This is a genomic window from Nonomuraea sp. NPDC052634 (assembly GCF_040678535.1).
In the GTDB taxonomy this organism is placed as follows: Bacteria; Actinomycetota; Actinomycetes; order Streptosporangiales; family Streptosporangiaceae; genus Nonomuraea; species Nonomuraea fastidiosa.
The window spans coordinates 1-56,217 of the sequence record NZ_JBFATY010000006.1 but is presented as its reverse complement, the minus strand read 5'-3'; the positions used below and the strand labels follow the sequence as shown (position 1 = coordinate 56,217).

General features: G+C 72.7%; 50 protein-coding genes and 2 pseudogenes. 27 read left to right on the top strand and 25 right to left on the bottom strand.

Annotated features, from left to right (window positions below):
• Positions 1–272 precede the first annotated feature (272 nt).
• The 4 genes and pseudogenes from AB0K67_RS25535 to AB0K67_RS25520 form a co-directional block, all read left to right on the top strand.
• Positions 273–1,991: a potassium/proton antiporter gene (locus AB0K67_RS25535; protein WP_364064888.1), complete on the top strand. Its 1,719-nt coding sequence runs from the start codon at positions 273–275 to the stop codon at positions 1,989–1,991.
• A gap of 263 nt (positions 1,992–2,254) precedes the next feature.
• A complete protein-coding gene (locus tag AB0K67_RS25530; protein WP_364064885.1) occupies positions 2,255–3,280 on the top strand; it encodes a hypothetical protein in 1,026 nt (341 codons plus the stop codon).
• 246 nt (positions 3,281–3,526) lie between these two features.
• Entirely contained in the window at positions 3,527–3,724 is a 198-nt protein-coding gene (locus AB0K67_RS25525) for a hypothetical protein (RefSeq protein WP_364064882.1), read from the top strand.
• A pseudogene (locus AB0K67_RS25520) lies at positions 3,663–4,026 on the top strand (DUF6596 domain-containing protein); the annotation flags it as partial. The gene AB0K67_RS25525 and the pseudogene AB0K67_RS25520, both read left to right, overlap by 62 nt.
• A 534-nt stretch (positions 4,027–4,560) precedes the next feature.
• On the opposite strand, the gene AB0K67_RS25515 reads toward AB0K67_RS25520, so the two are convergent.
• The 3 genes from AB0K67_RS25515 to AB0K67_RS25505 all read right to left on the bottom strand — a co-directional run bounded on the left by AB0K67_RS25515 (position 4,561) and on the right by AB0K67_RS25505 (position 7,545).
• Positions 4,561–5,793 carry a sulfite oxidase gene (locus tag AB0K67_RS25515; protein ID WP_364064880.1) on the bottom strand — a complete coding sequence of 411 codons (1,233 nt, stop codon included), beginning with the start codon at positions 5,791–5,793 and terminating at the stop codon, positions 4,561–4,563.
• A gap of 182 nt (positions 5,794–5,975) precedes the next feature.
• Positions 5,976–7,133, bottom strand: coding sequence for an alpha/beta hydrolase (locus tag AB0K67_RS25510; RefSeq protein WP_364064877.1), 1,158 nt, complete (start codon positions 7,131–7,133; stop codon positions 5,976–5,978).
• A gap of 70 nt (positions 7,134–7,203) precedes the next feature.
• Positions 7,204–7,545: a phosphotransferase gene (locus tag AB0K67_RS25505; RefSeq protein ID WP_364065926.1), complete on the bottom strand. Its 342-nt coding sequence runs from the start codon at positions 7,543–7,545 to the stop codon at positions 7,204–7,206.
• 112 nt (positions 7,546–7,657) lie between these two features.
• On the opposite strand from AB0K67_RS25505, the gene AB0K67_RS25500 reads away from it, so the two are divergent.
• Together AB0K67_RS25500 and sigJ are read left to right on the top strand one after the other, a co-directional pair.
• A complete protein-coding gene (locus AB0K67_RS25500; protein ID WP_364064874.1) occupies positions 7,658–8,392 on the top strand; it encodes an SDR family oxidoreductase in 735 nt (244 codons plus the stop codon).
• A gap of 41 nt (positions 8,393–8,433) precedes the next feature.
• The gene (sigJ, locus tag AB0K67_RS25495) at positions 8,434–9,372 is read left to right on the top strand and encodes an RNA polymerase sigma factor SigJ (RefSeq protein ID WP_364064871.1); all 939 of its coding nucleotides are present in this window, start codon (positions 8,434–8,436) and stop codon (positions 9,370–9,372) included.
• A 1-nt stretch (position 9,373) separates the two neighbouring features.
• Here sigJ and AB0K67_RS25490 read toward each other — a convergent pair whose 3' ends face one another.
• Entirely contained in the window at positions 9,374–10,039 is a 666-nt protein-coding gene (locus tag AB0K67_RS25490; RefSeq protein ID WP_364064870.1) for a helix-turn-helix domain-containing protein, read from the bottom strand.
• Positions 10,033–10,401 (bottom strand): annotated as a pseudogene (locus tag AB0K67_RS25485) (cytochrome P450); the annotation flags it as partial. The pseudogene AB0K67_RS25485 and the gene AB0K67_RS25490, both read right to left, overlap by 7 nt.
• Before the next feature lie 102 nt (positions 10,402–10,503).
• On the opposite strand from AB0K67_RS25485, the gene AB0K67_RS25480 reads away from it, so the two are divergent.
• Positions 10,504–11,133, top strand: coding sequence for a TetR/AcrR family transcriptional regulator (locus AB0K67_RS25480; protein ID WP_364064868.1), 630 nt, complete (start codon positions 10,504–10,506; stop codon positions 11,131–11,133).
• Positions 11,134–11,330: 197 nt separating this feature from the next.
• Here AB0K67_RS25480 and AB0K67_RS25475 read toward each other — a convergent pair whose 3' ends face one another.
• The 7 genes from AB0K67_RS25475 to paaA all read right to left on the bottom strand — a co-directional run bounded on the left by AB0K67_RS25475 (position 11,331) and on the right by paaA (position 16,970).
• Positions 11,331–12,218: a 3-hydroxyacyl-CoA dehydrogenase family protein gene (locus AB0K67_RS25475; protein ID WP_364064865.1), complete on the bottom strand. Its 888-nt coding sequence runs from the start codon at positions 12,216–12,218 to the stop codon at positions 11,331–11,333.
• Positions 12,208–12,969, bottom strand: coding sequence for an enoyl-CoA hydratase/isomerase family protein (locus tag AB0K67_RS25470; RefSeq protein WP_364064863.1), 762 nt, complete (start codon positions 12,967–12,969; stop codon positions 12,208–12,210). Before AB0K67_RS25470 ends, AB0K67_RS25475 begins: the two co-directional genes overlap by 11 nt.
• Positions 12,970–13,044: 75 nt before the next feature.
• Positions 13,045–14,127: a 1,2-phenylacetyl-CoA epoxidase subunit PaaE gene (paaE, locus tag AB0K67_RS25465; RefSeq protein WP_364064860.1), complete on the bottom strand. Its 1,083-nt coding sequence runs from the start codon at positions 14,125–14,127 to the stop codon at positions 13,045–13,047.
• A gap of 2 nt (positions 14,128–14,129) precedes the next feature.
• Complete coding sequence (gene paaD, locus AB0K67_RS25460; protein WP_364065923.1) at positions 14,130–14,648, bottom strand: 1,2-phenylacetyl-CoA epoxidase subunit PaaD; 519 nt, start codon at positions 14,646–14,648, stop codon at positions 14,130–14,132.
• Between the two features lie 137 nt (positions 14,649–14,785).
• Positions 14,786–15,706, bottom strand: coding sequence for a 1,2-phenylacetyl-CoA epoxidase subunit PaaC (gene paaC, locus AB0K67_RS25455; protein WP_364064858.1), 921 nt, complete (start codon positions 15,704–15,706; stop codon positions 14,786–14,788).
• An 11-nt stretch (positions 15,707–15,717) separates the two neighbouring features.
• Entirely contained in the window at positions 15,718–16,011 is a 294-nt protein-coding gene (gene paaB / locus AB0K67_RS25450; protein WP_364064855.1) for a 1,2-phenylacetyl-CoA epoxidase subunit PaaB, read from the bottom strand.
• Positions 16,008–16,970, bottom strand: coding sequence for a 1,2-phenylacetyl-CoA epoxidase subunit PaaA (gene paaA / locus AB0K67_RS25445; RefSeq protein ID WP_364064853.1), 963 nt, complete (start codon positions 16,968–16,970; stop codon positions 16,008–16,010). The genes paaB and paaA overlap by 4 nt, the downstream gene beginning before the upstream one ends.
• Before the next feature lie 104 nt (positions 16,971–17,074).
• On the opposite strand from paaA, the gene paaZ reads away from it, so the two are divergent.
• The 6 genes from paaZ (at position 17,075) to AB0K67_RS25415 (ending at position 24,892) form a co-directional block, all read left to right on the top strand.
• On the top strand, positions 17,075–19,120 hold the full coding sequence (gene paaZ, locus AB0K67_RS25440; protein ID WP_364064851.1) for a phenylacetic acid degradation bifunctional protein PaaZ: 2,046 nt from the start codon (positions 17,075–17,077) through the stop codon (positions 19,118–19,120).
• Entirely contained in the window at positions 19,117–19,908 is a 792-nt protein-coding gene (locus AB0K67_RS25435; protein WP_364064848.1) for an enoyl-CoA hydratase-related protein, read from the top strand. Before paaZ ends, AB0K67_RS25435 begins: the two co-directional genes overlap by 4 nt.
• A 202-nt stretch (positions 19,909–20,110) precedes the next feature.
• Positions 20,111–20,647: an Lrp/AsnC family transcriptional regulator gene (locus AB0K67_RS25430; protein ID WP_364064846.1), complete on the top strand. Its 537-nt coding sequence runs from the start codon at positions 20,111–20,113 to the stop codon at positions 20,645–20,647.
• 627 nt (positions 20,648–21,274) lie between these two features.
• On the top strand, positions 21,275–22,372 hold the full coding sequence (gene pdhA / locus AB0K67_RS25425) for a pyruvate dehydrogenase (acetyl-transferring) E1 component subunit alpha (RefSeq protein WP_364064844.1): 1,098 nt from the start codon (positions 21,275–21,277) through the stop codon (positions 22,370–22,372).
• A 10-nt stretch (positions 22,373–22,382) separates the two neighbouring features.
• Positions 22,383–23,432: an alpha-ketoacid dehydrogenase subunit beta gene (locus AB0K67_RS25420; RefSeq protein ID WP_364065920.1), complete on the top strand. Its 1,050-nt coding sequence runs from the start codon at positions 22,383–22,385 to the stop codon at positions 23,430–23,432.
• On the top strand, positions 23,429–24,892 hold the full coding sequence (locus tag AB0K67_RS25415; protein ID WP_364064843.1) for a dihydrolipoamide acetyltransferase family protein: 1,464 nt from the start codon (positions 23,429–23,431) through the stop codon (positions 24,890–24,892). The genes AB0K67_RS25420 and AB0K67_RS25415 overlap by 4 nt, the downstream gene beginning before the upstream one ends.
• A gap of 120 nt (positions 24,893–25,012) precedes the next feature.
• Here the strand turns inward: AB0K67_RS25415 and AB0K67_RS25410 are convergent, their stop codons facing one another.
• Positions 25,013–25,726, bottom strand: coding sequence for an aspartate/glutamate racemase family protein (locus AB0K67_RS25410; RefSeq protein ID WP_364064840.1), 714 nt, complete (start codon positions 25,724–25,726; stop codon positions 25,013–25,015).
• Positions 25,727–25,913: 187 nt separating this feature from the next.
• Entirely contained in the window at positions 25,914–28,133 is a 2,220-nt protein-coding gene (locus AB0K67_RS25405) for a transglycosylase domain-containing protein (protein ID WP_364064839.1), read from the bottom strand.
• Positions 28,134–28,859: 726 nt separating this feature from the next.
• Here AB0K67_RS25405 and AB0K67_RS25400 point away from each other — a divergent pair.
• Genes AB0K67_RS25400 through AB0K67_RS25390 form a run of 3 tightly spaced genes read left to right on the top strand, consistent with a single transcriptional unit; the run spans position 28,860 to position 31,388 of the window.
• Positions 28,860–29,414, top strand: coding sequence for a DUF488 domain-containing protein (locus AB0K67_RS25400; protein ID WP_364064837.1), 555 nt, complete (start codon positions 28,860–28,862; stop codon positions 29,412–29,414).
• A gap of 11 nt (positions 29,415–29,425) precedes the next feature.
• Complete coding sequence (locus tag AB0K67_RS25395) at positions 29,426–29,659, top strand: hypothetical protein (protein WP_364064834.1); 234 nt, start codon at positions 29,426–29,428, stop codon at positions 29,657–29,659.
• Positions 29,660–29,714: 55 nt separating this feature from the next.
• Positions 29,715–31,388 (top strand): FAD-binding dehydrogenase, encoded by a 1,674-nt coding sequence (locus tag AB0K67_RS25390; protein WP_364064832.1) that lies wholly within the window; start codon positions 29,715–29,717, stop codon positions 31,386–31,388.
• A 65-nt stretch (positions 31,389–31,453) separates the two neighbouring features.
• Here the strand turns inward: AB0K67_RS25390 and AB0K67_RS25385 are convergent, their stop codons facing one another.
• On the bottom strand, positions 31,454–33,286 hold the full coding sequence (locus AB0K67_RS25385; protein WP_364064830.1) for a SulP family inorganic anion transporter: 1,833 nt from the start codon (positions 33,284–33,286) through the stop codon (positions 31,454–31,456).
• Positions 33,283–33,624: a metalloregulator ArsR/SmtB family transcription factor gene (locus AB0K67_RS25380; RefSeq protein WP_364064827.1), complete on the bottom strand. Its 342-nt coding sequence runs from the start codon at positions 33,622–33,624 to the stop codon at positions 33,283–33,285. Before AB0K67_RS25380 ends, AB0K67_RS25385 begins: the two co-directional genes overlap by 4 nt.
• A 281-nt stretch (positions 33,625–33,905) precedes the next feature.
• On the opposite strand from AB0K67_RS25380, the gene AB0K67_RS25375 reads away from it, so the two are divergent.
• From AB0K67_RS25375 to AB0K67_RS25360, 4 genes are read left to right on the top strand one after another with little or no spacing between them, the layout of a single operon-like run.
• Complete coding sequence (locus AB0K67_RS25375; protein ID WP_364064825.1) at positions 33,906–35,606, top strand: polyprenyl synthetase family protein; 1,701 nt, start codon at positions 33,906–33,908, stop codon at positions 35,604–35,606.
• On the top strand, positions 35,603–37,057 hold the full coding sequence (crtI, locus tag AB0K67_RS25370) for a phytoene desaturase family protein (RefSeq protein WP_364064823.1): 1,455 nt from the start codon (positions 35,603–35,605) through the stop codon (positions 37,055–37,057). Before AB0K67_RS25375 ends, crtI (AB0K67_RS25370) begins: the two co-directional genes overlap by 4 nt.
• On the top strand, positions 37,054–37,956 hold the full coding sequence (locus AB0K67_RS25365) for a phytoene/squalene synthase family protein (protein ID WP_364064820.1): 903 nt from the start codon (positions 37,054–37,056) through the stop codon (positions 37,954–37,956). Before crtI (AB0K67_RS25370) ends, AB0K67_RS25365 begins: the two co-directional genes overlap by 4 nt.
• A 40-nt stretch (positions 37,957–37,996) precedes the next feature.
• On the top strand, positions 37,997–39,007 hold the full coding sequence (locus AB0K67_RS25360) for a phosphate acyltransferase PlsX (RefSeq protein WP_364064818.1): 1,011 nt from the start codon (positions 37,997–37,999) through the stop codon (positions 39,005–39,007).
• Positions 39,008–39,027: 20 nt separating this feature from the next.
• Here AB0K67_RS25360 and AB0K67_RS25355 read toward each other — a convergent pair whose 3' ends face one another.
• Positions 39,028–39,747, bottom strand: coding sequence for a spheroidene monooxygenase (locus AB0K67_RS25355; protein ID WP_364064815.1), 720 nt, complete (start codon positions 39,745–39,747; stop codon positions 39,028–39,030).
• Between the two features lie 40 nt (positions 39,748–39,787).
• Between AB0K67_RS25355 and AB0K67_RS25350 the strand changes: the two genes are divergently transcribed.
• The gene (locus tag AB0K67_RS25350) at positions 39,788–40,393 is read left to right on the top strand and encodes a glycerol-3-phosphate acyltransferase (protein WP_364064813.1); all 606 of its coding nucleotides are present in this window, start codon (positions 39,788–39,790) and stop codon (positions 40,391–40,393) included.
• Here AB0K67_RS25350 and AB0K67_RS25345 read toward each other — a convergent pair.
• The 3 genes from AB0K67_RS25345 to AB0K67_RS25335 form a co-directional block, all read right to left on the bottom strand.
• The gene (locus tag AB0K67_RS25345; RefSeq protein ID WP_364064811.1) at positions 40,344–41,444 is read right to left on the bottom strand and encodes a glycosyltransferase family 2 protein; all 1,101 of its coding nucleotides are present in this window, start codon (positions 41,442–41,444) and stop codon (positions 40,344–40,346) included. The two genes, AB0K67_RS25350 and AB0K67_RS25345, sit on opposite strands and share 50 nt — an antisense overlap.
• A 70-nt stretch (positions 41,445–41,514) precedes the next feature.
• Complete coding sequence (crtI, locus tag AB0K67_RS25340; protein ID WP_364064808.1) at positions 41,515–42,972, bottom strand: phytoene desaturase family protein; 1,458 nt, start codon at positions 42,970–42,972, stop codon at positions 41,515–41,517.
• Positions 42,960–43,790: a carotenoid biosynthesis protein gene (locus tag AB0K67_RS25335; protein ID WP_364064806.1), complete on the bottom strand. Its 831-nt coding sequence runs from the start codon at positions 43,788–43,790 to the stop codon at positions 42,960–42,962. Before AB0K67_RS25335 ends, crtI (AB0K67_RS25340) begins: the two co-directional genes overlap by 13 nt.
• A gap of 232 nt (positions 43,791–44,022) precedes the next feature.
• On the opposite strand from AB0K67_RS25335, the gene AB0K67_RS25330 reads away from it, so the two are divergent.
• On the top strand, positions 44,023–45,225 hold the full coding sequence (locus tag AB0K67_RS25330; protein ID WP_364064804.1) for a hypothetical protein: 1,203 nt from the start codon (positions 44,023–44,025) through the stop codon (positions 45,223–45,225).
• 49 nt (positions 45,226–45,274) lie between these two features.
• Here AB0K67_RS25330 and AB0K67_RS25325 read toward each other — a convergent pair whose 3' ends face one another.
• Positions 45,275–46,045 carry an SDR family NAD(P)-dependent oxidoreductase gene (locus AB0K67_RS25325; RefSeq protein ID WP_364064801.1) on the bottom strand — a complete coding sequence of 257 codons (771 nt, stop codon included), beginning with the start codon at positions 46,043–46,045 and terminating at the stop codon, positions 45,275–45,277.
• A 100-nt stretch (positions 46,046–46,145) separates the two neighbouring features.
• Between AB0K67_RS25325 and AB0K67_RS25320 the strand changes: the two genes are divergently transcribed.
• Positions 46,146–46,988, top strand: a complete 843-nt coding sequence (locus AB0K67_RS25320; protein WP_364064799.1) for a helix-turn-helix transcriptional regulator — start codon at positions 46,146–46,148, stop codon at positions 46,986–46,988.
• 7 nt (positions 46,989–46,995) lie between these two features.
• Here AB0K67_RS25320 and AB0K67_RS25315 read toward each other — a convergent pair whose 3' ends face one another.
• A complete protein-coding gene (locus AB0K67_RS25315; RefSeq protein ID WP_364064797.1) occupies positions 46,996–47,433 on the bottom strand; it encodes an ester cyclase in 438 nt (145 codons plus the stop codon).
• Between the two features lie 233 nt (positions 47,434–47,666).
• On the opposite strand from AB0K67_RS25315, the gene AB0K67_RS25310 reads away from it, so the two are divergent.
• Together AB0K67_RS25310 and AB0K67_RS25305 are read left to right on the top strand one after the other, a co-directional pair.
• A complete protein-coding gene (locus AB0K67_RS25310) occupies positions 47,667–48,032 on the top strand; it encodes a hypothetical protein (RefSeq protein WP_364064794.1) in 366 nt (121 codons plus the stop codon).
• 69 nt (positions 48,033–48,101) lie between these two features.
• Positions 48,102–48,647: a DUF6789 family protein gene (locus tag AB0K67_RS25305; RefSeq protein ID WP_364064792.1), complete on the top strand. Its 546-nt coding sequence runs from the start codon at positions 48,102–48,104 to the stop codon at positions 48,645–48,647.
• Positions 48,648–48,687: 40 nt separating this feature from the next.
• On the opposite strand, the gene AB0K67_RS25300 is transcribed toward AB0K67_RS25305, so the two are convergent.
• The 3 genes from AB0K67_RS25300 to AB0K67_RS25290 all read right to left on the bottom strand — a co-directional run bounded on the left by AB0K67_RS25300 (position 48,688) and on the right by AB0K67_RS25290 (position 52,238).
• Positions 48,688–50,313, bottom strand: coding sequence for a RecQ family ATP-dependent DNA helicase (locus AB0K67_RS25300; RefSeq protein WP_364064790.1), 1,626 nt, complete (start codon positions 50,311–50,313; stop codon positions 48,688–48,690).
• A 65-nt stretch (positions 50,314–50,378) separates the two neighbouring features.
• Positions 50,379–50,825: a DUF4383 domain-containing protein gene (locus AB0K67_RS25295; RefSeq protein ID WP_364064787.1), complete on the bottom strand. Its 447-nt coding sequence runs from the start codon at positions 50,823–50,825 to the stop codon at positions 50,379–50,381.
• Between the two features lie 63 nt (positions 50,826–50,888).
• A complete protein-coding gene (locus AB0K67_RS25290) occupies positions 50,889–52,238 on the bottom strand; it encodes a potassium transporter TrkG (RefSeq protein WP_364064785.1) in 1,350 nt (449 codons plus the stop codon).
• 361 nt (positions 52,239–52,599) lie between these two features.
• Here AB0K67_RS25290 and AB0K67_RS25285 point away from each other — a divergent pair, with 361 nt between their 5' ends.
• Positions 52,600–53,082 carry a DUF2000 domain-containing protein gene (locus AB0K67_RS25285; protein WP_364064782.1) on the top strand — a complete coding sequence of 161 codons (483 nt, stop codon included), beginning with the start codon at positions 52,600–52,602 and terminating at the stop codon, positions 53,080–53,082.
• Between the two features lie 794 nt (positions 53,083–53,876).
• Positions 53,877–56,174, top strand: coding sequence for a DNRLRE domain-containing protein (locus AB0K67_RS25280; protein ID WP_364064778.1), 2,298 nt, complete (start codon positions 53,877–53,879; stop codon positions 56,172–56,174).
• Positions 56,175–56,217 lie beyond the last annotated feature (43 nt).

Here is a 56,217-nt window from a genome sequence, read left to right as displayed (position 1 = left end):
CCTATCGATCCTTTACGAGGATGACAGGATCCCGTAAGTGGACGGCAGGTGCGACTTCCGGGCTTTCTCCCTCTTTTCCGGGTACGGGAAGCCCCGCGACCATCGACATGTGCATCCACCGGCCGCGCCGTACCCCCACTGGCCCGGTGGGCCCAGGAAGATAAAGAGACCGTCCCTGCCACACGGAGGAGTCCGTCCATTCAGCTTTATCAACGTGCGATGAGAAATGATCGCCGCATGACCGCTTCACCGATGCCACGTGGGGGTTCACGATGAGTCTGCAGCAGTTGTACGGCGTTTTACTGGCCGGTGGACTGGTTTTGCTCGCGAGCATCGCCGCGGCGCGCACCGCGAGCCGGCTCGGCCTGCCCGGCCTGCTGCTGTTCCTCGCCCTGGGCGTGCTGCTCGGTGAGGACGTCCTGGGCATCGATTTCGACGACGCCCAGCTCGCGCAGACCCTCGGCACGTCGGCGCTGGGCATCATCCTGGTCGAAGGTGGTTTGAGCACCCGGTGGGCCGACATCAAGCGGCTGATGGTGCCCGCCGGGCTGCTGGCCACGCTCGGTGTGGCGGTCAGCGTGACGATCACCGCCGCTGGAGCGCATTTCCTGCTGGGCTTGAACTGGCAACTGTCCTTGCTGCTCGGCGCGATCGTGTCATCGACGGACGCCGCCGCCGTGTTCTCCGTGCTGCGCGCGCTGCCGCTGCCGCGCCGCGTGGCCGGAATGGTGGAGGCGGAGTCGGGATTCAACGACGCGCCGACCGTCATCTTGGTGCTGGTGTTCTCGACGGTGTTCACCGACCTGCCCAGCCCCGTGGAGATCGTCTCGCAGATCACGTTCGAGCTGGCGGTCGGCGCGGCGATCGGTCTCGCCTGCGGCTGGGCGGGCACGCTCGCCCTGCGGTACGTCGCACTGCCCGCCACCGGCCTGTACCCGCTGGCCACCGTCGGCCTCGGCATCATCGCGTTCGCCGCGGCCGGGGCCCTGCACGCCTCCGGCTTCATCGCCGCCTACCTGGCCGGCCTCGTCCTCGGCAACGCCGAGCTGCCGCACCGCGCCGCCACCCGGTCGTTCGCCGACGGCATCGGCTGGCTGGCGCAGATCGGCCTGTTCGTCATGCTCGGCCTGCTCGTCACCCCGCACGAGCTGCCCAGCGCGCTGCTGCCCGCCGTCGTCATCGGGCTGGTGCTGCTGCTGATCGCCAGGCCGGCGTCCGTCGCGGCCTGCCTGACCTGGTTCCGTACGGGCTGGCGGCACCAGGCGTTCATCGCCTGGGCGGGCCTGCGCGGCGCGGTGCCGATCGTGCTGGCCACCTACCCGATCGTGGCCGAGGTGCCCGGCAGCAAGCACCTGCTGAACATCGTGTTCGTCCTGGTCGTCCTCTACACCCTCGTACAGGGCCCGACGCTGCCGCTGGTCGCCAGGCTGCTCAAGGTCACCCAGCCGCACCAGGCCAGGGAGGTCGAGATCGAGGCCGCGCCGCTCGACGTCCTCGCGGCCGAGCTGCTCACGCTCACCGTCCCGCCCGGCTCGAAGCTGCACGGCGTGGAGATCTTCGAGCTGCGGCTGCCCAAGCCGTCCATCGTCACCCTCGTCATCCGCGGCGGCGACACCCTCGTACCCGAGCCCGACACCATCCTGCGTGAGGGCGACGAGGTGCTCATCGTCACCACGCCCGCCACCCGTGCCGAGGTCGAACGGCGGCTGCGCGCCGTCGGCAGGGGCGGCCGCCTGGCCCACTGGCACGGCGAGGACGGCGAGCCCGACAACGGCCACGCCGCCGCCGCGCCGCAGGAACAGCGCCGGGAGCCCGCGGCCACGCCCGCCTCCGGCCGCCGCCGGGCCGGGCTGCGCTGGCGCACGAGGTTGACCGGTGGCCGGCAGCGCCACGTCCGGCCCATCGCGCCCCCGCAGCAGGAGCCGCCGGTCGAGCCCGGCGACGACCTGGTGCCCGGCACGGAGTCGGAGTCGGACCGCGCCGTCACCTGACGCCGTAGCGCCCTCGCGCCGCCCACCCGCTCACACGGCGGGCGCGAGGGCGCGCCGGTCCCGGGGATGGCCGGCGGTCGGAGCCGGCGCTCACACGGCGGGCGCGAGGGCGCGCCCGTCACCGCGCCTGCGGAGGTCGTCGCCCGCGCCCGCGAAGCCCGGTGGGCGCGGGACTTCTGGCGCGGTTTCGATGACATTTCCGGGCCGGACCATTACGGTGTCGTGCTGTGCTGGACACGCCGTGTGACCCCCGGAGACACTTCATGCGCTTCGCAGCAGCGATTCTCAGTTTTCTGCTCGCCGCCACCCTCCTACCGGCGAGCCAGGCGGCGGCCGCCACGTCACTGCCCGGCGGCAAGTCCACGTTCGTCGTCTCGCAAGGCCACCTGAAGGCCTCGTCGCAGCAGAACTGGGTACGGCTGGGCAACTACAGCTTCGCCAAGAACGGCACCGTGAGCGCCGGCTTCTACCTGTGGTGGCAGCGCCAGCCCAAGGCCAGGCAGAGCACCGGGACGAAGCCGGACGCGAGCTGCACCACCACGGCCGGGGGCAAGGCCACCAAGGTGCGCGCCTGCCAGGTGCTCACCGCGGGCGGCTTCACCGGCGGTCCGTCCGAGCGGCGCACCGGGACGTACACGGTGTCGGGCAACGTGCTCACGATCACGTGGAAGATCGCCCAGACCTGGACCGAGCAGTGGTACGTCCGCACCTCGCCCGACGGCAAGCTGGCCCGCCTCGACCTCAAGCGGAGCACGCTCGCCACGCACGGCTACGGCTACGGCAGCAACGCCTCCTACGCCACCCGCCGCGCGATGAGCTCGGTGAAGGCGTTTCCCGGCGGGCTCAGGCAGGACCTGACGAGCTGGGCGGGCGGCAAGCTGGTGCCGTCGGCCAACCAGCCGTTCGGCCTCTCCTCGTTCCGTCAGTGCTCCGGCACCACCTCGTGCCTGACGTACCTGCAGCCCTCGTCCAACAGCGCCTGCCAGAAGGAGGGCGGCTGCCCGAGGTACGGCGGCGGGACGAAGGCCAACATCAGCTCCATCCAGTACTACCTGACCATGGTCGGCAAGGGTGACCGCCGCGACACCCTGTGGCACTGGTGCACCTGCCTGGCGATGGAGCGCAAGCAGTTCTGCTACAACGGAAACTCCCACGTCAAGCCGCTTCTGCAGATCATCGACGACTCGGGTGCGTTCCGTGGCTGGGTCGGTGCGGAGGCGTCGTTCTCGACGGACGGCTCCCGCGCCAAGGACATGCTGGCCGTGTTCCGCATCTCCGACTTCCGCTGAGCGCCGGGCCGCCGCTCAGGCTGACCGGATGACGTACCTGTTGCTGGTCTGCGGGGACGAGGAGTCCTACCAGGCGATGCTGGCCGGCCCCGGCTTCCTGCCCGACGGTAGGCGTGGGCCGACGCGCGCGGCGACGGGCTCATCGCGAGCGGCGGCCTCGAACCGCCCGCCGACGCCACCACGGTGCGGGTGCGCGGCGGCGAGGTGCTGATGACCGACGGCCCCTTCGTCGAGTCCAAGTAAGTCGTGGCCGGGTGGCCCGCGGGCGGAGTGCCGCCCGCCCCCGGCGCGTGGCTGGCCATGACCGCCTGCGACAAGGCGATCGACCGGCTGCGCCGGGCCTCGGTGGGCGCGGCCAAGCTGCGCGAGCCGGCCGTACTCCATGAAACCGCCGAGCCGCCCGCCTCGCACGAGGGCGCCGTCGAGGACGACCGCTCCGGCTGATCTTCACGTCTTGCCATCCCCGCCTGCCGTCGAGCCGAGGGCCGCGCTCACCCTGCGCACGCTGGCGGGGCTCACCACGGCCGTGCTCGGCGTGCTCTACCTGCTCTTCTCCGAGGGGTACGCGGCGGGCGCGGGCGACGAGCCGATCCGGCGGGCGCTGACGGACGAGGCCATCCGGCTGGGGCGGCTGCTCGTCCGGCTGCTGCCCGGCGAGCCCGAGGCCGGTGGGCTGCTGGCGCTGATGCTTCTGCACGACGCCCGGCGCGCGGCCCGGACGGCGCGAGCTGGTGCCGCTGGAGGAGCAGGACCGCTCCCTGTGGGACCGCGAGCAGATCGACGAGGGCGTGGCGCTGCTCGACGACGTGCTGCGGCGGGGCGGGGCGGGGCCGTACCGGATCCAGGCGGCCATCGCCGCCTGCCACGCCACCGCGCCCTCCTTCGAAGAGACGCCGTGGCGGGAGATCGCCGCCCTGTACGCCAGGCTCGAACGCTTCGTCCCCTCCGACGTCGTCCGGCTCGACGACGACCGGCGGGGGCGCGGCGGCAGCGGCGACACCCCGCCCTACGCGGTGGAGCGCGAGATCGAGGACCTCGCCGCGGTCGTCGAGGCGGCCGGGGGAGCGGCGGCGGTGTTCGGCAACTCGTCGGGGGCGGTGCTGGCGCCGCGCGCCGCCGCGGCGGGCCTGCCGATCACCCGGCTCGCGCTCTGGGAGCCGCCGCTCCAGCTCGACGCCGGCGCGCCGGACCGGGCCCGCGCCTACGCGGCCGAGCTTTCCGCCTGCCTGGAGGAGGGGCGGCGGCTCGGGCGCGGGTGTGCGGACCCGCTGGGTCGCGGCTCAGGTCACCTGCACCGGGTGGGCGACGATCGCGTCGAACAGGTAACCCATCGTGTTGAACCGCGTGGTGACCGGTTGCACGGCGCCGGTCTCGTCGGTGGCGCGGGCCAGCAGCTCCGTGCGGCCGGGACGCGGGTCGGGCCAGGTGATCTGCCAGCGCGTCCAGGGGCCGCGGCGGCCGCCGTCGAGCAGCCGGGCGTCCCGCCAGCGGGTCCCGCCGTCGGTGCTCACCTCGACGCGGGTGATCCGGCCGCGCCCCGACCACGACCTGCCGCGCAGCCGGTACGGCCGTCCCGCCGGGATGCTCGCCTCCCAGCCCAGCTCGAACGCGCTCTTGGTGACCTGCCGGGTGAGCGGCGCGCTGCCCTCGTCCGGGTAGCCGGGCCCGAAGAAGCGGTAGTAGATCGTGTTCCACGGTGATAGGAGCGGCTCGGTGGACACCTCGATGTCGCCCACCCACTTGATCGAGGCGATGCCGACCCACCCCGGCACCACCACCCGCACGGGGAAGCCGTGGTCGGGCGGCAGCGGCTCGCCGTTCATCTCGTACGCCAGCAGCACGTCGTCGAGCGCCTTGCCGATCGGCAGCGGCCGGCGCACGCGGCCGAGGTCCTGCCCGTCGCTGACATAGTTGGCGTCCAGCCCCGACGGCATGACGTCCACCGCGTTCTTCGACAGCCCGGCGCGGCGCAGCACCGCGCCCAGCGGCACGCCGCGCCAGCGCGCCACCCCGATCGCGCCGAGCCGCCACTGCGTGCCCGACGCCTGCTCGCCCTGCTGGGTGGCGAAGAACGAGCGGCCGTTGCCCGCGCACTCGATGGCCGCGTCCACCGTCACCGACGGCATCGCGCGCAGCTGCGCGTAGCTGAACTCCTGCGGGCGGGGCACTCCTGAGCCGTGCACGCGCAGCCGCCAGGTGGCCGCGTCGATCAGCGGCGTGGCGGTGTGGTTGCGGACGAAGAACCGCTCGTTGGGCACGTGGTAACCGATGTCGCGCAGCGCCTCCCAGCGGGTCTCGGCGTTCGACCCGTGCTCGATGAACACCTCGGGCGGCAGCGGCTTGACGATCGGGCCCGCCGCGCGCCTGACGGCCTCGGCCGCTCCCTGCGCTGTGGCCCCCGCCGTGCCCGCGAGCGGCCCGCTCAGCACCGCGGCCCCGCCCAAGGCGGGAAGCGCGCGGAGCACGGCGCGCCTGCCCGGCAGGTCCTCTCGTCCGGCGTTTCGATACGGCATGCGACCACCTCTCACATTCCGGCTATACCTATCAGTAGACAGGGAAATGGGAGAGGTCAAGAACACGCGTGATCGTGGTCCGGGGTTCTCGAAAGGGCCCTGGCGGGTGGGCCGCTGACGAGAGAGCGATCGAGAACCCATGTCCTCGTGCTCCGGGGCGAGGGGGACCGGAGCGGTCGCGGTCAGGGGTTGTGGAAGGTGACCTCCGGGTTGGCGCGGGTGGGGCCGTCCAGGATCGGGCGCTTCCTGCCCTGAAGGTGCCGGTCGAAGAACGCGCCCACGTACGAGGTGGTGATCTCGCCCGACCGCTTGCCGGACAGCGGCGCCGCAGGGTCGGTCATCCCGGCCTGGCCGCCCAGCACGGGCAGGTCGATGAACGTGAAGTGGCCCGAATCCTTGACGGTCAGCCAGCGCTTCCAGCCGTCCAGCCGCCGCCAGTCACGTGGCCAGCTCGTGTCGGCCGAGCCGGGGGAGTGCCCTGACTTCGTGCCGAGCATGAGGAACGGCCGGCCGCCGAGCCCCTTCGCGGGGACGGGCGCGAAGAACGTGCCGTCCATGTTCACTCCGGCGCGCACCCGGCGGTCGGCGGCCATGAGCGCGGCGGCGGCGTTCCCGCCGATCGAGTGACCGGCCGCGCCGATCCGCTTCTGGTCGATCATCGCGGCGCGCCGCCACCCCGTGACGCGGGTGACGCGGTCGATGACGAACGACAGGTCGGCCGCCCGTCCGGTGGCGACCTTGGCCAGCAGCCGCTTGCTCTCCTCGTCGGACGGCGCCTTCTCGAGCGCCTCGCACGCGGCGCAGGTCAGCGTACGGCCGCCGGGGAACCTCGTGCCGTACGACTCGTAGGCGTGGTCCACCAGGGCGACCACGTTCCCGCGCGAGGCCAGCTCCTCGGCGAGCATGGTCAGCGTGGCCCGGTTGAGGGTGAAGCCCGGCGACAGCACCACCAGGGGATACCGGCCCGAGACCGGGCGGGCGCCCTCGCGCGCGTTCGTGCGCACCCCCGCGACCTGCTCCGGTTTGACGCGGGTGTCGAGCTTCTGGGCCTTGAGCAGCGCCGCCGCCTCGGCGGTCGTCATGTACGCGGTCGGGCGGCCGCCGGAGCGCGCCGGATAGTACATCGAGACCATCAGCTCGCGAGGGGTGGCGGACGGCGCCCAGGGATCGCGGCGGCCGGTGTCCACCATGTGCAGGACGTCCCGCCCGACCTTGTACGCGCCGGTCGGCCGCGGGATCGCGAACTTCACATCGGCGGTGCGGGCGGCGGCTTCGGCGGGAAGGGCCGCGGCCGTGAGGGGGAGGCCGAGGGCGAGCATGAGAGCGGTGGTTCTGATCATGGGGAACACCTTAGGGAGCGGCCCATGGCCTCCGGCATGATCCAAAGACAGGAACGGACCCTGACTTTGGTCAGGGTCTGAGGCGTTCGGCCACCTCCAGCCAGTACGTCACCTCGGAGGCGGAGAAGTGGCGGATCGCCCAGTCCACCAGGCGCAGGCTCATGTGGGCCCAGCAGCGCAGCGCCACCGTCTCCGGCACGTCCACGTGCAGCCAGGGCGCCCGGTGCGCGAGGTCGAAGCGGAGCGTGAACAGGTCGAAGGCGGCGTCGCCGCGACGGGCGCCGTCCCAGTCGATCACGCCGGTGATGGCGCCGTCCGCGTCCACCAGCACGTTGCCGGCGTGGAAGTCGGTGTGCACGAGGTCGTCGCCGTCGAGCGCGTCATCGGGGAACGCCCTGCCGACCTCCTCGATCTGGTCGAGCAGGCGGCGGGTGCGGGCGTCGTAGCCGCGGTCCGGCGTCCCCCGTGGCAGTGACCTCGATCACAGCTGTCACAGCCGGACGGGGTGCCCCGTCTTAGAGGGCATGGAACGAACGAGTGTATTGATCACCGGTGCGAACAAGGGACTGGGTTTCGAGACGGCCAGGCGGCTCGGCGCGATGGACTGGACCGTCTTCCTCGGCTCCCGCGACGAGGGGCGGGGCCGCGCGGCCGTCGGGAAACTGGCCGCCGACGGCATCGAGGCGATCTTGGTCCCCCTGGACGTGACCTCGGACGCGTCGGTGTCGGCGGCGGTCCGGCTGGTCCGCGAGCACACCGACCGCCTCGACGTGCTGGTCAACAACGCGGGCGCGCCCGGCAGGGTGCTGCCGCCCGCGCAGGCCACGGCCGAGGAGCTGCACGCCGTCTACGACACCAACGTGTACGGCCCGGTCCGGGTCACGCACGCCTTCCTGCCGCTGCTGGAGGCGTCCGCCAACCCGCGCGTGGTGATGGTGAGCAGCGCCGGCGGCTCCTTCTCCGTCGTGACCGACCCGGAGCAGCCGGTATCGGCGATGCACGAGCTGGCGTACTCCTCGTCCAAGGCCGCGCTCAACATGCTCACCGTCCGGTACGCGCAGGCGCTCCCGCACGTGAAGTTCAACGCGGTCACCCCCGGCGAGGTCGCCAACCACGCGTTCACCGCCACCGACATGAACCACCACACCGGCACGCTCACCGTCACCCAGGGCAGCGACCCGATCGTCCACCTCGCCACCCTCGACGCGGACGGCCCGAGCGGCGTCTTCATCGACCGCCTGGGACCGGTCGGCTGGTGAGCGCTGGATACCCTGCCGGACATCGCACGAAAGGGCCCGACATGGACGATGACGACGACGACGCCTACCGGCCGCTGTTGTTCTCCATCGCGTACGGGATGACCGGGTCCGTCGGCGACGCCGAGGACATCGTGCAGGACGCCTACCTCGGACTCACCCGCGCCCGGCAGAAGGGCACCACGATCGCCGAGCCGAAGGCGTACCTGACGACGGCCGTGACCCGGCTCGGCATCGACCACCTGCGCTCGGCGCGGGTGCGAAGGGAGACGTACGTGGGGGAGTGGCTGCCCGAGCCGGTCGTCATGCCGGGCATCGGGCCGGGCGGCGAGGACATCACCGGGCCCGCCGAGCACGCCGAGCTGGCCGACTCGCTGTCGATGGCCTTCCTCGTGCTGCTGGAGTCGCTGTCGCCGGTGGAGCGCGCGGTGTTCATGCTGCGCGAGGTCTTCGGGTACGGCTACCGCGACGTGGCCCGCATCACCGGCAAGACCGAGGCGAACTGCCGGCAGATCTTCGCCCGCGCCCGGCAGCGGATCGCGGCGGGATCGCGGGGCTCCGGCGGGCCGCCCGGCCCGATGCGGCGGGCGGAGAGCGCGGAGCTGGCCCGCCGGTTCTTCGAGGCGGCGGCAGGAGGCGACCTGGACGCGCTGCTCGGCATGCTGGCGCCCGACGTGGTGCTGCACGGCGACGGCGGCGGCAAGGCGCGGGCGCTCACGATGGCCGCGAACGATCCCGTGCGGGTCGCGCGGCTGCTGCTCGGCGGCCTGCGCCGGGTCAGGGCGTACGGCGTCACGCTCCGGCTCGCCTGGGTCAACGGCAGCCCGGGAGCGGTCCTGCGCGACGCCGACGGGCGGGTGGCGAGCGTGGTCGAGCTGTCGATCGCCGACGGCGTGGTGCAGGCGGTGCACGCGGTCGCCAACCCCGACAAGCTCCGCCACCTCGGCCCGGTCTCCGACATCGGCCTCCTGCCGGGAAAGTGACTCAGCGGTGACGGGTGGCCGGGGCCGTCCAAAGGCCGGTGAGGGCGTCGATGAGGCTGGTGGCGGCATCGTCCCAGGTGGCGCGGCTGAGCGGCGCGCCCTCGTTCAGCGCCCGCTCCCGCTCGGCCAGCGCGTGCACCAGCAGCAGCCGGCTCATGTCGGAGCGGTCGCGGCGCGTCTCCTCCGACAGGCCGGGCAGCAGCCGGAACATGCCCGCGAGGCTCGCCTGCATGGACGGCGTGGCCACCGACTCGTCGATGACGATCTGCCGCATCGCGGGCACCGTGTTGATCTGCGCGATGCACTGGGCCCGCACGCTCGGCACGCCCAGCGCCTCCAGATGGTCGGTGGCGGGGCGGACCAGGCAGGAGATCCAGTCGCGCAGCTCCTCGGACTCGCCGATCTCGGCCAGCAGCCGCAGCCGCCGCCGCTCCATGTCGTAGGTGTAGCGGCGGACGATCGCCCGCACCAGCCCGGCCTTCGACCCGAAGTGGTAGCCGACGGCGAAGTTGTTGGCCTGCCCGGCGGCCTCGCTGATCTGCCGGGCGGACACCTCGCCGACGCCGCGCTCGGCGAACAGCCGCTCGGCCGTGTCGAGCAGCGCCTCGCGCGTGTCCTTGGCCCGTACGCCCCGACGCTCGGGCGCGGGCCCGTCCGATGTCACCATCTCACCGGCACCTTCTCCAGCCCGCCGGCGACCAGCACGCCGGCGACCAGCCCGTCGCGGCGGCGCAGCCCGGCCGCGGCAACGGCCAGGCCGAGACCGGGCAGCCGGGCGAGCAGCACCTTCAGCACCTTCAGCACTTTCAGCACCGTCTGCAGCTCGGTGCGGGCCGGCGCCTGGCCGAGGCAGGAGTGCGGGCCGGCGCCGAAGGCCACGTGGGGGTTGGGCGAGCGGTCGAGCCGCATCTCGCCGGCGCCGTCGAACCGCCGCTCGTCGCGGTTGGCGCGCCTGCGGCCGGACAGCAGCATCGCCATCATGGTCCCGATGTTATTGGCGGACGTCTCGTGCCCGGCCCCCAACAGCCCCCTGGCCGTGCTGCCGCCAGGCGCCGTGCGCGTGCCGCTCCGGGCGTCCGTACGCGCCGCATGACGGCGATGTGTGGGGCGGACGCGTGAGATGCTGCTTTTGTGACCACGACTGAGCAGGCCGAACCAGCCCCGCGCCGCCGGCGGGGCCGTCCCGGTTATGACCAGTCCGCGATCCTGCGTGCCGCCGTCGAGTTGTTCAACCGCCGCGGCTACGACGCCACCAGCATGGGCGACCTGGCCAAGGAACTCGGGCTGACCAAGGCGGCCATCTACCACCACGTCACCAGCAAGGAGCAGCTGCTCGGCCAGGCGCTCGACGACGCGCTCGACGAGCTGACCGCCGTGGTGACCGAGGCGTCCCGCGATCAGGCCGGGGGCAGCGCGTACGAGCGGCTGCGCGGCGTGGTGCGGCGCAGCGTCGAAGTGCTGGTGGCGCACCAGCCGTCGGTCACGCTGCTGCTGCGCGTACGCGGGAACAGCGAGGTCGAGCTGGCCGCGCTCGAACGGCGGCGCTGGCTCGACGACCGGCTGGCCGCGCTGGTGGCCGACGCGGTCGCCGAGGGCGCGCTGCGCGACGACGTGCCGCCCGCGCTGGTGAGCCGCCTGCTGTTCGGCATGGTCAACTCGCTGGCCGAGTGGTACCGCCCCGACGGTGCCTACGACCAGGCGATGGTGGCCGCCGCCATCACCTCCATCGCCTTCGACGGCCTGGCCAGGCACGAGACCTGACCGTCACGGACGGCACGGCCTGGCGCGACACCCGCCGGCCGCAAGTGGCGGGTCGGATGCGAGCGGCGGGGTCGAGCTGAAGCGGCGGCCGGGTGCGAGCGGCAAGGCGGCCGGGTGCGAGCGGCAAGATCGAGCGGAAGCGGCGGGGCCGGGTCCAGGCGGCCGGGCCGGGCGCGAGCACCCGGACCCGGCGCGCGTCACCAGGTGTAGAAGCCCTGCCCGGTCTTGCGTCCGAGGTGGCCGGCGGCGACCAGGTCGCGCAGGATCCGCGGCGGCTCGAAGCGCGGGCCCAGCTCGCGGGCCAGGTGTTCGGCGATGGCCAGGCGCACGTCCAGGCCCACGATGTCGGTGGTGCGCAGCGGCCCCACCGGGTGCCGGTAGCCGAGCGTCATCGCGGTGTCGATGTCGGCCGCGCTCGCCACGCCCTCTTCGAGCATGCGCATGGCCTCCAGCGCCAGGGCCACGCCGAGCCGGCTGCTGGCGAAGCCCGGCGAGTCGGTCACGGTGATGGGCGTCTTGCCGAGCGCCGTCACCCACCCCTGCGCGCGGGTCACCAGATCGGGGTCGGTGTCCGGTGCGGTCACGATCTCGACGAGGTCGCTGACCGGGACGGGGTTGAAGAAGTGCAGGCCGAGGAAGCGTTCGGGCGCGGACAGCGCGGTGGCGAGCCCGGCGACGGACAGGCTGCTGGTGTTGGTGGCGAGCACCGCGCCCGGCGCCCGCTTCTCGGCGGCGGACAGCACCTCCGCCTTCAGCGCCGCGTCCTCGGGCACGGCCTCGACGATCAGCTCGCAGCCCGCCAGGCCGGCCGGGTCGGTGGTGGTGCGCAGCCGGCCGAGCACGGCCTCCTGCGGCTCGCCGAGCGTGCCCTTCGCGGCGGCCTTGGCCAGGCTGCCGGCCACGCGCTCGCGGGCGGCGGCCGCCGTCTCGTCGGCGCTCTCCACGACGACGACGGAGCAGCCGGCGAGGAGGAAGGCGTGCGCGATGCCCGCGCCCATGCGTCCTCCGCCGTAGACGCCGACGCTGCCGGGCAGGGCGGCGATGTCCGTGCTCAGCCGGTCATCATGCCGGTCATCAGCGGTCATGAGAGCGTCCTTTCCGCTCGCGGCGCTCCAGGAACGCCGTCATCCGCGCGTGCTTCTCCTCGGTCTCGAACAGCACCGCCTGCGCCACGTCGTCCACGAACGGGTGCGCCTGGCGCGGCGCGTGGAAGACCGCCTTCATCAGCCGGGTCGCGAGCGGCGCCTGCGCGGCGATCCGGTCGGCCAGCCGGTGCCCGGCCGCCAGCAGGTCGTCCTGCTCGACCACCTCGTTGAGCAGCCGCACCTCCCGCGCCTCCGCGGCCGACAGCACGCGCCCGGCGAGCAGGATCTCCTTGGCCAGCGGCTCGCCCACCAGCTCGGCCAGCCGCCAGGCGGCCCCGGCGGCGGCGAGGATGCCGAGCCCGGTCTCCGGGTTGCCGATCTTGGTGCGCTCGGTGCCGATGCGGAAGTCACAGGCGTAGGCGAGCTCGGCGCCGCCGCCCAGCGCGTACCCGTCGAGCAGCGCGATGGTCGGCATCGGCAGCCGGTGGATCCGATCGAAGATCTTCGAGTTGATGCCGCGCAGCGCGTCCTCGCGGCCCCGTTCACGCAGCTCGGCGATGTCCGCGCCGGCCGCGAACGTGCCGCCCTCGCCGGCCAGCAGGACGATCTTCGGCTCCGCCTCGACCGCCGCGCACGCCTCGTGCAGCGCGGCGACCAGCTCGCGGTCGATGGCGTTGCGCCGCTCGGGCCGGTTGAGCCGCCACACCACCCGGTCCGCGCCCTCCTCGACGAGGAGGCTCGGCCCGCTCACGATCGTCCCCGGCGGCGGGCGGGCACAGGCACAGGCAGGGCGAAGGAGATAGCTGACACGTGGGCTCCTGTGAGATCAGGCGTCGTAGTCGATGGTGACCTGTTCGCTCACCGGGTACGTCTGGCAGGTCAGCACGAACCCGGCGGCCAGCTCGGACGGCTCCAGCGCGTAGTTGCGCCGCATGTCCACCTCGCCCGAGCGCACGACGGCCCGGCACGTGCCGCACACGCCGCCCTTGCACGCGAACGGCAGGTCCGCCCGGCTCGCCTGGGCGCCCTCCAGCAGCGTCGTCTCCCGGGAGACCGTCGAGGTGGTGCGCAGCCCGTCGAGCACGGTCGTCAGCTCCGTGGTCGCGCCCGGCGGGACGGAGTCGTCCCTGCGCGGCGGAGGCGGCGGCGCGTCGGCGTAGAACAGCTCGACGTGCACCCGCTCGGCCGGGACGCCCAGCTCGGCGAGCACCGGCCGGGCCTCATCGATCATCTGCAGCGGCCCGCACAGCCACACGTGGTCGAACACCTCGACGGGCACCAGGCGGGTGAGCAGGCGGCGCAGCCGGTCGCCGTCCAGCCGTCCCGACAGCAGCTCCACGTCGCGCGGCTCGCGGGAGAGCGCGTGCACGATCTGCAGGCGGGGGCCGTAGCGGTTCTTCAGGTCGCCCAGCTCCTCGGCGAACATCACCGTGCGGCTGGTGCGGTTGCCGTACACGAGGGAGACCTGGGCGCGGGGGTGGGTGAGCACGGTCGAGGCGATCGACAGCAGCGGCGTGATGCCCGAGCCGGCCGCCACGCACAGGTGGCGCTCGCCGCTGTCCGGGTCGGCCTGCCAGGAGCCGGTGGGCGGCTGCACCTCGATGACGGTGCCCGGACGTACCTCGTGGACCAGCCAGGAGGAGAACAGGCCGCCGGGGATCTCCCGCACGCCGATGCGCGGCGCGGCGCCCACCGGGGCGCAGATCGAGTACGAGCGGCGCTCCTCGCGTCCGTCGATGACGCGGCGCAGCGTGAGTGACTGGCCGGCCTTGAACGCGTACGCCTCCCGCAGCTCGAGCGGCACCTCGAACGTGATCGCGACGGCGTCGTCGCACAGCCGGTCCACCGCCGACACGGCCAGCGGGTGGAAGACGGCGGCCCTGGACGGCGCGGTCCCGAGCATGGTCATCGTCAGATCTCCTTGACGTGCTCGAACGGTTCGAGGCAGGCGGCGCAGCGGTAGAGGGCCTTGCAGGCGGTCGCGCCGAACTCGGAGGTGAGCCGGGTGTCCGCCGAGCCGCAGCGCGGGCAGGGTGGCGCGGCCCGCTTCGGGCCCAGCGTGAGCAGCACGGGACCGCTCCGCCGGGGCGCGGGACCCGGCGGTGACAGCCCGGCGGCGCGCAGGGCGGCCCTGCCGCGTTCGGAGATCCAGTCGCTGGACCACGGCGGGTCGAGCACGACGCGCACCTCCACGCGCTCGAACCCGGCCTCCCTGAGCCGGTGCACGAGGTCGTCGCGCATGGTCTTCATGGCGGGGCAGCCGGTGTACGTCGGCGTGATCGAGGCGACGACCACCTCGGCGCCCTCGGCATCGCGCGTCACCTCCACGCCGCGCAGCACGCCGAGGTCGGCGAGCGTGAGCATCGGCATCTCGGGATCGCGCACCCGCCCGGCCACCTCGGCGGCCTCGGCGGCCCGCCGCGCGGCCACCTTCCGCGCCTGAACGGTCGCCGGGGCCTCGTGCTCCTGCGCCTGAACGGTCGCCCGGCCCGCGCGCTCCTGCGCTTGAACGGTCGCCCGGTCCTCGCGCTCCTGCGCCTGGACGCCGGCGCGGGCCTCGCGGGCGCTCACCAGCGCCCCATCGGGTGTGCTCGGGCGACGACCTGCATCTCGGCGAGCAGCCTGCTCAGCGCCTCGGTGTGCATGCCGTCCCTTCCGGTACGCCCGCCGACCCCGGCCAGCGGCGCCCGCTCGGGACGTTCGACGCCGCTCACGGCGAGCACCTGGTCGACGACCGCGTCCACCTCACCGGCCACGGACGCCGGATCCACGCCCACCCCCGCGCCCGCCATCGACCGTTCGAGCGGATGGGAGGCGACCAGCTCGGCCCGCAGCGGCCACAGCGCGTCGAGCGCGGCGAGCAGCCTGCGGTGCGACTCCTCGGTGCCGCGCGCCAGCGTCAGGAACCAGCGCCCGGCCCAGTCGCGGTGGTAGGCGAGCTCCTTGACGCCCTTGCCGGCGACGGCCGCGAGCACCTGGTCACGGCTGGCGCGCAGCCGTTCGAACACCGCGAGCCGGGCCGCCGAGAACAGCAGCAGCCGCACCACCACGTGCGCGAAGTCGCCGTTCGGCACCTCGGCGAGCCGCACGTTGCGGAACTCGCGGTCGTCGCGGAAGAACGCGAGCCGGTCCTCCGGCGGCACCGGCGAACCGTCCGGCAGCACGGGCACCACGGACGGGTCGGCCGCCGCCGCCCGCGCCAGCAGCAGCCGCGCCTGCCCGAGCAGGTCGAGCGCCATGTTCGCGAGCGCGATGTCCTCTTCCAGGTCGGGCGCGCGGCTGCACCACTCCGACAGCCGCTGCGACATGATCAGCGCGTCGTCGCCGAGCATGAGGCAGTACGCCGCCAGCCCGGCCGGGTCCACCCCGTCGGGCGTGGTGGTGTCGATCCCGGCCAGCGGGTCCTCGAAGTCGGTGCCGAAGGCCCACTGCCCGGAGTCGCCGCTCTCCAGCAGGCCGTCGAAGATGCTGCCGTGTTCCTCGTTCATCAGTGATCCCATCAGATGTGCGGGACGTCAGCCGGGATCTCGTAGAACGTCGGATGCCGGTAGACCTTGTCACCGCTGGGCGCGAAGAGCGGGTCCTTCTCGTCGGGACTCGACGCGGTGATGGCGTCGGCGCGTACGACCCAGATGCTGACGCCCTCGTTGCGGCGCGTGTAGACGTCGCGGGCGTGCCGCAGCGCCATCTGGTCGTCGGGGGCGTGCAGCGAGCCGACATGCACGTGGTTGAGCCCGCGCTTGCCGCGCACGAACACCTCGTACAGCGGCCATTCCCGGCGGTCGGCGGTCATCGCGCGGCCTCCTCTCGCGAGCGCTCGGCGAACGCCATGGCGGCCTCGCGTACCCAGGCGCCCTCCTCGTGCGCGGCCCTGCGGTGGGCCATGCGCTGGGCGTTGCACGGCCCGTCGCCGCGCAGCACGGCGGCGAACTCGTCCCAGTCGGGCTCGCCGAAGTCGTAGTGCCCGCGCTCCTCGTTCCAGCGCAGCTCGGGGTCGGGCAGCGTCACGCCGAGCGCCTCGGCCTGCGGGACCGTCATGTCCACGAACTTCTGGCGCAGCTCGTCGTTGGAGTTGCGCTTGATGCCCCAGGCCATCGAACGCGCGCTGTTGGGCGAGCGGTCGTCCGGCGGGCCGAACATCATCAGCGACGGCCACCAGAACCGGTTCACCGACTCCTGCACCATGGCACGCTGCTCGTCGGTGCCGCGCATCATCGTCATCAGCAGCTCGTACCCCTGCCGCTGGTGGAACGACTCCTCCTTGCAGATGCGGATCATCGCGCGGCCGTACGGGCCGTAGGAGGTGCGGCACAGCGGCACCTGGTTGCAGATCGCGGCGCCGTCCACCAGCCAGCCGATGGTGCCGACATCGGCGTACGACAGCGTCGGATAGTTGAAGATCGACGAGTACTTCTGCTTGCCGGCGAGCAGCAGCTCGGTCAGCTCGGCCCGGGAGACGCCCAAGGTTTCGCACGCGGAGTACAGATAGAGCCCGTGACCCGCCTCGTCCTGCACCTTGGCGAGCAGGATCGCCTTACGGCGCAGCGAGGGGGCGCGGCTGATCCAGTTGCCCTCCGGCTGCATGCCGATGATCTCGGAGTGCGCGTGCTGGGCGATCTGGCGGATGAGCGTCTTGCGGTAGGCGTCGGGCATCCAGTCGCGCGGCTCGATGCGGTCGTTACGGGCGATGGTCGCGTCGAACCCGGCCTGCAGCCGGGCCTCGAGGTCCGGCTCCGCTGGAGTGGTCGTCATCTTTCCTCCGACACCTCGGGCTCATTTACTTATCGCTCGGTCAGTAATAAGGTCGCACATAGAGGGGCGCCCGCGCAAGGTCGCGCCAGGCGAGAGGAGACAGTGTGAGCACGCTGCTGGAGAGCTATGCCGCCGGACGGTGGTTCCGCGCGGCCGACGAGGGAGAGCCGCTGCTCGACGCGGCCACGGGCGAGGAGGTCGCGCGCATCTCCAGCCGCGGCCTCGACGTCGCCGCGATGGTCAGATACGCCAAGGAGACCGGCGGTCCCGCCGTGCGCTCGCTCACCTTCCACGAGCGGGCCGCCCTGCTCAAGGAGCTCGCCAAGCACCTGCTGGAGCGGAAGGAGGAGCTGTACGCCCTGTCCGTGCGCACCGGCGCCACCTCCCGCGACACCGCCATCGACGTGGACGGCGGCATCGGCACCCTGTTCAGCTACTCGAGCAAGGGCGTGCGCGAGCTGCCGAACGACACCGTCTACCTGGACGGCGGCCTGGAACGCCTCGGCAAGGGCGGCACGTTCGCCGGCCAGCACATCTACACCTCCAGGCCGGGCGTGGCCGTGCAGATCAACGCCTTCAACTTCCCCGTGTGGGGCATGCTGGAGAAGCTCGCCCCGGCCTTCCTCGCCGGCCTGCCCACGATCGTCAAGCCCGCGAGCCAGACCGCCTACCTCGCCGAACGGGCCGTCCGCCTCATCATCGACTCCGGCATCCTGCCCGAAGGCTCGCTCCAGCTCCTCGCCGGCAGCGCGGGCGGGCTGCTCGACGAGCTGACCGTGCAGGACTCCGTGGCCTTCACCGGCTCCGCCCACACCGCGGGCATCCTGCGCCGCCACCCCAACGTGCTGGACGGCGGCGTCGTGCTCGGCGTCGAGGCCGACTCGCTCAACTGCTCGATCCTCGGCCCCGACGTACGCGCCGACGACCCCGAGTTCGACCTGTTCATCAAGGGCGTCGTCACCGAGATGACGGTCAAGGCCGGGCAGAAGTGCACCGCCATCCGCCGCGTGCTGGTGCCCTCGTCCATGGCCGCGCAGGTCGAGGAGGCGCTGGCCGCCCGCCTGGCCAAGGTGACCGTCGGCGACCCGCGCAACCCCGACGTGCGCATGGGCGCGCTGGCCGGTCTCGCCCAGCGCGAGGAGGTGCGCAAGGCCGTCGAGGCCCTGCGGGCGAGCGCCGACGTGGTGTTCGGCGACCCCGCGGGCGGGCCGCTGCTGGACGGCGACGCCACGCGCGGCGCGTTCATGACCCCGCTCGTGCTGCGCGCCAGGCCGGGCGCCACCGAGCCGCACGACGTCGAGCCGTTCGGCCCCGTCAGCACCGTGCTCACCTACGACGGGCTGGACGAGGCCGTCGCCCTGGCCGCCAGGGGGCGCGGCAGCCTGGTCGCCTCCGTCGCCACCCACGACCCCGAGGTCGCGAGGTCCGTGGTGCTCGGGCTCGCGCCCTGGCACGGCCGGGTGCTGGTGCTCGACCGCGACGACGCCAAGGAGTCCACCGGGCACGGCTCGCCGCTGCCCACCCTCGTGCACGGCGGCCCCGGCAGGGCCGGCGGCGGCGAGGAGCTGGGCGGCATCCGAGGCGTGCTGCACCACATGCAGCGCACCGCCGTCCAGGCCTCGCCCGACCTGCTCACCGCCGTCACCGGACGCTGGACGACCGGCGCCGCCCGCCGCGAGAGCGACGTGCACCCCTTCCGCAAGTCGCTGGCCGAGCTGCGCATCGGCGACACCATCGCCTCCGAGCCGCGCACGGTCACGCCGGCGGACATCGAGCACTTCGCCGAGTTCACCGGCGACACCTTCTACGCGCACACCGACCCCGAGGCGGCCGCGCGCAACCCGCTGTTCGGCGGCATCGTCGCGCACGGCTACCTGGTCGTCTCGCTGGCCGCCGGGCTCTTCGTCGACCCGGCGCCCGGCCCGGTGCTGGCCAACTTCGGCGTGGACTCGCTGCGCTTCCTCACCCCGGTCAAGGCGGGCGACAGCATCGCCGTCACCCTCACCGTCAAGCAGATCACCCCGCGCCGCAGCGCCGACTACGGCGAGGTGCGCTGGGACGCCGTGGTGACCAACCAGGAGGGGCAGCCGGTCGCCACGTACGACGTGCTCACCCTGGTCGCCAAGACCTGGGACGGTGACCGCTCGTGAGCGGCGCCGCCGTACTCGTCGAACGCGACGGCGCCGTGGCGGCCGTCACGCTGAACCGGCCCGAGCGCCGCAACGCGCTCGACGCCAAGACCAAGCTGGAGCTGCGCCACGCCCTCGAAGAGATCGCCGCCGACGCCTCCGTACGCGCGGTGCTGCTGTCCGGCGCGGGCGGGGCCTTCTGCGCCGGCCAGGACCTGGCCGAGCACGCGGCGGCGCTGCGCGACGACCCCGGGCACGCCTTCGACACCGTCGAGGAGGACTACGCCCCGATCGTGCGGCTGCTCGCCACCATGGCCAAGCCGGTGGTCGCGGCCGTCGGCGGCACCTGCGTGGGCGCGGGGCTGGCCCTGGCGCTGGCCTGCGACCTGCGGGTGTTCGCCGAGAACGCGGTGCTCGGCACGGCGTTCTGCTCGATCGGGCTGACCTGCGACTCCGGCCTGTCGGCCACGCTCACCCGCTCGGTCGGCGAGTCGCGGGCCAGGGAGCTCGTGCTGCTCGCCGAGACGTTCACGCCGCGGCAGGCCGTGGAGTGGGGGATCGCGGGCCGCGTGGTGCCGCCGGAGGAGCTGGCGACGACGGCGCGCGAGCTGGCCGGACGGCTCGCGGCCGGGCCCACCGCCGCCTACGCCGAGTCCAAGCGGCTCATCGCCGACGCCTGGGGACGCGACCTCGGCGCGACGCTCGCCGCCGAGGCGCGCGCCCAGGCCCGCCTGGGGCGTACGGCCGACCACGCCGCCGCCGTCGAAGCGTTCCTGAACAAGCGCAGGCCCGCCTTCGAGGGCCGCTGAGAGGCCCGTGTTCAAGTGACGGCCGCACGTGACGGCCGCGCGCAACGGCGTCCGTGATGGCTTCGCGCAACGGCGTCACGTGACGGCCTCGCGTGACGACCTCAGATGACGGCCTCGCGTGACGGCCCGATCGACGGCCACCGCCGCCCGCCCGCCGCTCCGGCGGGCAGGCACCCGCAGACCTTCGGCAAGGAGTGAGGGCATGGAGAGCCACCCGCCCACGGCACCCGGCGCGGCGGGCGTACAAGGCGGTGATGAATGGCCGGAACGCGCCGCCGCCACGCTCGACGACGTCGATCGCGCCATCATCGCCGAGCTGCGGCGCGACGGCCGCATGTCGGTGCGCACCCTCGCCGAGCACGTGCACATCTCCCGGGCCAGCGCGTACGCCCGGCTGACCCGGCTCATGGAGGACGGCGTGATCACCGGCTTCACCGCCGAGATCTCGCCGGCCAAGGCGGGCCTCGGCACCAGCGCGTACGTGTCGATCACCATCGAGCAGAACTCCTGGCGGCAGGTGTCGGCGCGGCTGCGCGAGACCCCCTACGTCGAGCACTTCGCCATGGTCGGCGGCGACTACGACGTGCTGGCGCTGGTCAGGACGCCGGACAACGCGGCGCTGCGGCACGTCGTGCTCGAACGCATCCAGGACATTCCGGGCGTGCGGGCCACGCGGACGTGGCTGGTGTTCGACGAGGCCCGCGGCCAGGGCGCACACTGGGGCCGCCCCCGCGCCTGACCGCGTCCTCGCGTCCGATCACGTTTTCGCGCCCGACCGTGCTTTCGCGCTCGACCGCGCCCCCGCGTCCGATCACGTCCTCGCCTGGAGCGCTCGCTTGCGGCTGGCTTTGCGCGTACGCCTGGTCGTGCTTCGCGCCCCGCCCGTGAGCGCGCCTTCGTATTCGGCCGCGCCCTCGCGCACAGGCGGGCCTTCGCGCCTGGGCGCGCCTCAGCCCCCTGGCCTCGTCTCGCCCTGCCTGAGTGCGCCGCCGCGTGGGAGCGGTCGGCGGTGGCCGGGAGCGGCCCGATCGCTGAGCCGGCACGGGCGGCGGACGACCGCGAACGGCGCGCGGGTGCGAACAGCCGCGACCGGCACAGGCGCGAGCGGCGCGCGGCTGCGGACGGGCGCGAGCGGCGCGCCGACCCGGCCCGAGCGCCGGGTCGGCGCGGGCGGGATGATCAGGCTCGGCGGGGGCGGCGGCAAAACGTCCGGCGGGTCCCGTTAGTGCCGGGCGCTGGATCGACAAATGGCCGTCTGAAGCGTGCTTTGCAGCCATTTGTCGCCTATCGCCGCCGATGTCTTGAACGAATGGCACGCGACGCGGACGCTTCTCTTGTCCACCGTCCAGAGAAAGCGAGCGTCGCCATGTCCCATCCTCAGGTGGTCGACGGTCTCCTCCCCGCGCCGGTCCCGGTGCGCTTCGTCGCCGAGGACGGCACCGCCGTCGATCCCCCCGCCGACTACCCGATGCCGGCCGGTGAGCGGCTCACGGAGGCCTACCGCCGGATGGTCGTCGGCCGCCGGTTCGACCGCCAGGCGACCGCGCTGACCAAGCAGGGCCGGCTCGCCGTCTACCCCTCCAGCCTGGGACAGGAGGCTTGCCAGATCGGCGGCGTGCTCGCGCTGCGCGACACCGACTGGCTCTTCCCCACCTACCGCGACAGCGTGGCCCTCGTCTCCCGTGGCCTCGACCCCGTCGAGGTGCTCACGCTCCTGCGCGGCGACTGGCACTGCGGCTACGACCCGGGCGCCGTCCGCGTCGCCCCGCAGTGCACGCCGCTCGCCACCCAGACGATCCACGCGGTCGGCATGGCCGAGGCGCTGCGCCGCAAGGGCGAGGACGCCGTCGTGCTGGCCTTCATCGGCGACGGCGGCACCAGCGAGGGCGACTTTCACGAGGCGCTCAACTACGCCGGGGTGCTGCGCTGCCCGGTCGTGTTCCTCGTGCAGAACAACAAGTACGCCATCTCGGTGCCGCTGGCCAGGCAGACCGCCGCGCCCGCGCTGGCGTACAAGGGCGTCGGGTACGGCGTGCCGTCGGAGCAGGTGGACGGCAACGACCTGGTGGCCGTGCTGTCCGTGCTGACCGCGGCCGTCGAGCGGGCCCGCGGGGGCGGCGGGCCGTTCCTGGTCGAGGCGCACACGTACCGGATGGACCCGCACACCAACGCCGACGACCCCACCCGCTACCGCGACGACGACGAGGTCGCCCGGTGGGCGCAGGCCGACCCGCTGATCCGCCTGGAGACCTACCTGCGCGGCAGGGGCCTGCTGGACGACGAGGGCGTGGCCGCCGCCGCGCGGGCCGCCGACGAGTACGCCGCCCGCGTCCGCGAACGCATGAACGCCGACCCGGAGACCGACCCGTTCGAGCTGTTCGACCACGTCTTCGCCGAGCCCACGCCGCAGCTGCGCGAGCAGCGCGACCTGCTGCGGGCCGAGCTGACCGCCACGGAGGAGTGACATGACCGCCATGTCCGTATCCGCGTCCGCGCCCGTTTCCGCGCGGAAGCCGACCACGATGGCGCAGGCGCTGAACGCCGCACTGCGCGACGCGATGCGCGAGGACGAGCGGGTGCTCGTCTTCGGCGAGGACGTCGGCCCGCTCGGCGGCGTGTTCCGCATCACCGACGGGCTGACCAAGGAGTTCGGCGAGGAGCGCTGCTTCGACACCCCGCTCGCCGAGTCCGGCATCGTCGGCCTGGCCGTCGGCATGGCGATGGGCGGCTTCCGCCCCGTCGTCGAGATGCAGTTCGACGCCTTCGCCTACCCGGCGTTCGAGCAGATCGCCTCCCACGTGGCCAAGACCCGCAACCGCACCCGCGGCCGGGTGTCGCTGCCGATGGTGATCCGCATCCCGTTCGCCGGAGGCATCGGCGGGGTCGAGCACCACTGCGACTCCAGCGAGGCGTACTACGCCCACACGCCCGGGCTGAAGGTCGTCACGCCCGCCACCGTCGAGGACGCGTACTGGCTGCTCCGCGAGGCCATCGCCGACCCCGACCCGGTGATCTTCATGGAGCCCAAGCGGCTGTACTGGGCCAAGGAGGACTTCTCGCCCGCCGAGCGGCGCGCCCCCGGTTTCGGCCGGGCCGTGGTGCGGCGCGAGGGGCACGACGTCACGCTCGTCGCGTACGGGCCGGGCGTGCCCGTCGCGCTCCAGGCAGCGGAGGCGGCCGCCGCGGAGGGCCGCTCGCTGGAGGTGGTGGACCTGCGGACCATCGTGCCGTTCGACGACGAGACCGTGGTGGCGTCGGTCCGTAAGACCGGGCGGTGCGTGGTGATCCAGGAGGCGCAGGGCTTCGCCGGGGTCGGCGCCGAGATCGCGGCCCGCGTCCAGGAGCGCTGCTTCCACTCCCTGGCCGCGCCCGTGCTGCGCGTCACCGGCTTCGACATCCCGTACCCGCCGCCCAAGCTGGAGCACACCCACCTGCCCGATGTGGACCGGGTGCTCGACGCGGTGGACCGGCTCCAGTTCGACGACCAGCCCGACCTGCTGCACCTGAGCAGGGAGGCGTCATGACGACCACCGGCGCGCGTCAGGTGTTCCGGCTGCCCGACCTGGGCGAGGGGCTGACCGAGGCCGAGGTGCTCGACTGGAAGGTGGCGGTCGGCGACACCGTCGAGGTGGACCAGATCGTGGTGGAGGTCGAGACGGCCAAGGCGGCGGTGGAGGTGCCGGTGCCGTACGCGGGCACCGTGCTCGCCCTGCACGCCGCGCCCGGCGCGGTCCTGTCGGTGGGGGAGCCGCTCATCGAGATCGGCACCGCCGAGAGCCCCGAGGACCCGGCGGCCGTGCAGTACCGCGAGGAGGAGCGGGCGGGCAGCGGCAACGTCCTCATCGGCTACGGCACCGGCCACCGCCCGTCCTCCCGCCGCCGTCGCCGCACCGCCGCCAAGCCGTCTGCGGCCGGCACGTCACCCTTGACCGGCCCGCGCCCGCTCCGGCAGGCCACGCCGGAGGAGGCCGCGAAGCCGCGAGCGGCGGAGGCGCACCCTGCCGATCAGGTGGAGGCGCGTCCTGCCAGGCCGGCGGAGGCGCGCCCGCTCCGGCAGGCCGTCCCCGAGAAGCCCCGGCAGCATGCGGGGCGGCAGGCGCCGCGCGTGATCTCGCCGCTGGTCCGCAGGATCGCCCGCGAGCACGGTATCGACCTCGCCGGTGTCACCCCCACCGGCCCGCGCCAGGTGATCTTGCGCCGCGACGTCGAGCGGGCCATCGAGCGGGCGAGGCCGGCCACGAGCGAGCAGGCCGCCCGGCCGGTGACCCAGGAGGCCCGGCCGGCTCCTGCGGAGGTCGAGCGGATCCCGCTGCGCGGCGTGCGCAGGGCCGTGGCCGAGAAGCTGAGCCGCAGCCGCGCCGAGATCCCCGACGCCACGACCTGGGTGGACGTGGACGCCACCGACCTGGTCGCCGCCCGCGACGCGCTCCGCCGCACCCGCCCGCAGCTCGGCATCGGCCTGCTGGCGCTGCTCGCCCGCATCTGCGTGGACGGCCTGCGCCGCTTCCCAGAGCTGAACTCGACGGTGGACACCGACCGTTCGGAGATCGTCAGGTACGGCCGCATCCACCTGGGCTTCGCTGCCCAGACCGACCGCGGCCTGGTCGTGCCGGTGGTCCGCGACGCGCACCTGATGACGACGGCCCAGCTCGCCGCCGAGCTGACCAGGCTCACCGGCCTGGCCAGGGCGGGCAAGCTGCCGCCCGAGTCGCTGACCGGCGGCACGTTCACGCTCAACAACTACGGCGTCTTCGGCGTGGACGGCTCCACCCCGATCATCAACCACCCGGAGGCGGCGCTGCTGGGCGTCGGCCGCGTCATCGAGCGTCCGTGGGTGCACGACGGCGCCGTCGTCCCCCGCAAGATCGCCCAGCTCTCGCTGACGTTCGACCACCGGGTCTGCGACGGGGGAGCGGCGGGCGGCTTCCTGCGGCACGTGGCCGACTGCGTGGAGAACCCGGCGATCCTGCTCGCCGACCTCTGACCGCCGAGGGCCGCCCCCGGCCTGCGTGCGGCGCCGAGGGCCGCCCCCGGCCTGCGTGCGCCGCCGAAGGGCGCCCCCGGCCTGCGTGCGCCGCCGAAGGGCGCCCCGGCTTGCGCGCGTCTACGCCGTGCGCGCGGCCTCGTCCGGTGCGAGGGCGAGGCCGAGGGCGGCCTCCACGTGGATGCGGGTGGAGTCGAACACCGGGACGGGGCTGTCGTCCTGGCCCACCAGCAGGGTGATCTCGGTGCAGCCGAGGATGACACCCTGCGCGCCGCGCCCGGCGAGACCGGCGATGACCCGCCGGTACGCCTCCCGCGACGCGGGCTCCACGCGTCCCAGCGTCAGCTCCTGGTAGATGACGTCGTGCACGAGCGTGCGGTCCGGCTCGTCCGGCACCAGCACGTCGATGCCGTGGCCGCGCATCCGCGCCCGGTAGAAGTCCATCTCCATGGTGAAGCGGGTGCCGAGCAGGCCGACCGTGGTGAGCCCGGCCGCCGCGATCCGGCGCGCGGTGGCGTCCACGAGGTGCACGAACGGCACGTTCACCGCGCCTTCGATGGCGTCCGCGACCTGGTGCATGGTGTTGGTGCACAGGACGATCAGGTCCGCGCCCGCCCGCTCCAGGCTCCCGGCGGCCTGCGCGAGCAGCGCGCCCGCGCGGTCCCACGCGCCGTCGCGCTGCATCGCCTCGATCTCGGCGAAGTCGACGGTCACCATGACGCTCTTCGCGCAGTGGTGCCCGCCGAGGCGGCGGCGGGTCTCCTCGTTCAGCATCCGGTAGTACTCGGCGGAGGACTCCCAGCTCATGCCGCCGATCAGACCGATGGTGCGCATCACGGACTCCACCTTGCCCGGTTCCTCCGCTTATAGGAAATCGGGAGCGGTGCGCCCGGCGTAGGTGGGGGGATCGTGCGGCGGTGCGCCCGGCGTAGGTGGGGGGATCGTGCGGCGGTGCGCCCGGCGTAGGTGGGGGGATCGTGCGGCGGTGCGCCCGGCGCCGGGCGCACCACCGCGAGGCGGACTACCCCTGTGTGTTCTCGGAGAGCGCGGGATCGCCGCTGTCGTTGAGCTGCTCATCCCCCTGGTCCCCCTGCTCTCCCTGGTCCCCCTGGTCCCCCTGGTCCACCGGGGCGCCCTGATCGATCGGCGAGTCGTCGGGCTGTCCCGAGCAGGCCGGGTCGTCCGCGCACGCCTGGTCGGCCGGGGTGTCGTCCAGCCCGTCGTCCACCTGGTCGTCGGTGCCGTCGTCGGTCACCTCGCCGGACGGGTCGGACGGGTCGGCGGCGTCGTCCGACGGGTCCTTCGTCGGCTTGGGCTCCGGCGCGCTCACCAGGTGGTGCTGCTGCCCGGCGAACGAGGGCGGCGGGAACTCCTCGACCGGCTTGCCGGCCATCGCCACCGTCATGAAGTCCCGCCAGATCTTGGTGGGCGTGCCCGCGCCCTGGATGTCGCCGAGCGAGACCTCCTTCTGCAGCGCGTATCCGTTGGGGTCCCTGAGGATCTTCCCGGTCTTCGGGTTACGCTGCGGCACCTCCTTGTACATCCCGACCGCCGACGAGAGCTGCGGGGTGTAGCCGACGAACCACGCCTCCTTGTTCTCGTTGTTGGTGCCGGTCTTGCCGGCGATCGGCCGGCCGCCGGGCAGCGCGGTGCCCCGGGCGGTGCCCGACGTGACCACCTGCTGCATCGCGTACGTGGCGTCGGCCGCGGTCTCCGGGCTGATGACCGGCTTGGGAGGGTTGGCCTCTTTCATCACGGTCACGCCCTTGTTCGTCTTCACCGAGATGATCACGTGCGCGTCGTGGTGGACGCCGTTCGCGGCGAAGATGCCGTACCCGGTGGCCTGCTGGACGGGGGTGACCAGGCCCGCGCCGATGGACATGCCGTACGAGTGGGTCTTGATCGCCTCCTGAAGGTTCTTCCCGCTGATGCCCGCACCTTCGGCGATCTTCGCGACCTCCTCCAGGCCCACCTCCTGCGCCATGGTGGCGAACGCGGTGTTCACCGATTGCGCGGTGGCCCTGTCGATCGTCACGGACGCGCCGACGTCGTGCGAGTTGCGGATCGGCTTGGTGCCGGGCAGCGTGACCGGGCCCTTGCCGGAGACGTGGCTCTTGAGGCTGTAGCCCTGCTCCAGCCAGGCGGCCAGCACGTACGGCTTGAACGCCGACGCCGCCTGCTTGTGGGCGTCGAAGGCGTTGTTGGTGAAGCTCTTCAGGTAGTCGTGGCCGCTGTAGAAGGCGATCACCCGGCCGTTGCGCGGATCGACGGCCGCCATGTTGGCCCGGATGTACTTGTCGCCGATGGCGGTGAGGTTGCTCTCCACCGCCTTCTTCGCGGCCAGCATCAGCCGCCGGTCGAACGTCGTCGTCACCCGGTAGCCGCCGATGCTCAGCGCCTTGTCGTCGATGCCGCGCGAGGCCAGCTCCCGCTGGACGATGTCGACCATGTAGCCCTTGATGCCGTTGAAGGTCTCCACCTTGTCCTGGCGGGCGAGCTTGGGGAACTCGGCCGTCTTGGGCAGGTCGCCGTACCGCGCCGGGGCGATCTCGGCCATGCCGTTGATCGTGTACGTGAACCGCTCCCGCGTCGGCGCGAAGTTCTTCTCCTGCTCCGCGTTGTCGAAGTCGACCGGCCGCTGCGTGCGCCCGGCCAGGTAGGCGGCCTCGGCGACAGTGAGGTCCTCGACGTTCTTGTCGAAGAACGCCTGGGCGGCCGCCTGGATGCCGTTCGCGCCGCGCCCGAGGTAGATGGTGTTGAGATAGTTGGCCAGGATCTCGTCCTTCGACATCTCCTGGCTGGCGCGGATCGAGACGAAGATCTCCTTGACCTTGCGCTGCACGGTCCGCTCCTGGCTGAGGCCGTCGTAGTAGCCGCGCGCCATCTCCTGGGTGATCGTCGATCCGCCCTGCACCTGCCGCCCGGTCAGCGTGCTGTACGCCGCGCGCAGGATGCCGGAGATCGAGATGCCGGGGTCGGTGCGGAAGGTACGGTTCTCCGCGGCGATGAAGGCGTCCTGGACGTGCCGGGGGATCCGCGAGATGGGGACGATCTCGCGCCTGGTGCCGAGCCTGGCCAGCTCGGTCTTGCCGTCCCGGTAGTAGAGGATGCTGCCCTGCTCGGTGGCGTGCTTCTGGGTCTCCCGCGGCAGCGGGGTGTTCGCGTACGCCACCATGACCATGCCGAACAGGCCGGTCACCAGGACCATGATGCCGAGCACCACGGCCTTCCAGCTCGGCACGAACCGCCGCCACCCGGTCCTGCGGCCCTTGCCGCCTTCGCCCTCGCCACCGCCGCCACGACCGTGCCCGCCGCCACGACTGTGCCCACCGCCACGACCGCGCCCACCGCCACGACCGCGCCCACCGCCACCGCGCCCGCGGTCGTCGTGCCCGCCGTCGTCGTGTGCGAGAGCGACGGACGGCTCGCGCCTGCGGCCGGCGCCGCGCGAAGGGCCGCGTATGCCATCGGAGTCCGCGCCGCTTCCCCTGCGGACGGGGCGCGAGCGCGGGGCGGGATGCGCCTCTTCAAGAGCCGCCGAACGGGCGGATCCGCGCTGCTCGAAGCTCGCCCGGTCACGGGACGGGCGGCGCCGGCCGCTGGCTGCCGCCCTCTTGCCCGGCCAGCCACCCGCGCGTAACAGGTCGCCGAGCGCCGCACGCGCCGCAGGGCGGGGCCGCCCACCGGCGGCGTCCTGCCGCCCGGACGGCTCCGGATCGTGGCTGCTGTGACTCACAGGTCCCTATTCACTCATCCGGCGGCCCGCTCCGCAGGCAAAAGGCGACATTTCACGTATTTCTCACGATCTCCGCAAAGGCCGCGCCATCCGTCGAATGGCGGCTGCGGAACACTTCCGCAAGGGCCCGCGCCATCTCTCGAAAGGCGGCTGCGGAACGACGTGACGGGCGATGCCGCGCGATAGCGTGGAGATCCCTGCGGTGTGCTCCTCGGGGGCGGAGGCATCACGATGACGAATCGCGTCTGCACGATCGGCCACTCCAACCGCGCGTTCGATGAGGTGCTGGAGATGCTGCGCGCCCACGACGTCACGTGCCTGGTGGACGTCAGGTCGTTCCCGTCGTCGCGCAAGTTCCCGCAGTGGAACCAGCCGGCCATCGTCGACGCGCTGCCTCCCGGCATCGGCTACCGCTGGATCCGCGAGCTGGGCGGACGGCGGCATACCCCGGAGGGCGTGCCGAGCCCCAACGGCGCGTGGGAGGTCAAGGCGTTCCGCGACTACGCCGACCACATGGCCACCGAGGAGTTCCGGCGCGGCCTGGACGAGCTGCTCAAGCTCGCCGGGCAGCAGCGCCCGGCGATCATGTGCAGCGAGGCCGTGCCGTGGCGCTGCCACCGCCGGCTGATCACCGACGCGCTGCTCGTCGCCGGGATCGAAGTCGTGCACATCATGTCGGCGACCTCGGCGAGACCCGCGGAGCTCAACGAGCACGCGCGGGTCGCCGGCGGGCATCTCGTCTATCCTCCGCCCGAGGGCGGCACCAGCGCGGCCGGCGGCACGTGATGCCGGCCCATGTGGATGTCGCGGTCGCACAGGCCGCCCTGCGGGATCGGCCAGGGTCCTGCGGGATCGGCCGGGAGAAGAAGATCTTCACCACGTTCGGCTCGGGGCGCGCCATCGAGGAGGTCCGCGCGGCAGGCCCCGGTGACGCCCCGCTCACCCCCGGCCCCGGCGGCCGGGACACCACCGCCGAACTGGGGCAGGCCATCGTCGGACGCGTCAGGGAGCGCCGCCCCGATACGCCATGATGTTCCCGCCACAGCAGCAGCACGCCGCCGGAGTGCTGGAGAAAGGAGTGCCGCCATGGACGCGGACGTCATCATCGTGGGCGCGGGCCTGTCCGGGCTCGTCGCGGCCCAGGAGCTGACCAGCAGGGGACGCAAGGTGGCGCTGGTCGACCAGGAGAGCGCGGCCAACCTGGGCGGGCAGGCGTACTGGTCGTTCGGCGGGCTGTTCATCGTCGACTCGCCCGAGCAGCGGCGCCTGCGCGTGAAGGACTCCTTCGAGCTGGCCTGGAACGACTGGCAGGGCAGCGCCCGCTTCGACCGCCTCGACGACGAGGACCTGTGGGCCGAGCGGTGGGCCCGCGCGTACGTCGAGTGGGCCGCGAGCGAGAAGCGCTCCTGGATCGACGCCCAGGGCATCAAGCTGACCCCCATCGTCGGCTGGGCGGAACGCGGCGGCCTGCGCGCCGACGGCCACGGCAACTCCGTGCCCCGCTTCCACGTCGCCTGGGGCACCGGCACCGGCGTGGTGGCGCCGTTCGTGCGCGCCGCCCGGCGGGCCGCCGACGCCGGGCTGCTCAGCTTCCACCACCGCCACCGGGTGGACGAGCTGATCGTCCAGAACGGCGCCGTCACCGGCGTGCGCGGCAGCCTGCTCGCCGACGACGACTCGCCGCGCGGCGTCGCCTCCAACCGCGACGTGACCGGCTCCTTCGAGCTGACCGCGCAGGCCGTCATCGTCGCGAGCGGCGGCATCGGCGGCAACCTCGACCTCGTCCGGCAGTCCTGGCCGCAGCGGCTCGGCACCCCGCCGCAGAGCATGATCATCGGCGTGCCGGCGTACGTGGACGGGCGCATGCTCGGCATCAGCGCCGCCGCCGGCGCCCGCATGGTCAACCGCGACCGCATGTGGCACTACGCCGAAGGCGTCCAGAACTGGAACCCCATCTGGCCGGGCCACGGCATCCGCATCCTGCCCGGGCCGTCGTCGCTGTGGTTCGACGCGCTCGGCCGCCGCCTGCCCGACCCCTGCCTGCCCGGCTACGACACCCTCGCCACGCTGAAGTACCTGCGCACCACGCCCGACATCGCCGAGTACGACCACTCCTGGTTCATACTCAACCAGCGGATCATCGAGAAGGAGTTCGCGCTCTCCGGCTCCGAGCAGAACCCCGACATCACCAGCGGCGACCGCACGGCCGTGCTGCGCAGCCGCCTCTTCGGCAAGGGCGCGCCCGCGCCGGTCGAGGCGTTCAAGCGGCACGGCGCCGACTTCGTCGTGGCCCGCACGCTGGAAGAGCTCGTCGCCAAGATGAACGAGCTCACCGACAAGCCGCTGCTCGACGCCGCCGAGCTGCGCCGCCAGATCGAGGCCCGCGACCTGCAGATCGCCAACCCCTACAGCAAGGACGCGCAGGTGCAGGGCATCCACAACTCCCGGCGCTTCCTCGGCGACCGGCTCACCCGCACCGCCGTGCCCCACCGCATCCTCGACCCGCAGGCCGGCCCGCTCATCGGCGTCAAGCTGCACATCCTGACCCGCAAGACCCTCGGCGGCATCCAGACCGACCTCGACTCGCGCGCGCTCGGCGCCGACGGCTCGCCCGTCCCCGGCCTGTACGCGGTAGGGGAGGCGGCCGGGTTCGGCGGCGGCGGCGTCCACGGCTACAGCGCCCTGGAGGGCACCTTCCTCGGCGGCTGCCTGTTCTCCGGCCGCCAGGCGGGCCGAGCCGCCGCCGACGCGGTCGCGTGACGCTCCGGCCCGGTGGCGTGGGCGCCGGCCGGGCAGCGTGAGGCGCCGGCCGGCGGTGTGACGCGCTAGCCGGCGTTCGGCGCCGGGCCGGTGGGCTCCGCGGGCTCGCCCGGCGAGCCCGCGCCGGCGGGCTCGTTCGACCGCGCCGCGCCCACGGGTGCGGCGGGCTCGCTCGGGCGACCCGCAGACACCGGTTCGGTCGTCGCAGACCGCCCCGCGGGGAGGATGCCGGCCTCGCTCAGCAGGCGGCGGGCCGCGGCGATGGCCTCGGGCGTGGAGGCGAACACCCGCCCGGCCTCGTCCAGCCGGGCGATCACCCCGAGCGCCCGCAGCGGCTTGTGGTGGCCGTCGCGGATGCCGGAGACGAGCACCGTGACGCCGCGCCGTTCCAGCCGGGTGATCGCATCGCCGAGCACCAGCGCGCCGCTGGCGTCGATCGTGGTGACCCGCGACATGCGCAGGATGACCACGGAGACGTCGGACACCTCCGACAGCTCCAGCAGGAAGCGGTGCGCGGCGGCGAAGAACAGCGGGCCGTCCAGCCGGTAGGCCACGATGTGCTCGGCGAGCAGCGCCCGCTCCTCCTCGTCGTGGTCGCCGGGCAGGTCGGGGTGGAGCGGCACGTGGTCGAGGCGGACGTTGCGCGCGATGGCCCGCAGCGCGAGCGCACCCGCCACGATCAGGCCGATGATGACGGCCGCCACCAGGTCGAGCGCGAGCGTGGCGATCGCGGTCAGCGCCAGCACGAGGGCGTCGGAACGGGTGGAGCGGAGCATCGCGCGTACCGAGCCGACCTCGACCATGCGCACCGCCGTGGCGAGCAGCACGCCCGCCAGCGCCGCCAGCGGAATCCTGCCCACCAGATCGGCGGCGGTGAACACGATCACGCCAAGGATCGCGGCGTGCGCGAGGGAAGCAAGCCGGGACGTGGCACCCGCCCGCACGTTGACCGCCGTACGCGCGATCGCGCCCGTGGCCGGCACGCCGCCGAACAGCGGCGCGAAGAGGTTGGCCAGACCCTGACCGAACAGCTCCTTGTCGGGGTCGTGCTTGTGGTTGACGCTCATGCCGTCCGCGACGGCGGCCGACAGCAGCGACTCCAGCGCGGCCAGCGCGGCGACCGCGATCGCCGGGGCGATGAGCGAGCCGAGCGCGGAGACGTCCAGGAACGCGAGCGACGGCGCGGGCAGCCCTGCGGGCAGGTTGCCGATGCGGTCCACCGGCAGGCTCACCAGCTCGGCGACGATCGTCGCGGCGGCCACCGCCAGCAGCGAGAACGGCACGGTTGGCCGCCACCGCGCGCCCACCAGCATCACCGCGGCGACCGCGCCGGCCACCGCGAGCGCGGCCCAGTTGGGACGGGCGACGAAGTCGAGCACCGCCTGCCAGGCCACGGCCGGGACCTTGTCGCCCTCCGGCGTCGGCACGCCGAGCGCGGCGGGCACCTGCTGCAGGCCGATCACGCAGGCGATGCCCAGCGTGAAGCCCTCCACCACCGGGGCGGGCACCAGGGTCATGAACCGTCCCGCCCGTGCCAGCGACAGGCCGAGCAGGATGAGACCGGCCATCACGCCGACCGTCAGCACGCCGGTGGGGCCGTACGTGTGCGTGATCGGCACCAGCACCACCGTCATCGCGCCGGTCGGCCCCGACACCTGCAGGGCGGAGCCGCCGAACACGGCCGCCAGCGCACCCGCCACCACGGCGGTGGCCAGGCCCGCCTCGGCGCCGAGGCCGCTGGAGATGCCGAAGCCGAGCGCGAGCGGCAGCGCCACGATCGCCACCGTCAGGCCGGCCAGCAGGTCGCGGCGCGGGTGGCGGCCGAAGGCGGCCAGGTCGGCGCGGGCAGGCAGGACCGAGCGCAGGCGGGCCCAGCCCGCCAGGAGAACGTCGTTCACCGCTCGCCGGCCTCCGCTTCGAGCAGCTCGTTCAGCAGCTCGTGACGGCCGGAGAGCTTGGCCTGGAGCAGGTGACGGGCCGCGCGCAGCAGCTCGGCCACGTCGCCGCCGGACATCGCGTACACCACGGTGGAGCCGTCACGCCGTGCGGTGACCAGCTCGGAGCGGCGTAGCACGGCCAGGTGCTGCGACAGCCCGGTCGGCTCCACCTCGATCTCGGCCAGCAGGTCGCGCACCGGCTTGGGGCCGTCCTGCAGCAGTTCGAGCACCCGGATGCGCACGGGATGCCCCAGCAGGCGGAACAGCTCGGCTTTCGCCTCGTACAAGGGCACCGACATCTCTGCGTGCGTCCTTCCTTCGTGCCTTCTCAGGTGCTCGGGTCATGGGATGACTAGGTTAGTTTCCAATGAATTGCGAAAAATCGCAATTTCGCTACTGCGACGCTCCGTCAGACGGCTCCGCGCCGGGCCGGTCGGTGGGGGTGCTTGGACGGCTTTCCTGGCGTGTCCCGGTTGGGATGCGGCGTCCGATGGTTACCGTGTTGCTACGGGTCATAACCCTGCGTAATCGGGGTCAGCTCCTCTGACAGACATACGAACGGCGACAAGGAGCTGTGTGCATGGACACGGTGACGGCGCGGACCGGCCACGTACGGGAGCTGGTCGACCGGCACTTGGAGCGCCTGCTCGAACGGCAGCTCGGCCGGCTCGCGTTCCTGGACGACGAGGACGCCGGGCTGGTGCGCGAGCACCTCGTAGCCTTCGTGCTCGGCGGCGGCAAGCGGCTGCGGCCGGAGTTCGTCTACTGGGGCTACCGCGCCGGGGGCGGCGAGCGGCCGGAGGAGGTCCTGCCTGCGGCGTGCGCGGTGGAGCTCGTGCACGCGGCGGCGCTGCTGCTCGACGACATCATGGACGAAGCGGGCGCGCGGCGCGGCCGGCCGCCCGCCCACGTCGCGCTCGCCGGCCTGCACCGCGCGAAGGGCCTGCGCGGCGACCCCGAACGCTTCGGCGAGTCGGTGGCGACGCTGCTCGCGCTGCTCGCCTTGACCTGGGCCGACGCGGCCATCCTGGAAACCGGCACCCACCTGCCCGCCGCACTCGACCACCTCACCCGGCTGCGCGTGGAGGCCATCGGCGGCCAATACCTCGACCTCACCCGCACCTTCACGGCCGGCGCTCCCGCCACCCGCCCCTCTGCCACCCTCCCGCCCGGCACCCGAGCCGACGAGGAGGCGGGCGAGCACGGAGGGGGAGACGCCGCCGCAGAGACCGGTGGGAAGGCTGCCGGGCAGGGGCGTGCCGGTGAGCGGGGCGCCGGGCAGGAGGACGATGGGACGGCGGAAGAGGAGCAGGGCCGTGCCGGTGGGCAGGGCGTCGGGCAGCAGGGCGGCGGGACGGCGGAAGAGGAGCAGGCCCGGCTGATCTCGCTGTACAAGTCCGGCAAGTACACCGTCGAGCGGCCGCTTCTCCTCGGGCACGCCGTCGCGGGCGGGTCCGCGCCGACGCGCCGCCTGCTCAGGGCGTACGCACTGCCGCTGGGCGAGGCGTTCCAGCTCAGGGACGACGTCAACGGCGTGTTCGGCGACCCCGCCGTGACCGGCAAGCCCGCAGGGGCCGACCTGCTCCAGGGCAAGGCCACGTACCTGCTCGCCGAGGCCCGGAGGCTGACCGGCGGCGCTCCCGCGCTCGACGCGATCACCGGCCCCGAAGGCGTGGCCGAAGCCCGCAGGCTGATCGTCGAGTGCGGCGCCCTGGACGCGGCGGAGCGCCGCATCGCCGACCTGGTCGCCGAGGCGATCGCGGCCCTCGACCACCCGCCCGGCCTCCCACCCGACGCCCGGCGCGCCCTGACCCACCTGGCCACCACGACCACCCAGCCGCCCGACGCGCCGGCACCCCAGGCCGGACCTGCCGCCGCCCCCGGCCGCGCCACCGGACGACCGGCCGCACCCACGCCGGGGCACGGGGGCGGGGACGCCACGAAGCCCTCCGCCGGAGCCGCCTCGGACACGGGCGCGGATGCGCCTTCCGGCCCGGCTGGGAGGGCGGAGCCAGGGGCGGGCACGGATGCGCCTTCCGGCCCGACTGCCGGGGCCGGTCCGGCCGACGCTAGGGCGGTGGCGCGTGCGGAAACCGCAGCTTCTTCATGGGCGGGCACGGAACCGGGTGCCGGCCTGGCTGCAGGAGCACCAGCGCGGGTCGGTGCCGGAGCAGGCTCCCGTCCGATCGCCGGAGGCGACCCAGAGGAGAGGGACGTGGTCGAATCCCGTACGGACCGCACGGGCCGCCCTGGGGCGTGGGCTGAAAGGCCGGGGCGATGAGCGAGGTGGTGGTCGTCGGGGCGGGGCTCGGCGGGCTGGCGGCGGCGGTGCACCTGGCGGCGGCCGGGCGGCAGGTCACGCTGGTCGAGGCCACCGCGGAGCCCGGAGGGTGCTGCGGCACCGCGAGGGTCGGACCGTACCGGTTCGATGTGGGGCCGTCGGTGCTGACCATGCCGGACGTGCTCGCCGAGGTGTTCGGAGCGGCCGGTGAGGAGCTGCGCCACTGGGTGCCGCTGCGCCGCCTCGACCCGTCGTACCGGATGGTGTTCGACGACGGGTCCAGACTGGACGTGCTGCCCGAGCGCGAGGCGATGACCGACCAGGTCCGTACGCTGTGCGGCCCCGCAGAGGCCGCCCGCTACGAGCGCTACCGCGCGCTGCTCGATGAGATGTTCCGGGTGGAGTGGCCGGCGTTCATCGACGCCGACATGACCCGGCTGCGCGCGCTCGCCAGGCCGGCCGCGCTGCTGCGCCTGGCCGCCTTGGGCGGTTTCCGCCGGTTGGACCGCCTGGCGGCCCGCCACCTCACCGACCCGAGGCTGATCAAGGCGCACACCTTCCAGGCCCTGTACGTGGGCCTGTCGCCGCAGCGCGCCCTCGGCATCTACGCCGTCATCGCCCACATGGACACGATCGGCGGCGTCTACTTCCCGGAGCACGGCGGCATGCACGCGATCCCGCTCGCGCTCGCCGCCCTGCTGGAGAAGCTGGGCGCGACCACCAGGTACGGCGTCCGCGCCCTGGAGGTCCTGACCGACGGCGACGGCGTCACCGGCGTGCTGCTCGACGACGGCGAACGGCTGCCCGCCCGCCACGTGGTGGTGGCCTGCGACCGGCTGGCGGCCCGCAGGATGCTGCCCGCCCTGGCCGGCGACTGGCGGCTGCGCCGCCCCCGGCACTCGCCGAGCTGCCTGGTGCTGCACGCGGGTCTCGACCGCGTCCCGGACGGTCAGGCGCACCACACGCTGCACTTCGGGCGCGCCTGGCGGCGGACGTTCAAGGCGCTGGAGCAGGGCCGGCCCCAGCCGGACCCGAGCCTGCTCGTCACCTGCCCGCGCCCCGACGGCGAGTCGGCACCGCCGGGCCAGGCCACGCTGAGCGTCCTCGAACCCGCCCCCAACCTGCGCCGCGCCGACTGGCGGCGGCTGCGCCCGCTGCTCGAGTCGCGGCTGCTCGACCGCCTGGCCGCGCTCGGCTACGGCGACCTCACGGACGCGCCCCGGCTGGTGCTCGACCCGCCCGCCTGGGCGGCCAGGGGGCACAGCGCGGGGACCCCGTTCGCGCTGGACCACCGCGTCACCCAGACGGCCTGGCTGCGTCCGTCGGCGGTCGCCCGCCGGGTGCCGGGGCTGCACTTCGCCGGCATGTACACCGCACCGGGAGTCGGGGTGCCGCCGGTGCTCATCTCCGGCCGGCTCGCCGCCGCGCGCATCCTGAAGGAGCACCGTTGACGCTCACCGCCAGCTACGAGCGCTGCCGGCGGTTGCACGCCCGCTACGGCCGCTCCTACTACCTGGCCACCCGGCTGCTGCCCCGCTGGAAAAGGCGGCACGTGCACGCCCTGTACGGGTTCGCCCGCTACGCCGACGAGATCGTGGACTCGTTCACGATGACCGGCGACCGCGAGCGCGCGCTGGACCGGCTGGCCGCCCGGGTCGAGGCCGGACTGGCCGGGGAGCGGATCGCCGGCGACCCGGTGCTGCCCGCGTTCCTGCACACCGTGCGCTCGTTCGGCATCGACCACGGCGACGTCGCCGCGTTCCTGGCCTCCATGCGCGCCGACCTGTCGGTCACCCGGTACGCCACCTACGACGACCTGCTCGGCTACATGGCGGGCTCGGCCGCCGCCATCGGCACCATGATGCTGCCGGTGCTGGAGCCCGAGCCGGGCCGCGCCGAGGCGGCACGCGAGCCCGCCAAGCAGCTCGGCCTGGCGTTCCAGCTCACGAACTTCCTGCGCGACGTCCGCGAGGACCACGCCCGCGGCCGGATCTACCTGCCGATGGCCGACCTGGACAAGTTCGGGGTGCGCCCGGACGAGCTGGGCGGCCGCCGCGCCGGGCCCGCCGTGCGGGAGCTGCTCGCGTACGAAGCGGAGCGGGCCCGCGAGCACTACCGGGCGGCCGCCTGCGGCATCGGCCTGCTCACGGCGTCGTCCCGGCCGTGCGTGCGCGCCGCCTTCGAGCTGTACGGCGGCATCCTCGACGAGATCGAACGGCGGTCGTACGAGGTGCTCGCCGGCCGGGTACGCGTGCCGCGCCACCGCAAGGCCGCCGTCTTCGCCCGCCACCTGCTGCACTCGGCCCAGGCGGGCAGGGCCGAACGCCGCGTCCACGTGGAGCTGCCATGATCACCGCCCCTGCGCTCGCCGCGCCGGCCGGAGAGCCGTCGTGACCGCGGTGACCTCGGGCGGCGTGCCCGCCGCGTCACCTGGAGAGCCGCCCGTGGTGCTGGATGCGATGGGCGGCGATCACGGGCCGGCGGCGACGGTCGCCGGGGCCGTGCTCGCCCGGCGCGGACACGGGGTGCCCGTCGTGCTGGTCGGCGCGCGGCCCGTTGTGGAGGCGGAGCTGCACAGACACGATGCGCTCGGCGAGCTGGCGGTCGTGCACGCCGACGAGGCGGTGCCGATGGCCGAGAGCGGGGCAGGGGCCGCCGCGCTCACCCGGTCCAGCCTCGCCGTGGGCTGCGCGCTGGTCGGCAGGGGAGAGGGCGGCGCGTTCGTGTCGGCGGGCTCGACCGGGGCGGCCGTCTCCTGCGCGGTACGCGGCATCGGCCGCGCCCCCGGCGTACTGCGCCCCGCGCTGGCCGTGGTGCTGCCCGCGCTGCGCGGCGGCGGGAGCGTGCTGGTGGACGCGGGCGCGACCGCGGACCCGAGCCCGGCGATGATGGCGCAGTTCGCCATGCTCGGCGCGGGATACGCGCGGGCGGTGCTGGGCCGTCCCGACCCGCTGGTGGGGCTGCTGTCGATCGGCGCGGAGCCGGGCAAGGGCAACCGGCTGAGCCGCCGGGCCGAGGAGCTGCTGGCCACGCTGCCGCTGCGCTTCCACGGCAACATCGAAGGCCACGACGTGCTGGCGGGCACGGTCGACGTGATCGTCACCGACGGGTTCACCGGCAACGTGCTGCTGAAGAACGTCGAAGGCTGCGTACGCACGACGCTGGCCATGGTCGCCGAGGCCGGGATCGCGTCCCCTGAACGGCTCGCCGAGGTGGCCCGCCGCTACGACCCCGAGACCCACGGCGGCGCGGCCCTGCTGGGGCTGCGCGGCACGGTCGTCATCGCGCACGGCTCATCGCCCGCCGCCACGATCGCCCGCGCCTGCGTCGTCGCCCGGGACCTGGCCAGGCACGGCCAGGTGACCGGCATCGAGACCACGACGGCGGAGCCGGTCACATGACGCCGGGCGCGGCGGCGGGGTCAGCGGAGCGGGTCGGCGCCGTCCCACGTGCCTTCGCTGGCGTACGGGACGAACCGGGCGAACAGCTCCTCGGCGTACCAGTCGTGCGCCCGTACCCGCTCGATGACCTGCCGGTGAGCGGCGCCCCGATAGGCGAAGGCGCGCACCGCCGCCGCGTCCCGCCACAGCGAGAACGTCGCCTGCCTGGCCACCGGCCACTCGCCCATGCCGATCGAGGCCAGGCAGCCGTCCTGCCGCCGCAGCAGCTCCTCGACCGAGGGCACCGACCGGTAGAACGCGACCAGCCGCCGAGGCCGGATCGACGCCCGGGTGAGCACGGCGACGGGCCCGCCGGTCCGCACGCGTCGAGCGTCGGGCCGGTCGCCGTGCTCACCAGCCTGATCGCGGCCCTGGCCGGACCGCTCGCCGTGCTCGCCGGGCCGGCCGCCGATCCGGTCGAGGGCGAACGGGTCGCGTCCCGACCAGGTGCCGCGCGAGGTCAGCGGAGCCAGCCGCACCTGCCAACGCTCGCGCGCCTCGGCCCGCCACCGCGCGGCGATCGGCGAGGTACGCAGGAACACCTCAAGATCGTCCTCACACCGCCAGACCGCGAACAGCGCCCACCGCCGCAGGTCGGCCCCGAGCGACATGGCCCGCCCGCGCCCCGTGCCGAGCAGCCGCCAGAACCGCAGCCCCGGGGTGCCGCGCAGCAGCGGCCGGTCGAAGGCCATGTGGCTCATCGCCCCCAGCCTGTCGTACCTGACGAGGTGGAACGACGCGATGGCTGAAGCAGGGATCGTGCTGGTCGCGCTCATCGCCGGTTACCTGCTCGGCTCGGTGCCGGTCGCGGTGCTGGTGGCGCGCAGGCACGGCGTCGATCCGCGCGAGGCGGGCGACCGCAACCCCGGGTACTGGAACGTCAAGGAACAGCTCGGCCTCAGGGCGGCGATCCCGGTGTTCGCGGGGGACACGGCGAAGGGCACGCTGGCCGCGCTGGTGGCGCTGGTGCTCAGCGGCGCGCACGTCACCGGGCTCGGCACGGTCACCGGGACCAGCGTGCTGCCGGTGTACGTGGCGACGGGCGCGGCGATGATCGGGCACGCGTGGCCGGTGTTCGCCGGGTTCCGCGGTGGGCGGTCGATTCTCACCTTCGCGGGTGGGGTGGCGGTCATCTGCCCGGCGGCCTTCCTGCTCGGATCGGTGGTGCTGGCGGTGACGGCGTGGGTGACGCGGTCGTTCGCGGTGGGGGCGCGGGTGGCGGTGTTCGGGGTGCCGGTGCTGCAGCTGCTGTTCGCGCCCGTGGAGCTGGTGGCCGCGACCGGCGCGCTCATGTGCCTCATCGGGCTGCGCTTCGCCCAGGCCGCGCTCGCCGGCCGCCGGCGGTGACCGCCGGGTACGTGCGGCCCCGCCACGTACGGACCGGGCGCAGCGTCGCCATCGTGAGCCGGAGCGCGGCGGCCGGGTCGAGCAGCGGCGACAGCAGCAGTCCCGGGCCGGGATCGCGGTAGCTGCCGCGCAACGCGTACGCCAGCGGCAGCCGCATCGCCAGCAGACCCGCGTCCAGGCCGGTGGGCCGCCCGGCGGCCACGCGCAGCGCGGGCAGCGCGCAGGTCAGCCAGATCACGGCCAGGTCGGCCGCCTGCCACCCGGGCCCGGTCACGTCGCGCAGCGGCAGCGAACGTCCCCACTCCCGCCACAGCTCGGCCACCGAGTCGTGCATGTCCACCTCGAGCAGCGAACCCGCGTCGAGGAACCCCACCGACCAGCCGCGCCCCGCCAGGCAGCGGGCCAGCGCCACATCGTCCGTCATGCGGTCGCGTACGAGCGCGAAGCCGTCCACGCGGGCGAGCTGCTCGCGGCGGAACGCCATGCACTGGCCATTGGCGACGACCCGGTGCGGAGGCGGCGGCGCCGGCGGGCCCGCCGGGCCGAACCGGTAGACCAGCGTCGCCAGCATCGCCGCGTGCAGCGCCTGTTCGAGCGGGCCGTCACAGGCGAACCTCGGAGCCGCGCTCACCAGGTCGTAGCGTTCGAGCGCGGCCGCCAGCGCGCCGAACAGCCCGGGCTCGGGCCGCGCGTCGGCGTCCAGCGTGACCACGACTTCGCCGGTTGCGGCGCCGACGCCCTGGCGCAGCGCCCACTGCTTGCCCACCCAGCCGTCCGGCAGCGGCGCGCCGCTGATCACCTTGGCGCCCAGCGCGGCGGCCACATTCGCCGTGCCGTCGCGCGAGCCGTCGTCCACGACGATCACCTCGGTGACGGCCGGGGCGGCGAGCGCGGCCCGCAGGCACGGCCCGATGCGCGCCGCCTCGTCCCGCGCGGGGACGACGACGGAGATCGTCGTACGGGCGGTCATGCGCGGCGCGAGCGCCGGCAACCGCCGCCGCCCCCGCGCCAGCCGCGCCGCCGCGACGACACCGGCGACGACCTGCGCCACGGCAAGCGCCCTCACCGCACGCCGCCCAAGGAGAGCACCGAGGCAAGCGCGGGTGCGGCGGCGAGCGTTCTCACCGGGCGCCGCCGCGGCCATCGCCCACGTGCGGGAAGTCACGCGCCACCAGCCCCGCCACGATCTTCGCGCCCATCGTCACCATCGGCAGCCCGCCGCCCGGATGCACGGAACCGCCGACCAGGTACAGCCCCCGCCTGGGCCCCCGGTTGCCGGGGCGGAGGAAGGGCGAGAACCGGCCCCGATGGGCGCTGCCGTAGATCGCGCCGCCCCAGGCGCCGTAGCGGTCGCGCAGGTCAGCGGGGGTGAACACGTCGGCGAAGCGCAGCCGCCCCGACAGGTCGTGTCCGCGCTCGGCCAGCCGTTCCAGCACCAGATCCCGGTACGCCTCCACCCGCATCGGCCACCGCGCCGGATCCCGGGCGGGCACGTTGACGAGCAGCGTCCAGTTCTCCGCCCCCTGCGGCGCCTGCGAGTCGTCGTCCACCGCCGAGCAGCCGGCGTAGATGGTCGGGTCGCAAGGCGGCACCCGGCGGCGGAAGATGTCGTCGAACTCCCGCTCATAGGAGGCGGAGAACAGCACCGAGTGGTGCGGCAGCCCCGGCGTCCGTCCCGCCACGCCGGCCAGCACCAGCAGCGCCGACGACGAGGGGCCGAGCCTGGCGATCCCGCGCAGCCGCCGCCGGTCCGGCAGCAGCTCGCCGTACAGGGCGGCGGCGTCGGTATTGGCGACCACGACGTCCGTGCGCACCCGCCGCCCGCTCGCCAGCCGCACCCCGGTGACACGGGAGCGGTCCGCCTCGACGGCGGCGACCGGCTCCGACAGGAACACCTGCGCGCCCGCCGCCTTGAGCATCAGCGCCAGGTCGTCGGCCAGCCGGGCGAGGCCGCCCGGCGCGTACCAGACGCCCTGCCCGTGCTCCAGCGCGGGCACGCAGCCGAGCGCGGCGGGCGCGTTGTACGGGCTCGACCCGGCGTAGGTGGCGTAGCGGCCGACGTACTGGCGCAGGCGCGGGTCGCGGAAGAAGCGGCGGGCGAGCCCGTCCAGCGTGCGGCCCGGCGCCACCGCCAGCAGATCGGACGGCCGCGCCCCGTCCGGCGGCCGGATCAGCGGCCCGGCGAACGCGGTGCGGCCGGCCGCCCGCAGGCAGCCCCTGGCCCACTCGTGGAAGGCCCGCCAGGCGCGTCCCTCGCCGGGCGCCAGCCGTTCGACGGCGGCGGCCATCAGCTCCGGGTCCCGCCGGGCGTCGAGCACGCTGCCGTCGGCGAAGCGGTACCGGCACAGCGGATCCGGCTCGATCAGCTCGCGGCGCAGGCCCAGGTCACGAAAGAGGCCCGGCATGGTGAGCAGCGAGGGGCCGAGCGAGAACGTGAAGCCGTCCCTGCGGTGCTCGGCCAGCTTGCCGCCGAGCCGTTCGCGCTGCTCGTACAGGCGGACCTCGTGGCCCTGCCTGGCCAGCAGCAGCGCGCACACCATGCCGCCCACGCCGCCGCCGATCACCGTCACCTCTGCCACGACCGCCTCCACGCCGCAGCGGCGAATCCACCCATCGCGAGCCCGCCGGCCGCCGCCACCAGCGGGTCCGCGGGGACGAACACCGCCGCGAACGCGACCGTCTCCATCACCGCCATGACCGTGTAGAGCACGAGCAGCCCGCTCGCCGGGGCGGGCTCACGGGCGAAGCGCTCGCCGGCGGGGGCGGCCTTGCGGGCGAGGCGCTCGCCGGCCGGCGCGGGGCCACGGGCGACGCGCCCGATGACGAGCATGACCAGTGCCGACACCACCAGCCACCCGGCGAAGTTGCTCAGCGGAATGCCCCGGTAGAAGCCGTCCTCCGCCCACGCCCACAGCCCGAGCCCGACCATCTGCGGGTCGAGGAACAGATCCCACGCCGTCAGCGCACCCGCGCCGGCGCATATGCGCCCCCAGCCGGTCGCCAGCGCCGCGCCCACCGCGTACGCCGCCAGCCCCATACCGCCCCAGGCCAGCGTCACCACCACGGGCACGCCGCCCACCTGCGGCCACAGCACATCGGTGTAGGAGTAGGAGCCGAACGGGAACCCGGTCAGCACGCCGGCCAGCTCGGCCGCGTACCCGGTCAGCACCGCCGCGCAGAACGCGCCGGCCGCCCTGCGCGGCCCCCAGGCGTCCGCGGCGAAGGCGACCGCGCTCGCCGCGAGCAGCGCCACGATCGCGGTGACGTACCGGTCGGGCCGCGCGTCCAGCCCCGATGCCACCTGCAGCGCCGTCATGGCGAGCAGCGACAGCACGCCGAGCGCGCGGGCCGGCCCGATGGCCGCGCCTGCCGTCCGTTCGCCCGGCGTCCGCTTCACACTCCGTCTTCTCTGTTCGTGGGCGCTCATGAGTCCGGGGATGGTCGTGCCCGGCCGCCCGCCAAGAGATCGTCTGGAACGAGGCAAAGATCGCCTTTTTCGCTGGTGAGCGGGGTTCATTACCGAACACGGAGGTTCATCGGGGCGCGGCCAGAGGTTGCGCCGGGAAGCCCTCGGGTAGCCGGGCAAGTCACGTTTGCTCACTCGAACCAGCGCGAAGGAGCGCACGCACATGACCTTCAACCCACTCCAGGAGCGGGGCATCCCGCTGGACAAGCAACTGCGCAACTGGCGGGAGCTGAACGTCACGCCGATCGATCCCGACCACGCCGATCCGTACACGCGGTGTCGCATCATCACGATGAACGGCATTGAGGTCGAGGCCATCATGTTCAGCCACCACATGGCCCGGCACTGCCCCGACCTCGAGATCAAGCAGCAGCTCGCCAGGGTCCGCTACATCGAGGCGCAGCAGCAGAAGGCGGTCAACTGGCTGCTGCCCGGCCTCGCCTCGGTGCTGGAGACGACGATCGCGTACGAGCAGGTCGCGGTGGACCTCACCGCCTGGGTCGCCCGCATGGAGCCGGACCCGTACCTGCAGCAGGCGTACCAGTTCGGCGTGCTGGAGGACTTCGACCACCTCTACCGGTACGCGAACCTGTACGAGATGATCGAGCACCGCAAGGCGGAGAAGATCGTCGACCAGCTCACCGAGGTCATGCCGGGCCGCCCGACGTTCATGCACCACCGCAACCCGATCGACAACGTGCGCGAGCCGTACGACCGGTCGAGCGCAGCCCCGATCTCCAAGCTGCACGCGCTGACCATCATGGCGGCCGAGCAGCAGACCATGAACTTCTACATGAACGTCGGCCCCACCTACATGGAGCCGATCGCCCGCCAGCTCTACCAGGAGATCGGCCTCATCGAGGAAGAGCACGTCACCCACTACGAGTCGCTCGTCGACCCCGGCGAGAGCTGGTGGGAGATGCTGCTCAACCACGAGTACAACGAGTGCTACCTGTACCACTCGTTCATGGAGACCGAGACCGACCCCAAGGTGAAGAACGTCTGGGAGCTCCACCTGAACATGGAGCTCGAGCACCTCCGCCTGGCCGCCGAGCTGTTCAAGCGCTTCGACGGCCGCGAGCCCGAGCAGGTGCTCGCGCCCGCGCTGCCCGCGCCGGTCACCTTCGAGCCGAACAAGGGCTACCTGCGCGAGCTGCTGGCCACCCAGATCGACTACACGACGCTGGGCACCGGCTACGTCCAGGACGCCCACGAGCGCTTCGAGAAGATGCAGGAAGCCCTCATGGGCGGCGAGAAGGCGCCGTCCGAGCGCGTCATCGACGACAACCGCGCCACCTCGGGCCACGAGTACCGGCTGCAGACCGAGGGCGAGCACCCGGTCCACAGCCTCGCCGCCAACCGCTGACCATCGGCCCCGGGCCCGCACCACGGCGGTGCCTGGGGCCGTTCAGGCGTCAGGCGCCGCTCGCGTGCGGGTCCGTGCTGTTCAGTATCGCCACGACCTCGTCGTACTCGCCGCGGACTTCGCTGTAGCGGAGGAACTTCACCCGTTCGACCTGGATCTCCTTGGCGTCCGGCCGGCTCTCCAGCAGCTCCATGGTCTCCGCGATGTACTCCTCCAGCGGCATCGCGTGCTCGTTCGTCTCCTGCCCGGGCAGCAGCGTGGTGCGTACGGACGGCGGCACGAGCTCCATCACCCGCACGCTCGTGCCGTCGAGCTGGAGCCGCAGCGTCTCGCTGAGCATGTGGATCGCCGCCTTGGAGGCGTTGTAGCTGGGCGTGATCTTCAGCGGGGTGAACGCCAGGCCCGACGAGACGGTGACGATGGTGGCGTCCGGCCGCGTCTGCAGGTGCTCGATGAACGCGGCGATGAGCCGGATCGGCCCGAGCAGGTTGGTCGTCACGACCTCCTCGGCGGCGGCGAGGAACGACTCGGGCTTGCGCCAGTCCTCGACCCGCATGATGCCGGCCATCGCGATGAGCACGTTCAGCTCGGGATGCCGGGCGATGACCTGCCCGGCGGCGGCCTGGATGCTCGCCGGGTCGGTCGTGTCGATGGTGACGGTGTCGATGCCGGGGTTCTCGGCGGCGATCCGCTCAAGCAGCTCGGTACGCCGGCCGCCCACGATCACGGTGTTGCCCTTGTCGCGCAGGGCCAGGGCGAGCGCGAGCCCGATGCCGCTCGTGCCGCCGGGGATGAAGATGGTGTTCCCTGAGATCTGCATGCTTCGAGCGTGGCCGAGCGGCGCGCGCGGGTGCAGAGACCGTTCATCGGGGGATCGGCGATCCCTGGTTGGCGTATCGCCCGTACACATAATGGGCTGTATGGATCGCGCAGCTCTGGCGGACTTCCTGCGTCGCCGCCGTGAAGCACTGCAGCCCGAGGACGTGGGGCTCCCGTCGGGCGCCCGCCGCCGGGCTCCTGGGCTGCGGCGCGAGGAGGTGGCCTCGCTCGCGGTGATGTCGACCGACTACTACACCCGGCTCGAGCAGCAGCGCGGCCCGCAGCCGAGCGTGCAGATGCTCGCCTCGCTGGCTCGGGCGCTGCGGCTGACGGACGACGAGCGCCGCTACCTGTTCCAGATCTCCGGCCACAACGCCCCCGCGACGCTGTCGGCCGTGACGCACGTCGCCCCCGCGCTGCTGCGGATGATGGACCGCCTGTGCGACACGCCGGCGCTCATCCTGTCGGACCTGGGGGAGACGCTGGTGCAGAACCGGCCGGCCGAGGCGCTGTTCGGCGACGCCTCCGGCTACACAGGGCTGGCCCGCTACGAGATCTACCGCTGGTTCACCGATCCGGCCACGCGTCGGCGCTACCCGGAGTACGACCACGCCCGGCAGAGCCGTTCCCTGGTCGCCAACCTGCGCGCCGTCCACGGCGCACGCGGCCCCGACTCGCAGGCGGGCGAGCTGGTCAGGGCGCTGCAGAAGGAGAGCGCCGAGTTCGCCGAGCTGTGGGAGCGGCACGAGGTGGCCAAGCGGTTCGAGGACCACAAGGTGCTCATCCATCCCGAGCTCGGCGAGATCGAGGTGGACTGCCAGGTGCTGTTCACCGAGGACCAGGCCCAGGCGCTGCTGGTGCTCACCGCGCCGCCGCGCAGCGAGGGCGACGAGAAGCTGCGGCTGCTCAACGTGGTCGGGCAGCAGCGGTTCACCAGGGCCTGAGCGCCGCTCACGCGGGGATCTTCTCCCGCTCCAGCAGGCCGAAGCCGAGCTGGCAGTACAGTTCGAGCTGGTCGTAGTACTCGCGGTGCGAGCAGATCTTGCCGTCCTCGACGAACGCGGTGCAGCTCGCCCGCACCGTGATCCGGCGGCGCGTCGGCGCGATCTCCCGCCCGTTGGGCAGCAGCAGGACCCCGGTGTTCGTGCCGGTGTAGGTCCACTCGGTGATGGCCGGGTTGTCGCAGTCGCCCAGCTCGAACCAGGCCGTCGCGTGCCAGTCGGGAAAACCGCGGAACGTCTGCTGATACATCCACTCGATCTGGTCGAGTCCCTCCGCCACGCCGCACGGCGTGACGTAGACGGCGTCCTTGCTGTAGCAGTCGAGAACGAGCGGCAGGTCGTGGGCGTTGACCGCCTCGTTCAACCGGTGCTTGAGATCCCAGAACATGGACACGGCTTACCCCCGAGCCTTGTCACCGGGCGCGCCACCGGCGGTGGTGCGCCCCCTCCAGTGTCGGCGCGATCTGCGGCACGGCGCTCCCAAGCACCCGCCAAAATCGCCATCCGTGGCGGCCGTGCGCTCAGCGCCCGGTAAACGCGGGGTCCGCCGCGCCGTCTCGGGCTGGTCCGGCGCTTTCTGGGTAGGCGTACCGCCTCGAACCGAGGGAGAGGAGCGGTGCCGTGCATGCCTATCAGGAGCCGATCGACCAGGTGCGGTCCGGGATGAAGGTCGTGGACAGCGACGGCAAAGAGCTGGGAACGGTGGAGTTCGTCAAGCTGGGCGACCCGCAGGCCGCCACCACGGAGGGGCAGGAGTCCGGCCCGCGTCCGGGCGTCGTGCCGATCCTTGCCGATGTCTTCACCGATCCTGAGCCCGACCTGCCGCCCGCGCTCGCGGCCAGGCTCGTGCGTACGGGCTTCGTCAAGGTGGACGCCAAGGGCTGGTTCTCCCGAGACCTGTACGTGACCCCCGACCAGGTCGCCAGGGTCGAAGGGAACGTCGTGCACCTCAGCGCCGACCGGGGCGCGCTGGCGATGGTGAGCTGACCGTCTCAGATCGGGCGGGCGTTTCCCGCCCGATCTGGCGGGCAACCGCCTACCATGATGCGAGCTCTCATGAAGGGCGCCGTCTGCGGCGCCGTCGCCACCGCCGCGATGAGCGGGGTCATGCTGGCCGGCAGCAGGATGGGCCTCATGCCCGACCAGCCGCCCAAACGCATCGCCCGCGCGATGCTGCCCGGCCACAAGCACCGGCCCAAGTCGGGTGAGGGGGTCGCGGGCGCCATGGCGCACTTCGGCTTCGGTGTCGGCGCGGGCTCGCTGTACGGGCTGCTGGCCCGCGGCGACCGTACGCCCTCCATCGCCGGCGTCGGCTACGCTCTGGCCATCTGGGCCGCCAGCTACCAGGGCTGGGTGCCCGGCCTCAGGATCCTGCCCGCCGCCACCCGCGACCTGCCCGGCCGCCCCGCCGTCATGATCGCCGGGCACATCGTGTACGGCATGATCCTCACCAAGGCCATGAACCGGCTCAACGCTCGTACAGCGCGGAAAGCGGACAGGAAGCGGGCACGGGGGGAGGGCGGCGAGCACCGCGAACCGGCGTACCGCCCTGAGCCCGGCACGACGGAGTACCACCGCCGCCACGCCCACGCCCGCATCTGACGGGCCTTTCCCGCGAACCGGCCCGCACCGCATAGAGCGGTCAGGAGTCCGGGGGCTCGGTGAGGAGGTCCTGGTCGAGCACTGTGTCGAGCTGCAGCTCCCGGTACCCGGCCGTGTCGAACAGCACCGTCAGCCGGTCCTCACCGCGCGAGATGACCTCGCCCGGCCCCCAGGCGCGGTGCTCGACGCGAGCGCGCGCGGGGAACGGCCCGCTCTCCACCTCCCGGCCTGCCCGGCCGGCGGTGCCGGCCCGGCAGGTGTCGCAGTTGCCGCACGCCTCCGCGACCTGCTCGCCGAAGTAACCGAGCAGGAACCGCCGCCGGCAGTCGCCGGTCTCGGCGTAGCGGCGCATCATCTCCAGCCGGGTACGCTCCACGTCCCGGCGCCGCTCGGCCAGCTCCCTGGACAGCCCGGCGGCCTCCTCGGGAGCGGGCGCATCGGGCACCGGCTCGACCCGGCGGGTGCCGACCCGTACCGCGCCGACCCGTTCCAGCAGGTCGAGCAGCGTCGTCAGGCGGCGCGCCGACACCTCGGCGCGCTCGCACAGCGTACGCCGGTCACAGGAGCCGCGCTCCGCGACGGCCCGCGCCACCCGGATCAGCGCGTCCGCGTCCGGCACGGTCCCGGTGAAGTAGCGCTGCAGCCCCAGATCCTCCTGCCGGTAGAACAGCGTCGCCGCGGCCGGCTCGCCGTCCCGACCCGCGCGGCCGATCTCCTGGTAGTAGGCGTCCGGCGAGCCGGGCACCTCGGCGTGGACGACGAACCGCACGTCCGGCTTGTCGATCCCCATGCCGAACGCGCTGGTGGCCACCACCACGTCCACGTCCCCCGACATGAACCCGCCGTGCACCTCATCGCGCTCGGAGCGCCGCAGCCCGGCATGGTAGGCCGCCGCCCGCACCCCCGCCTCGGCGAGCAGCTCGCTCAGGCGGGTGGTCTGCTTGCGTACGGCCGTGTAGACGATGCCCGGCCCCGGCCGCCCGGCGACGGTGGCGACGATCTCGGACGCGGGATCGTCCAGCATCCTGCGGACGGCGAGCGAGATGTTCGGCCGGTCGAACCCCTGCACGATCTCCACCGGGTCGCGCAGGCCGAGCCGTTCGGCGATCTCCGCCCGCACGGGCGGTGCGGCGGTGGCGGTCAGCGCGGCGATCGCCGGGCGGCCCAGCGCCTCGGCGACCTGGCCGAGCCGCAGGTAGTCGGGGCGGAAGTCGTGCCCCCACGAGGAGATCAGGTGGGCCTCGTCCACGACCAGCAGCGACGGGCCCGCCGCCGCCAGGTCGCGCACGACGTCCGGCTTGGCGAGCTGTTCGGGCGCGCAGAACAGGAACTCCGTACGCCCGGCGCGCAGCGACTCGAACGCGCTGCGCCGCCGCCCCGCCGAGGTGCCCGCATCGAGGCTTACCGCCTTCTCGTCCTTTGCGCGCAGCGCCTCGACCTGGTCGCGCTGCAGCGCGATGAGCGGCGAGACCACGACCGTGGGTCCCGGCAGCAGCAGCGCGGGCACCTGGTAGATCGCGGACTTGCCGGCACCGGTCGGCATCACGGCCAGCACGTCCCGGCCCCGCGCCAGGGCGGTCATCGCGCCGAGCTGGCCCGGCCGCAGATCGGCCAGGCCGAGCGCCTGCCGGGCCACCCGCTCGCACGCCGCGCCCACGTCCTCCATCGGGCCTCCCGTCCGTTCGCCGGGCCGCGCGCCGGGCAGCCGGCTCGTTCTGCGGTGGCGACCGCTCAGTGCCTGGCGCCCGTCCGGCCCCTGGTCAGCAGCACGCCGAGCGCGACCATGCCGACGCCCAGGATCAGGTGCAGCCAGTTGTCGGCGGTGTTGAGCGGAACGAAGTTGGCCGGGCTGTCCTGCGCGACGAGCAGGCCGTACAGCCACAGCAGCAGGTAGATGATGCCGCCGACGACCAGGAAGTTCCGCGCGCCGCTCCACGTCTTCGCCAGCAGCACGCCGGCGATGCCGAAGATCAGGTGCACGATGTTGTGCAGGATCGAGACCTGGAAGAGGCCGAGCAGCAGGGCGTCGGAGTGGTGCCCGGCGAACTGCAGCTGGTCGAAGTTGGTGGTCACGCCCGGAACGAAGCCGAGCACGCCGACGAGCAGGAACACCACGCCGGTGATCAGGGCCGCGAGCTGCACGGGAGTGCGGCTCGCCGTGGTGCGGTGAGTGATCATGGGGGGCCTCCTTGGTAGTTGGACCCCCCTCCTACCCACAGGGACGATCGCATGCGTCGGGGTTCAGCCGATGATCACCCGCTCCTCGGGCAGCTCGTAGCGGCGGCGACGCTGCTTCAGCGCAAGGGCCGAGCCCAGCGTGAGCGGTCCGATGCGGCCGACGAACATCAGCAGGCTCATCAGGACGTGCCCCGCCACCGGGATCTCGTTCGTGATGCCGGTCGACAGGCCGTTGGTGGAGAACGCCGAGATCGCCTCGAACAGCACCCGGTCGAGGTCGTGCACGCTGATGGTGAGCAGCAGCCAGGTCGCGAACGCGACCAGGATGACGCCGAGCAGCGTGATGGACACCGCCTGCCGCTGCGTGGAGGAGGGCAGCCGCCGGTGGCCGATGTTCACGTGGTTCTCGCCGCGCAGCTCGGCCCAGATGATGAACAGCAGGAAACCGAACGTGGTGACCTTGATGCCGCCCGCCGTGCTCGCGCTGCCGCCTCCGATGAACATCAGGATCTCGGTGATCAGCCACGACGACGGATACATCTGGCTGATGTCGAGCGTGTTGAAGCCGCCAGAACGCGGCATCACGGCGGCGAAGAACGCCGCGAGCAGCTTCCCCGAGTCGTCGAGCGGGCCCATCGTCGCCGGGTTGCGCCACTCGGTCATCAGGAACGCCAGCGTGCCCCCGGTGATGAGCAGCGCGCTCACCCCGAGCGTGACCCGCGTCAGCATCGACCAGCGGCTCGGCCGCCGCCACGTGCGCAGCAGCTCGAAGACGACCGGATAACCCAGGCCGCCGACGAGCACCGCGCCCGCGATGGTCAGGGAAATCCACGGATCGGTGACGAAGCGCATCAGGTTGTCCGGCCAGAGGGCGAAACCGGCGTTGTTGAAGGCCGACACCCCGTGGAAGACGCCGAGGTAGACCGCCCTGCCGAGCGGCTCGCCGTACCCGGTGGCGAACCGTACGGTGAGGAGCGTGGCGACCACGACCTCGCACACCACCGTGAACGTCACCACCTTGCGCAGCACATGACGCAGGTCGGCCCCCACCACCGCCTTCGTCTCCAGCTGCGCCGACAGCCGCGCCCGCAACCCGATGCGGCCCGACAGGATCACCATGACCAGCGTGGCGAGCGTCATGATGCCCAGCCCGCCCACCTGGAACAGAACGGTGATCACCACTTCGCCGAACACCGACCAGTGCGTCCCGGTGTCCACCACCGTCAGGCCCGTCAGGCACACGGCCGAGGTGGCGGTGAAGAACGCGGTGAGCCAGCTCGTCTCGCCCGACGCCGTCGCCGGCGGCGTGCCGAGCAGCAGCGTGCCGATCAGCACCGCCGAGCCGAACCCGGCCGCGATCACCACCGCCGGATGCCGCCCGCGCCCCGGCACCGCGGGTCGCCGCCCGTTCATGTGGCCACCTCCCGGCGCGAGCCACGGCCGGGCCTGTTGCGGTCGTCGTCCATGGGGGCGCCTCCGTCGGGCTCGCACGTGCCGGAGACCTCCCCGCCGACCAGGCGTTCCGGCACTTCAACGCCCTACGCTAGCGCAGCCGGCCCGGCGTACGGCGGCGTGCCCGCCGGCCGGGCGTGACGTCGCCGCAGGACCCTTCCGTGCATTCGACGGCCACCACCCGGATTTCGCCTTATCAAGTACGCCACCGACCACCCGAACCCGACCTTTGCCGATACATATACGGTGGGCTTGCCGCTGACCCGCATGGATGAATACCTTGACCGGGAAAATCCGTACGTCGGATCAGAAAGTGATCGCCATGCCCAACGGCAGCACCACGGGGGCCGTCGGCTTCGCGCCGGAAGAGATCGACCCCACCCTCCCGACCCGATCCGCCCGCCTGAAGTGGGTGATCGTCGTCAACGACTCCCTGCCCGCCGGCCGGGCCGTCAACGCCGCCGTGTGCGTCGCCGCCGCTACTTCCCGCGCGGTCACCGGCCTCCTGGGCGATGATGCGGTGGACGCCGGCGGCATCCCACACCCCGGCCTCCCCTGGGCCGGCTGCTCGGTTCTGGCCGCCGACACCGCCACCCTGCGCACGATCAGAACCAAGGCCGCCGCCTCCGACACCTGCTACGTCGCCGACATGCCCGCCGCCGCCCAGCACACCCGCGTCTACGCCGACTACCTCGCCACGGTGAAGGAAACGCAGGCGGAGGACATCGAGTACTACGCCGTCAGCCTCGTCGGCCCCCGCAACCGTATCGACAAGATCGTCGGCCGCCTCCCCCTGCTGGCCTGAGCCGTACGTTTTCGGGCGAGGCGTGCCGTTCACGTCTCGTCTTGAACCGCTGGCGAAAGGCGTATGCAGCAGTACGCGGAGTGGCGGTGCGCGATGGGTTCATACGCGATGGTGCGATAGCGAGCGGCGCCGCGGAGGACGTCATTCCCCGGTGACACAGAGGTCGATCGCTCCGGATGCGTCATGGCCAGTGCCATTCGCGCACCCCGCCCCAGACATGTCCCGATTCCGGTGACCATGCTTTCGAGCGGTGCCCCGGCTCGGGCGTGAATGCCCCCGCGTCCGGCCCGTTCGTATGACCGCGGACAGGACCGTTTCTCTTCCGCCAACCGGTCAATTCGCGCAGCCGCAAGATCCTGCGCATCATTCTCGAACCCCGTGACCGGCGCGCCAACCGCCGCCGAGTAGGCGACGCGGAGTGCCCACCGCCGAGCGTTGCGGCACGCAACGTCGTCACACGTGCGATCAGCGACCGAAGAACATTCACGCTGCGGTCGCTCGCTACGGGAAACCGCCTACATCTCCCTCGGCACCGTCACCCTGACCGCGCCGGTCATCTGGCTCCCGGCACGATCTGAGAAACAACTGCCGATGGCCCCTTGCGTCTGCTTCGGCATGGCCGATCCTCACGGAAGCCAGCTTTCCCGTTACTAAAAACAATCTTTACTGAAATCTGGCCCACGTGTCATGATCACTCGGTTCTGTCAATCTGGCGAAAGGATCCGGTGACCACAGTGCGAAGAGCGTCTGGCTTATCCGGCTGGACTAGTCGCCGCGTTGCCCTGATCGCAGTCATGGCACTGCCGCTCTCGATGATGAGCGTTCCTGCCATGGCTCAAGGCCCCACGCCATCCCCCACCCGTAACTCGACGGCCGAGCTCTCGCCGCCGAGCACTCCGACCGGGGAAGCGCTTGCGCAAGCGAAGAAGACCAACCGGCGCGTCGAAATCGAATCGCTGCGCTCCGAAAGCGCCACCTTTTATGCAAATCCGGACGGCAAGACGGTCCGGATGGAGATGTACGCCCGGCCGATCCGCGTCAAGAACATCGACGGCACCGGCTTCACGCCGATCGATACCACCCTCGTCGAGAGGGACGGTGCCATCAAGCCCAAGGCTGCGCATGGTGGTCTGGTTCTGTCCGCCGGTCGGGATAAGACCCTGCTCAGGACTCAAGCAGCGGACGCTGCAGCGCAGATCGGGACGCCGCTGGAGCTCCCCAAGCCGAGGCTTAAGGAAAACACGGCCACATATCCCGATGTTTACGGCAAGGGCCGCGATCTGGTCGTGATCGCCGACGCGACCGGTTTCCGGCAGCAAGTCACCATCGCCGAACGCCCTGTCGGCCCTGTGTCCTTCCGGGTTCCGGTGGATCTGCCGGATGGTCTGTCGTTCAAGAAGAACGTCTCGGGACGCCCTGTCATCGTGGATGAGGACGGCAAGGTACTGACCGAAGTCCGGCCAACGCTCCTGCAGGATGCGAAGGCCGCCGACGCCGATGGCCCGATCGACGCAGGGAAGATCGGCACGGCCACCGTGTCGCTCGCCGAGGACGGCCACAGTCTGGTGTTCACTCCGGATGCGACATTCTTGGCTGACCCGGCGGTCACGTACCCCGTGACGATGGCAGCCGTCGCGGACGACTGGTGGGAAACGGATACCAGCGAATGGCACCTGGGTGGTCAGGACACTTTCGTCAATGACAAGGACTACCAGGACAGCTGGAACAACTTCACCCTCGATAGGATCCTTGTCGGCAAGTCCAACAGCGGCACGGTGCGCTGGCGGAGTTATCTACGCTTCCCCGACGTGCCGGCCGTGTTCGCCGGCAGCAAGGTCGAAAACGCCGATCTGATTCTATGGAACTACCTGTCGAACGACTGTGGAAGCCGAGTAGGTTCCGGTGTCACCGCACGGCGAATCACTTCTGACTGGGATGAGGCGACGCTGACATGGAGCAGCCAGCCGTCCGTCACCAATGAGGGTGCAGACAACGAACCCGGCGCCTACAGCACCGACTGCACCGGATCGATGAACTATGCATGGGATTTGATCCACTCGGTCGATGACATCGTGCAGGCGTGGGTGGACGGCAAGCCCAACTACGGCATTCAGTTGGCGGCCGGCAGTGAATCGGACCTCACCAACTGGCGGCGGTATCGCACCGACGAGGCCGGTGGTTGCACCACGGCTCCGCGCGAGCAGTGCAAGGGCAGGCTGCATCCACCCATCCTCACTGTGGACTTCGAGCTCCCCGAGCCGCCCTTGACGCGCACCACCGTGTACGACGGCATGCCCGAGTTTCCCGAGGATGGCGTCACCTCCGAACTGCTGGAGGAGTACCGAGGCGACGAGATCACCGATGAGAGGGTCCCGCCCGCTAGGGTTTCGCGTGAACAGGCCCTGATTGAGGCCCGCAGCATGGAGGACGTCACCGAGTCCGATCCGGAGACGATGCCGCCCCCACCGGAGGGGCTCACGGACGAACAGATCGCAAACGACCTGAATCCTGATCGCGCGCCCGTGGAGATTCCCACGGAGGAGACCGTGCAGGGGCATTGGGATTTCGACGAGGGTATGGGCACCGTTGCCGCTGATTCCTCCGGGCAAGGGCACAACGCAACGCTGGGAAGTACTGCCGTGTGGACGGAGGGTAAGAACGGCACAGCTCTGTCCAACAGCCCGGCCCCGCGGATGGCCGGCACCTCACGTGCGCAGGCGCGGGCCGTTGCGTCACTGACTGCACTGAGGTTAGGCAAGCCGGTAGAGGTGGTGAGCGAAACCTCCGCAACCAGCATCACCATGGCTCAGCCGGATGGTAAGGCCTTCAAGACGGAGATCGCCGCTCGGCCGGTGCGGACCCGTCAAGGCGACGAGTGGGTGCCGATCGATACGACGCTGACGGAGCAGAGTGGCACACTCAGGCCCAAGACCCTGGCCGCTGATACCAAGCTGGAAATTTCAACCGGCGGGATGCGTCCGTTCGTGAGGATGTCCGCGAAGGAAAAGCAGTACTCCCTGCGCTGGCCAAGGCCGCTGCCTAATACTCCAGCCGCACTTCGAGATCTCGATCTGGTCGAGGCTGAGACGTGAGACGGCCACCGCAGTGATCATGTGGGTGTGTGGAATCCAGATG

Bases quoted from the DNA above. Each gene is read 5' to 3' on its own strand.
- AB0K67_RS25535 (WP_364064888.1), top strand. From the start codon at position 273: ATGAGTCTGCAGCAGTTGTACGGCGTTTTACTGGCCGGTGGACTGGTT.
- AB0K67_RS25530 (WP_364064885.1), top strand. From the start codon at position 2,255: ATGCGCTTCGCAGCAGCGATTCTCAGTTTTCTGCTCGCCGCCACCCTC.
- AB0K67_RS25515 (WP_364064880.1), bottom strand. From the start codon at position 5,793: ATGCCGTATCGAAACGCCGGACGAGAGGACCTGCCGGGCAGGCGCGCC.
- AB0K67_RS25510 (WP_364064877.1), bottom strand. From the start codon at position 7,133: ATGATCAGAACCACCGCTCTCATGCTCGCCCTCGGCCTCCCCCTCACG.
- AB0K67_RS25500 (WP_364064874.1), top strand. From the start codon at position 7,658: ATGGAACGAACGAGTGTATTGATCACCGGTGCGAACAAGGGACTGGGT.
- sigJ (WP_364064871.1), top strand. From the start codon at position 8,434: ATGGACGATGACGACGACGACGCCTACCGGCCGCTGTTGTTCTCCATC.
- AB0K67_RS25490 (WP_364064870.1), bottom strand. From the start codon at position 10,039: ATGGTGACATCGGACGGGCCCGCGCCCGAGCGTCGGGGCGTACGGGCC.
- AB0K67_RS25475 (WP_364064865.1), bottom strand. From the start codon at position 12,218: ATGACCGCTGATGACCGGCATGATGACCGGCTGAGCACGGACATCGCC.
- paaE (WP_364064860.1), bottom strand. From the start codon at position 14,127: ATGACCATGCTCGGGACCGCGCCGTCCAGGGCCGCCGTCTTCCACCCG.
- paaC (WP_364064858.1), bottom strand. From the start codon at position 15,706: ATGAACGAGGAACACGGCAGCATCTTCGACGGCCTGCTGGAGAGCGGC.
- paaB (WP_364064855.1), bottom strand. From the start codon at position 16,011: ATGACCGCCGACCGCCGGGAATGGCCGCTGTACGAGGTGTTCGTGCGC.
- paaA (WP_364064853.1), bottom strand. From the start codon at position 16,970: ATGACGACCACTCCAGCGGAGCCGGACCTCGAGGCCCGGCTGCAGGCC.
- AB0K67_RS25430 (WP_364064846.1), top strand. From the start codon at position 20,111: ATGGAGAGCCACCCGCCCACGGCACCCGGCGCGGCGGGCGTACAAGGC.
- pdhA (WP_364064844.1), top strand. From the start codon at position 21,275: ATGTCCCATCCTCAGGTGGTCGACGGTCTCCTCCCCGCGCCGGTCCCG.
- AB0K67_RS25420 (WP_364065920.1), top strand. From the start codon at position 22,383: ATGTCCGTATCCGCGTCCGCGCCCGTTTCCGCGCGGAAGCCGACCACG.
- AB0K67_RS25415 (WP_364064843.1), top strand. From the start codon at position 23,429: ATGACGACCACCGGCGCGCGTCAGGTGTTCCGGCTGCCCGACCTGGGC.
- AB0K67_RS25410 (WP_364064840.1), bottom strand. From the start codon at position 25,726: ATGCGCACCATCGGTCTGATCGGCGGCATGAGCTGGGAGTCCTCCGCC.
- AB0K67_RS25400 (WP_364064837.1), top strand. From the start codon at position 28,860: ATGACGAATCGCGTCTGCACGATCGGCCACTCCAACCGCGCGTTCGAT.
- AB0K67_RS25390 (WP_364064832.1), top strand. From the start codon at position 29,715: ATGGACGCGGACGTCATCATCGTGGGCGCGGGCCTGTCCGGGCTCGTC.
- AB0K67_RS25380 (WP_364064827.1), bottom strand. From the start codon at position 33,624: ATGTCGGTGCCCTTGTACGAGGCGAAAGCCGAGCTGTTCCGCCTGCTG.
- AB0K67_RS25375 (WP_364064825.1), top strand. From the start codon at position 33,906: ATGGACACGGTGACGGCGCGGACCGGCCACGTACGGGAGCTGGTCGAC.
- crtI (WP_364064823.1), top strand. From the start codon at position 35,603: ATGAGCGAGGTGGTGGTCGTCGGGGCGGGGCTCGGCGGGCTGGCGGCG.
- AB0K67_RS25355 (WP_364064815.1), bottom strand. From the start codon at position 39,747: ATGAGCCACATGGCCTTCGACCGGCCGCTGCTGCGCGGCACCCCGGGG.
- AB0K67_RS25350 (WP_364064813.1), top strand. From the start codon at position 39,788: ATGGCTGAAGCAGGGATCGTGCTGGTCGCGCTCATCGCCGGTTACCTG.
- AB0K67_RS25330 (WP_364064804.1), top strand. From the start codon at position 44,023: ATGACCTTCAACCCACTCCAGGAGCGGGGCATCCCGCTGGACAAGCAA.
- AB0K67_RS25325 (WP_364064801.1), bottom strand. From the start codon at position 46,045: ATGCAGATCTCAGGGAACACCATCTTCATCCCCGGCGGCACGAGCGGC.
- AB0K67_RS25320 (WP_364064799.1), top strand. From the start codon at position 46,146: ATGGATCGCGCAGCTCTGGCGGACTTCCTGCGTCGCCGCCGTGAAGCA.
- AB0K67_RS25315 (WP_364064797.1), bottom strand. From the start codon at position 47,433: ATGTTCTGGGATCTCAAGCACCGGTTGAACGAGGCGGTCAACGCCCAC.
- AB0K67_RS25305 (WP_364064792.1), top strand. From the start codon at position 48,102: ATGAAGGGCGCCGTCTGCGGCGCCGTCGCCACCGCCGCGATGAGCGGG.
- AB0K67_RS25300 (WP_364064790.1), bottom strand. From the start codon at position 50,313: ATGGAGGACGTGGGCGCGGCGTGCGAGCGGGTGGCCCGGCAGGCGCTC.
- AB0K67_RS25295 (WP_364064787.1), bottom strand. From the start codon at position 50,825: ATGATCACTCACCGCACCACGGCGAGCCGCACTCCCGTGCAGCTCGCG.
- AB0K67_RS25290 (WP_364064785.1), bottom strand. From the start codon at position 52,238: ATGAACGGGCGGCGACCCGCGGTGCCGGGGCGCGGGCGGCATCCGGCG.
- AB0K67_RS25285 (WP_364064782.1), top strand. From the start codon at position 52,600: ATGCCCAACGGCAGCACCACGGGGGCCGTCGGCTTCGCGCCGGAAGAG.
- AB0K67_RS25280 (WP_364064778.1), top strand. From the start codon at position 53,877: ATGGCACTGCCGCTCTCGATGATGAGCGTTCCTGCCATGGCTCAAGGC.